Origin of the sequence: Occallatibacter savannae (assembly GCF_003131205.1) — a bacterium.
GTDB lineage: Bacteria > Acidobacteriota > Terriglobia > Terriglobales > Acidobacteriaceae > Telmatobacter > Telmatobacter savannae.
Window position 1 is genome coordinate 460,506 of sequence record NZ_QFFY01000003.1, and the last position, 57,671, is coordinate 518,176.

Here is a 57,671-nt window from a genome sequence, read left to right on the forward strand (position 1 = left end):
TGCAATTCGATTCGGAATCGTCGAGCCATTCCACGCTTTTGCAGGTGGTGGCGCAGGATGGGCCGGGACTTCTTCGGCAGATTGCGCTTACGCTAAGCCAGCACAAATGCAACATCGAGGTTGCGCTTATCGATACCGAGGGAGAGACCGCAATCGACGTCTTCTACCTGACTGAGAATGGGGCAAAGCTCGGCAGTGATGTACAGAAGGCGCTGGCCGCAGATCTGACCGCGGCGATCGCGGAGTTGCGGACTCCGGCGAATGCGTGAAGCAAGCCGCCAGTCTTCAGCTTTCAGTCACCAGTTCCGCAATACTGCCCAGGCTCAGCGCTCTCAAGACTGGGGCCTTCGGCCTCCGGCACGCTAGCTTCTGCTCGATCAGCCGAGCAATTAGAATCGATGTAACTACGATTGAGGAATTTGCATGGCTGCACTGATTGACGCGATCGATGTGAAGCGAAAGATGTATTTCGAGTTTGAGAACACTCCCTACTACTGCCTGGACGTAGAGGTATCCACGCCGACGGCGCGGGGCGGACAGACACTGGTTCGTCTGAAAATGCGGAATCTGCTGACGCGCGCGGTGTTCGACAAGACGTTCAAGGCCGGCGAGAAATTCAAAGAGCCTGACCTTGAGACTGTCGAAGCTTCGTATCTGTACTCCGACGGGGATGCATCGCATTTCATGGACCAGGAGTCGTTCGAGCAGATCGAGTTGACGCCAGAGAAGCTGGGCGACGCGCAGCTCTTCCTTACCGAGGGAATGATCATCAAGATCGACAAGTTCAATGGAAATCCGATCGGCATTCAGCTTCCGGAGAAGGTTGAACTGAAGGTGGCGTATACCGAGCCTGGCGCCCGCGGCAATACAGCGAGCGGAGCGGTGACGAAACATGCGCGCCTGGAAACGGGGCTTGAGGTCAAAGTGCCGTTCTTCGTGGAAGAAGGCGAGACGGTGAAGATCTACACCGAGACACGGGAGTTCGCGGGGCGGGCGTGAAAAGACAGTTGTCCGTCTTCAGTTGTCAGTTTTCAGTGGTCAGTGGTCAACCTTCAGTTCTGAGCCATTAGTTCTCATTGAAGTGTGAGATTACCTGATTGCCTGTGAGACTGCGGACTGAACGCCTGCAGTCGATTTTTATCTTTCCGCGAGGGGCAAGTACGTACACTGATTCGGCATCTGGTTCCGAGTCATGCCTGAGGCGCTTCGATTTTCGCTCTTAGCTCTGGTTGCGTTCATGGCGGCGCTGCTGGCGGCCGTAACGGGCTTCGGCGGTGCGGCGGTGCTGTTGCCGATGCTGGTATTCGTGTTCGGTGTGCGCGAAGCCATTCCGATCCTCACCGTTGCGCAACTGATTGGGAATGCAAGCCGGGTGTGGTTCAACCGGGGCGAACTGGACTGGCGCGTTGTGGGTTGGTTTTCGCTGGGCGGAGTGCCGATGGCACTGCTGGGCGGAGTGCTCTTCGCACATGCTCCGATGCGCGCGCTCATTCGCGTGCTGGGCGCATTTCTCATCCTCATCGTGGTGATCCGGCATACGCCGAAGATAAAGGCTTTCCGAACGCCTCTTAAAGGATTTGCGCTAATCGGCGCAGGATCCGGCTTTCTTTCCGCGCTTCTGGGAAGCGTTGGACCGCTGATGGCACCGTTCTTCCTGGCTTACGGGCTTGTGAAGGGTGCGTACATTGGAACAGAGGCTCTCTCGACTGTCGTGATGCACGTGACGAAATTGATCGCATACCGGCAATCGTCCGTGCTTCCGATGCATGCCGTAATGAGCGGACTGACGCTCGGGCCCATCATGGCGGCTGGATCATTCGCCGGAAAGAGCGTTGTCGATCGCCTTCCGGAGCGCGTCTTTGTGCTGATCATCGACGCCACTCTCGTCGCCGCAGGGGTGATGTTTCTGGGCGCGTGGGGCAAGGTCTAGAAAGTGCAGCGTTGCCGCTCACTTGAGGTAGGCGCGAACCAGATCGATGAGGTCTTCGGCCAGTTCAGGGGCGATCTGCTCTTTTGCGCCGTCAACGAGGTGGAAGCGGATATGTGTCTCGAGAATTTCAGCCATAAGGCCGTTGATGCCTCCGCGCACAGCGGCCAGCAGCATGAGCTGACCCCCACAATCCTCATCGGAGGTCACGAGACGCTCGACCGCATCAAGTTGGCCGCGCAAACGACGGACCCGCTGGAGAAGCTTGACCTTTTCACGTTCCTGGAGGGACATGGGTATTCCTCTTGAATACATATACCCATCCGGGGTATAGTACATACCGTAACGGGGTATACATATTTCTCTGCTATCTTAGCCCAGACCAAATTCTTTATGTACGTAAACACCAATGTGCTCGGTCTTCTTCTCTGCGCCGCGACGATTGTTCCGGCGGGAGCACAGCATACATCCGCGCCGCCGACATCTTTGTCGGCGTTCCAGGCGAATCCCGGAAGTGCAGATCAGAAGAGCGAGGGCGTCGAACCCAAGGCCCAGACTCCGGAACCGCCACCGGACTCTCCGGCAAGTACGATCTTCCCGCATCCGGAGAATGCGCGTTACTGGATATCCGGGCAGGCCAATGTGATTTTTCAGGGCCGTGTTCCCTTTCACTCGCCCTACGAGGGCCCGGATACCTTTCGCAATTCAGCGGAATACAAGACGTCGATGGTGGAGACGCTGTACACCGCAATCAGGCGGAACCGCTCGACTCGCTACGACACGGATTTCATTCTCGATATCGAGTCTGCTGGAGGGCGTGGACTGAGCGAGGCGCTGGGGCTGGCGGGGTTCACAAATCTTGATGTGGTGCGGAATCCGAATCTGGGCTCGAAGCCATACATCGCGCGGTACGGCATCCACCAGGTAATCGGGCTTACGGAGAAGACCGTGCGCCAGGAAGCCAACATGTTTGCGCCTGCTCCGGAGGTTCCGGAGCGGCGCGTGGAGTTCAGAGCGGGCAAATTGACCCTGCCAGACTTCTTTGACGTGAACTCGGTGGGGTCCGACAGCCATCTGCAGTTCATGAACTGGACTGTAGACAACAACGGTGCGTGGGACTATGCGGCGGACACGCGCGGATATTCCGTGGGTGGGATGGCGGAGTACGACGATCGGGCGTGGAGCATTCGCTACGGGCTGTTTGCGATGCCCACGGTGGCCAACGGGATCGACATGGACTGGGCGTTCAGCAGAGCGCATGCGCAGAACGGAGAGTTCGAAGTGCGCAAGGGCTGGGTGCCGAGTCGGAAAGGCACCTCGCGGGTGCTGTTCTACGCGAATCGCGCTCATATGGGCGTGTATCGCGAGGCAGTGCGTGCGTACCTTTCAGGAGAGGACACGAAGCCGGCTATCACTGCACATGAGCACTACGGCGCTTTGAAGTATGGGTTCGGCTACAACACGGAGCAGGAGCTCACAGCGAATCTGAGGGTCTTCGGAAGATTCGGATGGAACGAGGGGCAACACGAGTCGTTCGCATACACCGAGGTGGACCAGACGGTGGAGGGCGGAGCTGACTACTCCGGCGTCCGCTGGCACAGGCCCCAAGACAAGGCGGCGATCGCGGTGGTGTCGAATGCAATCAAGCGTGATCATCAGAACTATCTCCGCCTCGGCGGGCTCGGCTTTCTGCTCGGCGACGGGCGGTTGAACTACGGGCGAGAGAACATCGTGGAGAGCTACTACACGCTGCACGCCTGGCGAGGTCTGTTCTATTCGCTTGACGTGCAGCACATCAACAACCCCGGGTACAACCGGGATCGTGGGCCGGGGTGGGTGGGATCAGCGCGGGCGCACGTGGATTTCTAATCGCCTGCCTGCGTCGGCACGGGTTTGCCGCGGAGCAGGTCAGAGAGGTCGTCGATTCGCTCATCGAGCAGGTGCATCTTGCGCGAGAGACCCTGGATTTCCATCTCTGCGCGGCGGTTCACTTCGAAGTCAAGTTCGCTGCGGAGGCGGTCCTTCGTGTCCTGACGATTCTGGCTCATCATGATCACCGGCGCCTGAATGGCAGCGAGCATGGACAGGAAGAGGTTCAGCAGGATGAACGGGTACGGGTCCCACGCCCTTTTGTCGAGGAACACGTTCGCTGTGGTGTAGGCAAGGAGCACGATCGCAAAGGTGATGATGAAGGTCCAGGAGCCGCCAAAGCCGGCGACGGCGTCGGCAATGCGTTCGCCGGTGGTCTCCTGCTTCTCGATGATCTCGTTCGGACTGCGCGTGGCGCGCAATCGGACGAGCTGATGCGCAGCATGGTACTGGTGAGCGAGAGTCGTCAGCAGATCCATGCCAGCGTCCGGTTTGCGCAGCATGAGGGTTTGAATATCGTCGCGCGAGATTTCAAGGCAGACGGATTCTTCAAGCGCGGTGGCGTTGGTCTGGTGAGGAGTCTCCTCGAGCATGGACGCGAATCCGAAGAACTGGCCCGGACCGGTTTCATCGACCACGACCTCCTGGTGATCCTCGTCGATCGAGGTGACGCGGACTTTTCCGGACACGGTGACATAGGCCATGCCGACATCGCCTGCCTTGTAGATACGCTGGCGGGCCGCGTAATTCTTGATGTCGACCTGCGAGGCGAGGACAGCAATTTCGTCGTCGTCGAGGAGAGAGAAAAGAGGCACGGTCTTGAGCATTTCGGGTTTGCAGCTCATGGAGTTCTCCGTAGTGGGGAAGCGGTAGGTTCGTTGAATGCGGATTTTATGGTAGCCGGGTGGCGAAGGGGAAAGTCTATTTCGTAGCCAAACTGGCACCCGATTCGTGGGCTGGCGATGTGGGCTCCACCGAGGATTGCAAAGGTGACACTGGTACGCCTGTTCAATGCCCAGGCACCGCCGAGAAGCGCCTGCAACTGATCTTTGCCGAGGCCGTTGTTATCGTCGAGAGCTCCGTAGAGCTCGCCACCGAGGGTAAGGCGCGGGCTAAAGTCGTGCGTGAGAGACAGACCGCCGGTGTAGACGTGGCCGTGTGTGGTCTGGATGCCGAGGACGCCGGTGCTGGTGTTACCGGCGAAGAGGAAGCCGAAGTTCCCGTTGATTCTTGTCTTGTCGGAGATGGCTTCCTGCGCTATCGAGTTCAGTGCGTAGTCGGTGAGCCCTGAGCCCAGAGACTGGCGGTCGTCGCCGGTCGGAAATTCGATATAGAGACTTGAGGAGAGAGAAGGCGCTCGAAGCGGACGCGGAGCCTTGTAGAAGTTCCACTTGATTCCCATGTCGGCGTCACCGTTTCCGTTGGCGGTTTGAGAACCCGGTGCGCGGTAGATCGAGAGCCAGGGGATATCGAAATCGAGTTCCAGGGCATGCGGAAGGCCGTAGTTGACCTTGAAATTGGCGGTGTTCTGGCGAAGGTTAGGATACTGCGCGGATTGCAGGCCATCGTACTCGTTGAAGATCTCGAAGTGAAGGGTGCCCTGGTCAGTGACGTCTGCATTGTCCGTATAGAACGGCATCTGGGCGTAGAGCGGCGCCGCTACGGATGCGAGGACAGCCAGGAGCAGGTGCCGGAGGGGAGGTCGCATGCAGGTTGAGAATTACTATACCGGGCGTGCGATCGGGCTGAATGTAAACGGAGGGTGAAACAGCGCCTTCATCTCGGTTGGGGATGGGGGTGACGGTGTCGTGTGACGCCGAACGCGGGTAAGGAGCCAGCACTCGTACGCTTACAATGGTTGAGATTCTCTGAGGAGCGTGTTTCTTGAGTCCGGATGTTGATCCGTGTGTTCTGGTGTACGACGTTGGCGGAAGCCATATCTCGGCGGCAGTCTGCCGGAGAAATGGGTACAGCCTGGGCACGGTGGTTCGTGCGAATCTGCCGGAAGAGCAGAGCAGCGCGGCGTTCATGGAAGTGCTGCATTCACTGGCGCTGAAGGCGAACGAGGGCAGGGCAGACGTTGAGGGTGCAGAGTTCGCGATGCCGGGGCCGTTCGACTACGAAAAGGGCATCAGCTGGATGGAGCACAAAATGCCTTACCTCTATGGCGTGAACGTGAGTGAGGGGCTGGCGGAACGTCTTGGATGGAAGCCGGAGCAGGTGCGATTTCTGAATGATGCTGCAGCGTATCTGCTGGGAGAAGTAGGGGCGGGCGCGGCCCGAGGAGTGAAGCGGGTGGTGTGCTTCACGCTCGGAACCGGGCTTGGATCGGGTTTTGCTGTGGATGGGCGCGTGGTCACAGAAGGAAAGGGCGTGCCGCCTGGAGGCGAGATCTGGAATGCACCGTATCGAGGAGGAATTGCTGAGGACCAGATTTCAACGCGCGCTATCAAGAAGGCATACCTCGACCGCAAGGGTCAGAATCGCGAGGTGGCGTCGATTGCGCACTATGCGATCGGGGGCGATCCGGACGCGGTGGCGGTGTTCCAGGAGTTTGGGAAGACACTGGGCATCCTGATCAAGGAACTTTTGAGAGACTTTGCGCCGGATGTGGTTGTCCTGGGCGGCGGGATTTCGCGGTCGGCTCCACTCTTTCTGGATGCCGTGAAAGCCGAGCTGAAGGACACGGGAATTGAGGTGCGGATCGCGGAGCTTGGGGACAACGCGCCGCTGGCGGGAGCAGGGGTGGCGTGGTTTACGAAGACTTAGTTTTCGGTTCTCAGCGTTCTTGCCCAGGTGTAGCTGGCTTTTGCTTCACATCCGGAGGCAGGCTGTAGATGACCTCGCCCGGACGGGCGTAGTGGAGTTTTTCGCGGGCTTCGTGCTCGATGGCGTCGGGATCGCTTTTGAGGCGGTCGACGTGCTGCTTGAGGCGTGCGTTTTCGTCCTGTAGCTGCTGAATCTCGTTCTTAAGCTGCTTCTCCTGGCTGCGCTGTCCGTACCAGGTGGAGAGGCCGTGCCGGCCATTGACAACGCTCCACGCGAAGGCGAGCGCGAGCGCGACGGCAAAGACGGTGCCGGCGGGACGCCAGCCCTGCTGAAGCCAGGCGGCGGCCCGCTGAGACAGCGGAAGCGGCTCAGTGGCCGCTTCCTTTTTTGGAGTGAACAGATTTGGGTGTTGCATTTGGCCTCTACTGCGAAATTACGGCTTAGCCCTGGACGAACTTTTCGGCGGCGGAGCGAAGAGCGACCATGTCTTTCTCGTCGCGTGCTTCGGTGTAGGCCCGCACCACCGGCTCAGTGCCGGATAGGCGGAAGCACACCCACGATCCGTCGTCGAGGACCAGCTTGAGACCATCGGTGCGCACAATCTCTTTGACCTTGCGCCCGCCGAGCTCAGTCGGATCCTTCTTCAATTCTTCAGTGAACGCGGCTTTGCGATCCGGGGTCAAGCGGAAGTTCTCTCGAACGGGATAGAAGGAACCAACCTTGGCAAACAGTTCCTTGAGCTGACGTCCGATGCTCTTGCCGCGCGCGGCGACCATCTCGGTGACGAGGAGGCCGGCGATGATGCCGTCCTTCTCGGGAACGTGGCCGCGGATCGTGAGGCCGGCAGACTCTTCGCCACCGATCGCGATCTTGTCGGCGATGATGAGCTCGCCAATGTATTTGAAGCCGACTGGAGTCTCGTAGAGCGGAACCTTGTGATAGTCCGCGAGCGCGTTGATGAGGTTGGTGGTGGCGACGCTTTTGGCCACGCCGTTCTTCCAGCCGCGAGTTTCGACGAGGTAGTCGAAGAGGAGCGCGATGACGTAGTTGGGCTGAATGAAGGTGCCGTCTTCGTCAACGATGCCGAAGCGGTCTGCGTCGCCATCGGTGGCGATGCCGATCTTCGCGCCGATCTCCTTCATCTTGTTCTTGCAGGTGTCGAGGAGGTGGTCGTCAGGCTCTGGAGCGTGTCCGCCGAAGAGGACGTCGCGGTAATCGTGCACGGTGGCGACTTCGACTCCGGCTTCGCGGAGGAGGTGGCAACTATAGCCGCGGCCTGCTCCCCAGAAGGGGTCGTAGACGACCTTGATGTGCGATTTCGCGATCGTCTTAAGGTCGACGAGTTCACTGAGGCGATGCAAGAAGCCGGGCTTGACGTCGGCGGTCTCGAAGCCGCCGGCCGGGGGCTCAGCATGCGGGATCTTGCCTTCCGTATTCGCATAGATAGCGGCTTCGATCTGCTTTGTGACCTCGGGAAGTGCCGGTGCGCCGTCGTGGGTGGAGAATTTGATGCCGTTGTACTCCGGCGGATTGTGCGAGGCCGTGAAGTTGATGGCTCCGGAGGTCTTGAGGGCACGAACTGCCTGCGAGATGGCCGGGGTGGGTGCGGCATCGGGAATGACGATGGGCGTAATGCCGGCTCCGGCGAGAACCTTCGCGGCCTCGGCTACGAAGGACTCCCCGAGGAAGCGCGGGTCTCGGCCGACCAGGACGCGGTGTGGTGAGGGCTGGGTTTTGACGTAAGCGGCGATGCCTGCAACGGCCAGGCGAATGTTGGCCAACGTAAATTCGTCGGCAACGATGGCCCTCCATCCGGAGGTGCCGAACTTGATTACGGAACTCATGGAAGCGTTCTCCTGACTCGTTTTCCTGGACGGCTCTGGGCCGTGGATGTTGCGAAGACTAAGATGCGAGCCGCAAGCAACATACTGCAACACGGGATTGAAGTCGGCAAGTTGGGGTCCGGCGCTGAGGAAGGGCCCAGGATGATTACGTTGGGGCGGTCAGCTTGATTCATCAGGCGAAATTTGTGAAGTGGGCGGCGCGGCTTTGTCCGTACACTGGACCATAGATCGACCGGAGAGAGAAAGAAATGCAAGAAAACAGCCCGCAGGCACGGATTGTCCTGACCACCGAAAGCACCCTGGAAGAAGCGAACAAGCTGGGACGCACGCTGGTGGAGGAGCGGCTGGTAGCGTGCGCGACACTGCTGCCCGTGGTGCAGTCGATCTACCACTGGAACGCCCAGATCCAGTCGGCGCCTGAGACGATGGTGCTGCTGAAGACGAGCACGGAAAAGCTGGATGCGCTGGAGAAGCGGCTGAAGGAGTTGCACAGCTATCGGCTTCCCGAGTTCCTGGTCATCCCGGTCGAGAGCGGGAGTGCCGCTTACCTGGAGTGGATGTTCGGGACATTAGCGAAGTAGCGCCCGGCGCAACGACGGATGTGCCACACGCCTTGCGCGTGGGTGACGCGATTCCTGTCTGATATTCTGAGCTCGGTTGTGATGCGCTGGTTACTGATTGCGCTTCTGGTTTCTTTGGGAGGTCTGCTTCTGGCAGCCGCTGGTGTCGCCCGTCATGTCTGGGTTCACCGCAAGCAGTTGAAACAAAAGCAACTGCAAAGCGATGTAGTTGTCGTGGGCGCTCCGGAAGAATCGGACTTGAGCTGAGAACGTTAAGGATAACAACGTGGAAAATAGACTTCCGATAGTTTCTGAGACGGCTCATTCTGCCGCCGCCACCGGGCTGCGCACCGCAGGAGTGATTCTGGGTGGTAGCGCATTCGTCGCCGTATGCTCTCACATCTCGATTCCGCTGTGGTTTACGCCGGTACCGCTGACCCTTCAACCGTTCGCTGTGCTGCTGGTGGGGCTGATGCTGAGTCCGAGAGTGGCGGCAGCGACGCTCGGCGCGTATCTGCTGGAAGGTGCGGCTGGATTGCCGGTGTTTGCTCCTGGGTTCACTCTCGGGGCTGGAATGGCGCACCTGCTGGGGCCGACCGGCGGGTACCTGATGTCGTATCCGGCGGCGGCAGCACTCGTAAGCTGGATGCGTTCGAACGTGGGGCGAGGGTTCGGGGGCGCGGCACTGAGTGCGGCATCAGGCAATGCTGTGATTCTGCTGTGCGGGTTTGCGTGGCTGGCGAGGTGGACGCATGCTGCCGCTGGACCAGCGTTTGCGCTGGCGGTACTTCCCTTCCTGCCGGGAGACGCGCTAAAGGTCGTGGCGGCAGCGGGCATTGCCCGAGGCTGGGATCGCATTCGACGGGATCGATATACGTATCCTTAGAGAGACGGGCAAAGAGAAGTTTGCCGAAAGGATTTTTGTCTTAAGTGAGCACTGAGAGTTCTGCACCTACTGTTTCCAACTCTGTACGGGAAATTTCGATTGCGCACAGTCCGGACTCGGACGACGCATTCATGTTCTATGGCCTGGCAACGAACAAGGTTCGAGTGCCGGGGTACAAGTTCACGCACACTCTGACTGATATTGAGACACTGAATCGCAAGGCGCTGAACGAGGCGTTCTACGACGTCACGGCAATCAGCTTTCATGCTTATCCCTACCTGCAGGACAACTACGCGTTGATGGGTTGTGGCGGCAGCGTTGGCGAGGGCTACGGGCCGATGGTGATCGCGCCTCGTCAGATTTCGCCGGAGCATCTGCGGCGGATCCGGGTGGCGGTGCCGGGAACGCTTACGACTGCTTACCTGGCCCTGAAGATCTTCGATCCGGAGATTGAGACGGAGGTCGTTCCCTTCGACCAGATCATCCCCCAAGTGCTGGCGGGTAAGTACGAGGCTGGCCTCATTATCCATGAGGGACAGCTCACCTATAACAGGAGCGGGTTGCACAAGATCATCGATCTGGGCGTGTGGTGGCGCGAAACGACAAAGCTCGTGCTTCCGCTGGGAGGTAACGCAATCCGGCGGTCGCTGGGATCTGAGGCGCACAGGATCATCTCGAAGGCGCTGCGCGACAGCATCCAGCACGGTCTGGATCACCGCGAGCAGGCGCTGGAGTATGCGATGCAGTTCGCCCGTGACTTGGATACGGGTCTGGCGAGCCGGTTCGTCAGCATGTACGTGAACGAACGGACGCTCGATTACGGAGCGGATGGGCGCGAAGCGATCCGGAAGCTGTTGGAGATGGGACACGAGCGCGGAATTATCTCCATGCAGCCAAAGGTCGAGTTCGTGGACTGAGTGTGTTCCGTTGTGAGACAGAGATCCGGGGCTTCGGCCCCGGATTTTTCATGAGGCAAGAACCGACTCGACCCGAATGCGGCTGTCCTACCCGGACGCGGCTAAAAGGCCTTCGACGGATGCCGATGTACTGAGGATGGAGGACACCCATGCTGCTGAGCCGCGATGAACTGATCCGAACCGCGTTTCGTGAGACAGACCGGGCTCAGCGGATGAAGACAGCGCTCTCAATCATCTTGTGCGGAATCGATGGGTTAATGCGCGGGAGAACCGCACTCGACGAGCGGAAACTGGTGCTGGTGGAAGAGCAATTGTCCGCGAGAGTGCTGCGGGTGCTGCGCTGCTACGATGCGGCGGGTTGGTATGGCCCTGAGGTGCTTGGACTGATACTTCCGGGGTGCAACAGCTTCAGTGCATTTGCGATGGCGGAGCGACTCAACTCTGTTGTCTTCGGGGCGGAGTTTAGAGCAGGCGATGAGGATTTGGTTTTGACCGCCTGCTTTGGCGTTGCCGGAAGCGGCGGTCGATCGCCGCTAGTGGTCATGCGAAACGCGGAAGCTGCGTTGAACAAAGCAAAAGAAATCGGACAGGGCGCGATTGAGCGCAGTTCCTACGATGCTGAGCCTGATCCTGCAACCCTCCGGATGCCGATCATGAATGAGCTGAGCAGCTTCTAGCGTGCGGCAGAGGCGTGCTCCGCTCCGGCTTGCTCAAGGAACTCCTGGAAGACGTCATTGGAGAGCAGGCGTCCCTGTGGAGTGAGGCGAACAACCGGGCCTGCGCTAGTGAGAAGACCTCGGGCGGCCAGTCGCGTCACGATCTCAAGAGAACGCGCAAGGCGGTGATGGCCGAATTCACGACGGAGAGCGGCGATAGAGACGCCCTCGTTGAGGCGAAGTCCGAGAAACCATGCTTCCTCGTGCTGGCGATCGGGAGATAGCCAGGCGGTCTCGGACGGCTGGGAGCCTGCGATATAGCCGTTCAGATCGTCTGCGGTGGTGGAGCGCAGGACGTAGGCGGATTCGTCTGACTCGGCCAGCGAAGTTGACTCGCGAAGCATGGAGGAAGCGTCGAGGCCGAGACCGAGGTAGGGACGACGCTGCCAGTATCGGAGGTTGTGGCTCGACTCGTGACCGCTGCGGGCGAAGTTGGAGATCTCGTATTGAACGAGACCGGCGTCATTGAACGCTTCGATGGCGTACTCGTACATGCGGGCGATGGTGTCGTCTGTGGGGACGACGTCGGCGTGATAGCGAGCGCCGCCGGACAGCAGTTCCCTGCCAAGGCGGGATTCATCGTCGACCTCGAGCATGTAAACGCTGGCGTGCGGCACGCCGGTCGAGATCAGGGTGGAGACTGATTCCACCCAGGAGGCGAAGGTTTGTCCCGGCAGGCCGGCAATGAGATCGAGGTTGAGATTGCGAATGCCCGCAGAGCGGAGGCGGACCAGATCGTTAAGGACGATTTGCCGGGTGTGAAGGCGGCCACTCTGACGCGCCTCGGAATCAATGAAGGACTGGACGCCGAGGCTGATGCGGTTCACTCCTGCACGGACGAAAGCGGCCAGCGTGTCGTCTGAAAGCTGCCCGGGAGCGCACTCTACCGTGATTTCACTTTCGGGGCTCAGAGAGAATTCAGTACGGATTGCGTGGAAAAGCTGATCGACGAACTCAGACTCGAGAAGACTGGGAGTACCACCTCCGAGATAGATGGTGTCCACGGCTTCGGGCAGGTGCGCACCCAGGCTTTCGCTCCATGTACGAGCCTGGCGCATCTCTGCGATGAGACGCTGTACATACCGCGCGTGTTCATGCGCGGGAAATACACCCGAAGCAAAATTACAGTACGTACATTTGGAGCGGCAGAACGGGATCGAGATGTAGAGGCCAAGCTGGTCGGAGCCGGGAACTGCCATGTCTCAATTCTTTCATGTCTCGTGTTGCTCATCTTCGAGTAGACGTGTTTTGATAATCCTTCCTCTTGAACAGGCAGCCCGATCAACTCGAAAGGCAGGATTATGGAGTCCAAAAGAAAACGCTTTCAATCCGCGGTGCTTGCTGCCGGTCTGGTTGCCTGCGCGGCGAGTGCTCAGCAGAGTAATCCGAAGCCGAGAGCGGAGGCGCAGAAGACCCTTGAGTTCCCTACCGTGCTCTACGGCGCGGCTTATTACAACGAGTACGAGCCCGGAGACCAGGACGAGCGTCTGACGAAAGACGTCGAATTGATGAAGGCGGCGGGCTTGAACGTGGTGCGCATGGGCGAGTCGACCTGGAGCTTGTGGGAGCCGGAGGACGGCAAGTTCGAGTACGCGTGGATGGACCATATCGTCGAAGCGATGGGCAAGGCTGGGATCAAGGTGATCCTCGGGACGCCGACCTATTCAATTCCAGCCTGGATGGCGCATCAACATCCGGAGATTCTTGCCGACCGTATTCCGCCCGGGCAGTTTGGCGGCAAGGCGGTGGCGGGCATCTACGGCATGCGGCAAAACATGGATACCGATTCGCCCGCGTACCGTTTCTATGCGGAGCGGCTGATACGGCACATCGTTGCACACTACAAGGACAATCCGACGGTGATCGGCTGGCAGCTTGATAACGAAACAGCGAGCTATGACGCAGCAAATCGCGATGTGTTCATCGGATTCCAGCACTATCTTGAGAAGAAGTTTCACAGTCCCGAGGAGCTGAGCAAGGCGTGGTTCCTCAATTACTGGGGCGAGAATCTGCACACATGGGAGGACCTGCCCACTCGCGAAGGCGCCCAGAGCACCGGATACAAATTGGAGTGGTCGCGCTGGAGCCAGATGCGCGTGACGGATTTTCTGCACTGGCAGGCCGCGTTGGTCCGCGAATGCGCCGGTGTGGCGCAGTTCGTAACCACAGACTACGGCGGCATGATGAAACGCGACGTCAATGAGAATGCCATCGCTGATTCGCTCGACGTGGTCGCCGACAACATCTACCACATGGTCCCGCAGGATCGCTTCGACGGGGCGACGCAATCCATCCAGGGAGACTTCTCGCGTTCGTTGAAACACGCAAACTACCTGGTGACGGAGACCAACGCGCAATCGACGGACTGGAGTTCCGCGTTCCAATACCCGCCCTATGACGGTCAGCTCCGGCAGAACGTGTACACGCACCTCTCCAATGGCGCCAACATGGTGGAGTACTGGCACTGGGCCTCGATCCATGGCGGCCAGGAGACGTACTGGAAGGGTGTGCTGTCGCACGATCTCGAGCCGAACCGCGTGTACGCCGAGTTCTCGAAGACGGCTCACGAACTCGAAAAGATAGGCCCGCACCTGGTAGGCCTGAAGATCAAGAATGACGTTGCCATTCTGTGGAGCAGGGACTCGGCAAATGGCATCGGGTTTATGCCGTTTACGGCGTCGGGGCCGCAGTGGAGCTTCGCCGGCCCGGTGGCCGACTACACGTCTCTGGTGGCGCAGATTCATCGCGCACTGTACGACATGAATGTGGGCACGGATTTCGTGTTTCCGGAGACGGAGGATTTCTCCGCATACAAGGTGCTGATTGTGCCGGCGCTCTACATCGCCGACGATGCGCTACTGCAGCGCATTTCGGATTACGTGAAGAACGGCGGCCACGTAGTAATGACCTTCAAGAGCGGATTTGCAAATGAGAACTCAGCAGTCCGATGGGTGAGGGCGCCGGGGCCGCTGCGGGAGGCTGCAGGATTCAGCTACCAGGAGTTTTCGAATCTGGAGAAGCCGCTGGCTCTGAAGGGCGATCCATTCAATGCCAGTGCTGACAACAAGGTGAGCTACTGGGCCGAATTCCTGATGCCGGATCACGCCAAGGCGCTGGCAACCTACGATCATCCGTTCTTTGGCAAGTGGCCGGCGATTACGGAAAACCAGTTTGGGACTGGGACCCTGGTATATGAGGGGACCTACCTGTCGGACGCGCTGCAGAAGGCTGTGCTGAAGCGGACGCTGGATGCCGCGGGGTTGACCGGACCGGATCAGCAACTGACTCCAGGTGTTCACACGGCGCATGGAGTGAATCGCTTGGGCAAGCGGGTTCACTACTATTTCAACTATTCGTCAGCGGAGGTAAGGCCCGTGTACGCGCACGAAGCGGGAACGAATCTGCTGGACGGAAAGGCGGTGGCGAGGAGTTCCGCCCTGGTGCTTGCGCCGTGGGATGTCGCGATCGTTGAGGAGAAATAAGGCCCAAGTTTTCGGCGCGCCTGAGGGAGCCCGGAGTAGAGGCGGCTCATTTTACTCCTTCCGAACGAAGGTCGGAGAGGCGGAAAACACGCAAGCTATCTGTTTGATTTTATTGAACTTTTAGTTTTTCGGAGACGTCGCAACCGGACCAATGTTCGTGCAACCTTGGGTAGAAAGGGCGGCATCCCACGATGACAGCCAGCGTTACGTACGCGTAAGAGGTGCAGCGCGGCCAAGGAGCAGTTGTATGGCAAACACACAAGGCTCACAAGGAACGGGATCCAGCAGCGGAATGAAGAGCGATCGCGATCGTGACATGACCCAGCAGAGCGGCAGCGGCCAGCACTCACAGCAGAGTGGAAAGATGACGGACGCGAACGAGCGTCAGGGCAGCGGCCGAAGCGGGAGCAATCAGTCAGGCAGTGGAAGCAGCCAGTCGGGTAGTGGAAGCAGTTCGCAGCACTCCGGTAGCGGGACCAGCAACCCGAACCCCTCGAAGGGGAACACGGGAACGAGCGGCGGGCAGTATTCCGGCGGCTCGGGCGGCACTGGCGGCAACGATCGTTGATTCGTCTCTGAATTGAATGTGAAAAAGGCCCACGGCTTCGAGGAGCGTGGGCCTTTGTGCGTTGCGGTCACTGAAGTTGCATGTGCAGGCGTCACATGCTGCGACGATTGAGTTCGCTATGATCGCTGTTGCTGCTGCCTTCGGGAGATGTAACTGTGAAGAATTCCTCCGAACCGAACTCTGCTCAATTCTCTATTCAACATCCCGCTCACAATCGCAATGTGATTCGCACCAGACTGCAAGGTGCGGACCTGCTGTTCAACTCGCGATTGAACAAAGGGACGGCATTCAGCGAGCACGAGAGGGATGTCTTCGGACTCCACGGTTTATTGCCGCCGCACATTGGAACGCTCGAAGATCAGCGCGAGCGGCGCAAGCGCGTGCTGGACTCGCGCGATACGGCATTCGGCAAGTACAGCAACATGCGCGATCTGCAGGACAACAACGAGATACTGTTTTACTCGATAATCGAGCACTACACTGAGGAGCTGCTGCCGGTTGTTTACACGCCGGCAGTGGGCGAGGGTTGTCAGCGATTCTCAGAGATCTGGCGGCAGCCGCGCGGACTGTTTATCAGCTATCCGAATCGCGACAGGATCGAACAAATTCTGGCCGACAAGCGCTACGACGATGTGCGCTGCATCGTGGTGAGCGATGGGGAGCGCATCCTTGGCCTGGGCGATCAGGGTGCCGGCGGGATGGGCATTCCGATTGGCAAGATGGCGCTGTATACCGCGCTGGGCGGAATCCCGCCGGAGCACTGCCTGCCAATCCTGCTCGATGCGGGAACCGACAACGAGGAACTCCTGCAGGACCCGATCTACATAGGTTGGCAGCATCATCGCATTCGCGGGCAGGAGTACGACGATTTCGTCGAGGCGTTTGTGTCGGCGGTAGAGAAGCGGTGGCCGCATATTCTGCTGCAATGGGAAGACTTCGCGGGGGCGAACGCTGCGAGACTGCTGGAGCGCTACCGCGACCGCCTCTGCACGTTCAACGACGATATCCAGGGAACAGCCGCAGTGACGACAGCGACCCTGCTCGCTGCCGTACACGCGACCGGCGTGCCGCTCGCGAAGCAGACCATCGCGATGTTCGGTGCCGGAGCTGCGGGAGTGGGCATCATCGATCTGCTGATTACCGCGATGAAGGAAGAAGGCCTGAGCGACAGAGAAGCGCGAAGCCGGATCTATGCCTTCAATCGCTACGGGTTGCTCGCGGAGGGCGCGCGCGGCGTAAAGGAAAGCCAGATGCCTCTGATGCGGAGCCGGGCGGACATCGCCGGGTGGAAGCTCGATGGCAGCGCAGACGTTTCTCTCCTGGATGTGGTGCGCAACGCGAATGTGACGGTGCTCGCCGGCGTCTCGGCACAGGCGGGCGCTTTTACGGAAGAGATCGTGCGTGAGATGGCGCGGCACACGGAGCGGCCGATCATCTTTCCGCTGTCGAATCCTACGTCGAAAGCGGAAGCGACGCCTGCCGATCTGCTGCGCTGGACGGAAGGGCGGGCGCTCGTGGGCACGGGAAGTCCCTTTCCGCCCATTGAGATCAATGGAAGAAAGACGAGGGTCTCGCAGGTAAATAACTCATTCATCTTCCCTGGGCTGGCTCTCGGGATTCTCGTTTCTCAGGCAAGTCGAGTCACAGACGGCATGATCATGGCAGCCGCGAAGGCACTCGCCGGCCTCTCTCCTTCGCGAACTGACAGCAGCGCACCGCTCCTGCCCGCAGTGGGAGAGTCGCGCAACGTTGCGATGGTGGTCTCAAAAGCAGTGATTCACCAGGCCATGGCGGACGGGGTTGCGAACATCAAGGGTGATGGGGACCCGCAAACGCTGATTAATGAGTATGTTTGGAATCCCGTTTACTTACCATACGAGCGCGTGGAGCTATCGCGCTCGACGGACACTGCCTAGCTGGACCGGCTCCGAAGGACACGGCGAGTGGCCGGTCTTTGTTGGTAGTATGGTGTGCGTCCAAGATGAATCGTTTTACCAATGAGGGAACTATGAAGCATAAAGCCTTCCGCGCCGGCCTTGCGGCTCCGGCGATTTTGTTTTTGAGTCTGGCATTCATGCAGTTAGGAGCGGCTCAGCGTCCGCAGCAGAAGCCTCATCCCACCGGCCCGTGGATGAACACGAGTCTCTCGCCCGATGAGCGCGCGGATTTGGTGATGAAAGAGATGACGCCCGACGAGAAGGTCGCGCTGCTACACGGCGTGGGTATGCCGACAGACGATCCGGTTACTCCCGAGAATGCGCCTTCAAACCGCGGCGTCGGCTACACGGTTGGCGTTCCCCGGCTCGGCATTCCAGGTATTGACATGAGCGATGCCGCGTACGGCGTTCGCTCCAGCGGGGTCAACGGACGCTACTCTACTGCGCTTCCTGCGAACGTGGCCGCTGCGTCAAGCTGGGATCCCGAGGCGGCGTATGAGTACGGAGCGCTGATCGGCCGTGAACTCCGTGCCCAGGGCTTCAATATGTCGCTCGGCGGCGGCGTCAACCTGACACGCGATCCTCGCAACGGGCGCACGTTCGAGTACCTGGGCGAAGACCCGGTGCTGGCCGGAACGCTGGTGGCGCGGCTCATCCAGGGCACGCAGTCAGCTAACGTGATCGGCGACATCAAGCACTATGCACTGAACGATCAGGAGAGTGGCCGCAACGCCGTGAACATCCACATCAGCAAGCGCGCAGCACGCGAGAGCGATCTGCTCGCCTTTGAGATAGGCGTAGAGAAGGGACAGCCCGGCGCGGTGATGTGCTCGTACAACCGTGTGAACGGAGACTTCGCCTGCGAGAACCAGTGGCTCCTCACCGATGTCCTGAAAAAGGCATGGAAGTTCCCGGGCTTTGTGCTGTCTGACTGGGGTGGAACGCACAGCGACGTGAAGGCATCCGCGGCAGGACTCGATAACGAGCAGCCGGGGCGCTTTTTCTACGAGAAGCGGTTCAAGGATGCGCTCGACGCCGGAAAGATTCCGCAGAGCGAACTCGACGATCACGTGCACCGAATCCTTCGCACGATGTTTGCGCAAGGTCTGGTGGATCATCCACGGCAGCGGTCGGTGATCGATCCATTTGCCGGGTTCGAGACGGCACGGAAGATCGAAGAGAGCGGAATCGTCCTGCTGAAGAATGAGAAGGCTGCGCTGCCGCTGAGCGCCGCAAAGCTGAAGACCATTGCCGTAATCGGATCGCACTCGGATGTGGGCATGATATCCGGCGGCGGTTCGGCGCAGGTTGATCCGATCGGCGGAAACGCCATCAAGGCGGCGGGGCAGGGCGCAACCCACTGGATGGAAGAGATCTGGTTCCCCACATCGCCGCTGAAGGCGATCCAGGCTCGTGCTCCTCATGCAACGGTGAAGTACGATGCGGGCACCGATCCCGCTGCTGCGTCCGCTGCCGCGAAGGGCGCTGACGTTGCGATTGTGTTCGCGTATCGCTGGGCAAGTGAGGGAATGGATCTGAAGGATCTTTCGCTCCCTCATAATCAGGACGCGATTATCTCTGCGGTGGCTTCTGCCAATCCCCATACCGTTGTTGTTCTTGAGACGGGAAACCCGGTTACGATGCCGTGGGTGGACAAGGCATCGGCCATTCTCGAAGCGTGGTTCGCGGGGAGCGACGGCGCGGATGCAGTTGGCAATGTGCTGTTCGGAACCGTGAACCCGAGCGGCAAGCTGGTGAACACCTTCCCGAAGAGCGAAGGGGATTTGCCGCATCCGACCATCACGATGCCGCCGAAAGAATCGACTGGTTTCGACGGTGCCGCTACTCCGGAAAAGTGGGCGGCTGGGCTGCCTCCATTCGAGGTCACTTACGATGAGGGCGTGAAGGTCGGGTACAAGTGGTATGACGCGGAGGACAAGAAGCCGCTTTTCCCCTTCGGTTTTGGACTTTCGTATACGACGTATCGCTACTCCGGGTTGCAGGTAACGCCGGGCGAGAAGACCAAGGTGACATTCACCATCACGAACACCGGGTCTCGTGAAGGTGCGGAGATCGCGGAAGTCTACGCGGGCCTGCCTGCCGCTGCGCAGGAACCACCAAAGAGACTCGTCGGCTTTACTCGTGTGAAGCTCAACCCCGGCGAGAAGAAGACCGTGAGCGTAGAGATCGAGCCAAAGTATCTGTCGATCTTCGATGAGCAGAAGGACGACTGGTCACTGCTGCCGGGCGACTACACGATCATGGTTGGCGGATCATCGGATAATCTGCCGCTGAAGGGGAACGTCAATCTGAAGTAGACGGATCACAGCAATCAACATCATTCCCCGGTCCCCGAAAGCGATGGGACCGGGGGCACCCACCGGCTGATGCGAATCCGCCGGTTGTTTTTTGCTTAGGAGTTCTCGAGAAGCTTCGGATTCGTCTTGTCCAGCTTCAGAATCAGTTCGCCAAAAAGCGTGTTGGCCCACGCAAACCACTTACGCGTAAACTTCGCCGGATTGTTCTTATTGAAGCTTTCGTGCATGAAGCCAGTTCCGGCATGGGTAGTCTTGAGCCAGTTGAGACATTGGCGCTGCTCGCTTTCATCGCTGGTTGTGAGAGCGCGAATAATGATGCCCATCGGCCAGATCATGTCCTGCCCAATGTGCGGACCGCCGATGCCTTCCGCCGCCGTGCCGCGGAAGAAGTAGGGATTTGCCTCGCTCAACACAAATCGCCTCGTAGCGAGATAGATCGGATCTGTCTCGGAACAGGTCTCGAGATACGGCATTCCAAGGAGGCTCGGAACATTGGCATCATCCATGCATAAAGCATTCCCGAAGCCATCGATCTCGTAAGACCAGATCTCGCCGCCCGTGGAGTGATGTGTTCGCGCGTGAGTGTCGAGAGCGGACTTGACCTCCGCGCGCAAGCGACTCGCCTGAGACGCGGCTGTGCTGTCATGCGCGATCTCCGTAAGCATCTCCTCGATTCGCTCAAGAGTCTTGACCGCGAAAAAGTTGCCGGGAATGTTCAGCGGGTAGATGCATGAATCATCCGACGGCCGGAAGCCGGAATGAATCAGCCCTACCGGACGCGCCGGATTGCCAAAACCATCTTCGCTCAGCGTGTCATAGGGCGTCTCGGCCTTGCGCTGGAAATGATACGGACCGCGCGAGGTCTTTCGCTGCTGTGCAGTGAACGTTTCGAGTATGGTATGCATGGCGCTGGCCCACTGCGGCCCGAACGGCCTCGTGTCGTGCGTAAGGCGCCAGTATTCATGCGCCAGCCGAACCGGGTAGCAGAGAGAATCGACCTCCCACTTGCGTTCGCCGACCCCTGGCTTCATATCTGTGCGATCGGTTTTGCTCCACGAGAGAGGCTCAGGGCTCGAGAGATCCGGCATGAAGGCGTTTGCATACGGATCGGCAAGGATACAGCGCGTCTGACGCCGAACGACTCCTTCGATCAGCCGCGCCAGTTCCGCGTCGCCCGTGATGAAGGGCAGATACGGCCACACCTGCGCAGAGGAATCGCGCAGCCACATCGCCGGAATGTCGCCGGTTACGACGATAGTGTCGGGCCCGGTCGGACCATTCTTGAAGGTGACTGTCGTGTCCAGCGTGTTTGGGAGGCAGTTCGAGAAAAGCCACGCAAGTTCCGGGTCGCGCATCTTCGCCGAGACGGACTCGATCGCTGCGTCCACCGCCATGCTGCGGAAGCGCCGCGCAGTCGGTGTGGGGCGCTTCGAAACAAATTTGCTTTGGGCTGACGCGCGGTTTGGAATGAGCGTCGAGGAAGCGATGAGGGCGGATGCACCGCTGATAAAATTGCGGCGAGAGATTTCAGAGCTACGGCTCATTTAGGTCACCATGAGTGTGAGTTTTTCGTCAGCACTCATCATAAGAGTCGTAATTGGGGGACGGAAGGTGGGGCCGAAGTTTCCGGAAGAAAGCTACAAATTTGGGATTGAAGAAAATGGTTCGGCAGAATACGTGTACGGCAATATCTGGGCACGCGAGCAGACTACCGGCCCTCAACGTCTGATCATCGCACCCACCAGAGGACAGGTTGATCTTCTACTCAGATTGAGCCGGAGCATGCCTGCGCCTTACTGGTTACTGTACGTCCTGCTGGTGTCGCGAATTGACTCGAGGCCCGGAAGGTACCAAGTTCCTGCTCCACTCAAACCTGAGGAAGTGGAGCACTTTCTTACTCGATTTTCGAAGTTCCTGGAGGGCGACGCTCGCCACCATCTTTGGATCGGCTCAGAAAACAGCCTGGATTTACTTGTCTATGACAATCACAACGTGATCTACGCATATGGCGACCTTGATAGGTTCGAGCAAATATTAACGAGTAGTGGTATTCAGCAGGTCGAGAGTATTCCTTTTCCGTGTCCGCACTCGCACAACTATCATGCTCGTTTTGATAAAGCCGAGGAAGACATTATGCGTTTCCAGGATTGGAGGTACTTCCCTCTACAGTATTCAGACGATTTGTAGTTGGGTGTGAGAATCTCCGAGAAACTATTCGCGGCCAGCCTTTCGAACTGCTCTTTCAACTCGCAATCGCCGCAAGCTGAATCTCAAAGATCTGCTTCAGGCCGACTTCTGCCAGATCAATAAGAGCATCCAGTTCGCGGCGCGAGAAGCTTCCCTTCTCCGCGGTCGCCTGCGTTTCCACCAGACCGCCATCTGCCGTCATCACCACATTCATGTCGACCTCCGCCTGCGAATCCTCCTCATAGCAGAGATCGAGCAGCGGTGTACCTCCGAGTATGCCCACTGATGTCGCAGCCACAAGCTGCTTCATCGGCGACTGCTTCAGCGTTCCGGCCTTTACCAGCGCATTCAGGGCGATGGAAAGTGCGACTGCTGCGCCAGTGATGGCTGCGGTTCGCGTGCCGCCATCCGCCTGGATGACATCGCAGTCCAGAATTACCGTGCGCTCGCCCAGAGCATGCATATCAATCACCGACCGAAGGCTCCTGCCGATCAGCCTCTGGATCTCATGCGTGCGCCCGCCGATCTTGCCGCGCTCGCTTTCGCGCGGGGTACGTGTCACCGTAGAGCGAGGCAGCATCGAGTACTCCGCCGTTACCCATCCGCGGCCCGAGTTGCGCAGCCATCCCGGCACGCCCTGTTCGATTGTGGCGTTGGTTAGAACTCGCGTGTTTCCCAACGTGACGAGTACCGAGCCCTCCGCGGTCTGGACAAAGTCAGGAGTCAGAGTCAGGGGACGAAGCTGGTCGGGTTTGCGATCCCCGGGACGAAAAAAAGCGGAATGAGCCTGGCCGTTCATAGCGCGATTGTACGGGAACCAAGCATGCAGATCGGGAATAGATCCCGGGTGCTCCATTTCGATACATGTCCAGAGTGGGAATGGCGTCAGCGTGCACCTACAAGTACTCACTCATCAGCGACTTACAACTAAATAGCCCATTTGCCGAGCCCATTTCGGGAAACAGCGCCTCGCTTTCGGGTCCCAGCGATTCTGCCCTGAAACCTGTGGAAGTGCTTAACTTCAGGTCACTTAGCTCGAGTGTCCCGGTTTGGCACGCTGCGTGTATAGAAGAAAAGGCAAAGAGCACGCTGCAGCAGTTACCCAGATTGAAGGAAAAGGATCGGACCATGGAACAGCTTGGACGCTTGCCGGAGTTGGGACAAGAAGAACAGACTCGCGTGGACAGAGTAATCGCAACCCTGAGTTCTCTCGGAGAGCGCGGTGAAACCGTGGCGGAGATCGCGCATGATGCGCGCAACATGGTTACGGCTCTGGATCTGTACTGTGACCTTTTGCAGCAACCCGGAGTTCTCGCGGATCCCTTCACGCATTACGGGGGAGAATTGCGGCTTGTGGCGGCCGCAAGCCGGCGCCTAGTCGAGAAATTGAGTGCTACTGAGGAAGGTGTTGCTGAAAAGTTCGATCCATCGACAATTGACTCTCGCGCATTGCCGCCTTTCACAGGGCCACGGGCGGGGCGGGCTGAAGTGTGGAAGAGCATCCCAGCCGAACCCGTGCGGAACCTGGCGGAAGAACTCCTCGCGAACCGACATCTGCTCGCCTCACTGGCTGGTCCGACCATCGGTCTCACGGTCGATGTACAGGGTGGGGCTCTGCCGATTCGCATGACCGGCGAGGATCTGACGCGTGTCCTCATCAACTTGACCAGGAACGCAGCGGAGGCGATGTCCGGCGTAGGGCGGATTCACATCTCTTTGCGCGAGAGCAGCGGAGATCCTGGGAACAGTCCATGGGTGACGATCAATGTGGAAGACAACGGTCCGGGCCTCACGGATCAGGTCCTCGGAAGAATCTTCAAGCCCGAGCCCGCAGAGCGTTCTGGCAACACCATGGCGGGCGGATGGCCGATGGCGCATCGCGGAATGGGGTTGTCCATCACGCGTTCGCTCATTGAAGCCGCAGGCGGAGTGATCCATGCCGCGAATCGGGATCCGGTTGGAGCGTGCTTCCAGATTGAACTGCCTGTTTCGCATTAGCAGCAAATCCCGCTGCTGCACTTCCAATTGAAACAGTCGTGATCTGGCCCACATAGCCAGAGTGAACGAGGCGCGTACTATGCTTTCGACGTCGTATTGCTCGCATTTCATGGACACGGACCATCAAATCGCTCCGGAAGCGACCGGCCTGCACGTGCTGGTAGTGGATGAGGATGAAGCTGCACGGTCAGCGTGCGTAGAGATCGCCAGAGATCTTGGACACAGAGCTCGCGGTGTTGAAGCACTGAATCCTGTGATCTCGACGATGGAGCGTGCGACCACAGACATCGTCCTGATCAGTATTCCCAGACGGGGACACGGGAGTCTAGAGGCGGTTACCGAGCTTCACACGCTCTTTCCGTTGATCTCAATCATTGCCATGGCTCCTGTGGACTCGGCAGCCATGGCTCTATCTGCTTTGCACCATGGCGCTGCTGACTATCTGAACAAACCGTTCACGATGGACGAGCTCGCCTCAGCATTGCAGCGCGCCGTAGTCGGGCGACAGGTCAACAGTGACTCGCGGCGCATACGGGAGCGTCTGAGGCTTGAGCCTGGCATGGGGCAGATGATCGGGCGCTCTCCGCAGATGGAGAAGCTGTACCGGATCCTTGCCAAGGTTGCGCAATCCACGCACCCGGTCCTCATCCTGGGCGAGAGCGGGACCGGCAAGGAACTGGTGGCGCGCACGATTCACAGCTTCGGACCGAACGCCGAGAAGCCGTTCTTGCCGGTGGATTGCGGTTCCCTGGTTCCGACGTTGGTGGAAAGCGAACTGTTCGGCTATGTGAAAGGCGCTTTCACCGGCGCGAATCACTCCAAAGACGGCCTCCTGGTCTCAGCGGGTAACGGAACAGTGTTTCTTGACGAGATTGGCGAACTTACGCTGGACCTGCAGGCGAAACTACTGCGAGCGCTGCAGGAGAAAGAGGTAAGGCCGGTCGGATCGACGCAGCGAATTCCGATCAAGGCGCGCATCCTCACGGCAACCAATCGCGACCTCGGTGCCATGGTCGATCGCGGCGCATTCCGAAAGGATCTCTACTACCGGCTGAATGTGGTCAATCTGCGCCTCCCTTCGCTGCGAGATCGCAAGGATGACATACCGTTGCTGGTTGCGCATTTCCTGAACAAAGTACATCGCACACACCCAGGGCGTTTCACAATCCATGATGACGCTTTGCGGGTAATGATGCAGTACGACTGGCCGGGGAACGTTCGCGAGCTGGAGAATGCCGTTGAGCGGGGAGTCACGATGACTTCAGGCGGAGAGATTCAGCTCGGAAACCTGCCTTCACCCTTGAGGAATCTGGCTCTGGCGAGACTCCATGAAGCGAAGCCCGTAAAAGCCACGGACGCCCGCGGTGCAGTAAAGGTGATCCCCCTTGCCGTCCAGGAGCGAGAGGCGATCTACGAAACGCTCAAGCTGACCGGCGGTGACAAGCTGAGAGCTGCGGAACTGCTGGGGATCGGGAAAACGACCCTCTACCGCAAGCTGAAGGAATACGAAGCGCTCGATCTACGCCGAACCAACTAGTCGAACATTTTTCAGATAGCAGAAGGAGAGACCAATGGCCATTCTGATCGTCAGTGGGATGGAAGGTGTGCGCAATTGCGCTGAGGTCGTGTCGAAGCAGCTTGGGATGAATGTCGAGTTTGCAAGCGGTCGCCGCAGCGCCGTGGATGCATTGCGGAAAAGGGAGTTTTCAGTGGTGGTGCTGGATGAGACCCTAGCGGAGTGCGATCCGGAAGCAGCAGAAGCGATCTGGGAGCGTTCCGGCCTGGCCATCCCTGTGCAAATCAACTTCGGCCTTGCGGGAGCGGCACGTGTCATTCGCGAAATCCGCGCCGCGCTCCAGCGCCGACAACGAGAACAGGCTGCGGCACGACTGGCCGCACGCGAAGATATCGGTGCGGAGTTGAAGAACACGCTTAGCGGGTTGTTGCTGCAGTCGCAACTCGCGCTCGCCGACAATGGACTTCCCCACAACGTCGTTCAGAAGCTGCGTATGGTCGAAGATCTGGCAGGAAAGCTCCGGATGCAGCTGGCTGCTGAACCCAGTAGAGGCCCCCGAGAGTAGAGATAGTCGCACGTGTCCTTGACCAGGCAGAGAGCGTATAGCGGACCGTTGAGCCGCATGGATGCCTTAAGCTGGAAGGACCATGAAGGATACCGCGGTTCTGCTCATCGATTGCCCGGACCGCAAGGGCTTGGTAGCTCGAGTTTCAGGTCTACTGTACGAGCACGGAGCGAACATCCTCCATGCCGATCAGCATCAGGACCATGAGTTGGGCAAGTTCTTCATGCGCGTGGAGTGGGCGCTGCATGAAAACGGACACGAGGATCGAGCCGCATCGGGAACGGCCTTCGATCTGGTGAAGTTTTCGAAAGCTTTCACACCGATCGCCAAAGAGTTGGAGATGCATTGGCAGATCGGGGTGATGAACCTGCCCTCTCGCATTGCGCTGTTCTGCTCGCAGTACCTGCACTGCATGGCTGATCTCCTGCACCGCTGGCAGTCGCGCGAGCTGAGCTGCGATATCCGGGTGATTGTGTCGAACCATCGGGAAGTGGAGAAGCTTGCGGCATACTACGGCGTTCCGTTCGAGCACGTCGCGGTGAGCCCCGCAACGCGGGCCGAAGCAGAGCAGAGGCAGCTGAAAATCCTGGAGAGATATGGAGTCGAGCTGGTGGTCCTGGCGCGCTACATGCAGATTCTCTCTCCCGAATTCGTCGCGCATTATCCGTCGGCCATCATCAACGTGCACCACTCGTTTCTGCCGGCGTTCATTGGAGCGCGGCCCTATCATGCTGCGCATGCGCGTGGGGTCAAGCTGATCGGCGCAACAAGCCATTACGTGACCGAGGTGCTGGATGATGGGCCGATCATCGAACAGGATGTAGCGCGTATCTCCCACCGAGACCAAGTTGAGGATCTGGTCGCACAGGGACGCGATCTGGAAAGGCTTGTGCTATCCCGCGCAGTCAAGTGGCATTTGGATAGGCGCATCCTTTGCTACGGCAATAAGACGGTGGTGTTCGACTAGTTCCGCCCCCGCAAGCTGGGGCTGAGGACGCCAGTGGCACCCTTCCTGTTCCTGAGTACAATGGCGGGACAGACTTCCCGGAGGGAAAAGCGTGAAACGAATTGTTCCCATCGTTGTGATGGTGCTGATGGCGTCGCCTGGCTGGGCTGCGAAGAAGATGACTGCGGAACAGCTCAAGGACCTACTTGCGGCCGACCATAAGGCTCAGAAGTCCGACGCAGATGTTGCAGGCCAGCTCAAGGATCTGGAACTTACAGAAGAGTTGACCAAAAGCACAATGGATGCGGTGAAGCCGATGGTTCCCGGCCCGCTCACGACGGAGCAGCTTTTCATTCTGGAAGTTCGAGCTGCGGCCCTCCCTCCTCCGGCAAGCGAGATCCCCGCGAAACCTGCTCCCGACGCGGCGCAGCAAAATGCCATTCTGGACAAGGCAGCAGCGTTTGCGAAGGTCTTCGTTCAAGCCCCTACGCTTACCGCAACCAGAACAATGCGCCGGTTCCAGGACAGCGCGCAGCAGGATCAGCCGGCATTCGGCTCACATACGAGCGCTGTACTGGCGCCTACGTATACGCCGATCCGCTATGCGGCCTCCGACGAGGCCAGGGTGACATTCAAAAAGGGCGTAGAAGAGAATCCGGTTGCGAATCAGAAGACGAATTGGGGCGATAACGGAATGATCGCGCTTCTCGGCCAGAGCCCCGACCCAGCCAGCGTTCTGCAAACCGCGCGAGCAGAGGGAAAGATGAGCTGGTTGCGGTGGCAAACGGTGAATGGGCACGAACTGGCGGTTTTCTCGTTCTCTGTCGACAGGAAGAAGAGCCAATATGCAGTGAACTATTGCTGCTTTCCCGAGACGAGTCAGGCGGGCGAAGTCGCTATGCGAGGCGTTGCGCAGGGAGGCGGTCCGGGCAACTACCAGACCAGCGCGAACTGGAAACCATTCAAAGCCACGGAAGGGTACCACGGAGCCATTTACATCGATCCAGAAACGGGCGTGATCTACCGTCTAGTGATGCAGGTGGAGTTCAAGGGTTCCGATCCGGTGAAGCTGGAAAACCAGCGAATCGACTATGGAACGGAGACGATAGACGGCAAAAAGCTCGTGGTACCCGGTTTTGTCACGATCGACACAGTCGAGCAGCCGTATCCCAACTCGCCGCAGGGCAGATTCATCACTCGCCACACGCTGTTTACGCTGACCTATTCGGACTACAAGATGGCTGGAAGTTGAATCACAAGCCGCAGACTCGAATCCGAGTCTAGCAACTCGTTGAGAACCACCGGAAATCGCTGTTGCTTTCCGATGCTCTGCAAAGGCAATCCCACAGGCGGGAACCGCTGCGGATGCACTACTCTTTCTTCTGAGACATGCGGAAGTTTCTGCGCCATTTTCGTAAGGCCGTGTTTCTGGCCCTCGAACACGATGTACTGAATACGGCTAAAGCGTCAGCCTATTCGGGCATGCTCATGTTCTTTCCAGCGTTCATTGTGCTGACCGCAATCATCGCCAAGTTTCCGGAAGGAAACACAGCAGTGGGCGAGATTCGCTGGGTTTCGGGGCAGATTCTGCCGGCAGATACGGTGCATCTGATGCTGTCGTCGATGCATTCGCGCAACGCACATCCGGGGCGGCTGATCACTTCGGGATTCATTCTCAGCGTCTTTGCCGGTTTGGGGCTGATGCTTACGCTCATGGAGGGCTTTCGGAGGGCGTACCGGTTGCCGCGCAATGATTGGGGGTTCTGGGAGCGGCGGGCGCGTGCGTTGTTCCTGGTGTTCATTGTGCTCGTGCCGCTCGCACTGGCGACGATTGTTCTTGTGTTTGGAAGAGCGATCGAACTATGGCTGATCTTCAACGCGGGCCATCAGCTTCGCAGCGTTGTTCTGTTTCTGTGGCGGATGGTGCGATGGACGTTGGCCTTCGGTACCAGCCTTGCGGTGCTCGGGGCTCTCTATCACTTTGGCACGAAGCGCGGCGAACACTGGATGCGGATCATGCCTGGGGCGTTCGCGGCAAGCATCGTATGGTTTACAGCGACATTAGGCTTTGGATGGTACGTGACGCGCATTGCGGACTATACGATCTTCTACGGGTCGTTTGGAGCGGGCATCGCGACGCTGGTGTGGCTCTATATCACTTCGTTCACTGCACTGCTCGGCGCAGAGTTGAATGGAGTTCTCTTCCGCGAGCGGAACCGGCAGCTTTAGAGCCCCGCGCGTACGCGGAAGGGCAGGTGGTGTGGTGTGCCCGCAAGCCGCATTGCAACCGCTTGTATAATGAAGGTGACCGCACACATACATTCTTTATTCCCCTTCATCTCTTTCTCTGGAGCTTACTTTGATGCCGTTCGTTGAATCGAACCTGAACGAAACCCCCATCCAGCGGCGGGCAAAGATCGTGGCCACGCTTGGACCGGCCTCGAATACGGAGCCGGTTCTCCGGGAGCTGGTACGGGCGGGAATCGACGTTGTACGACTGAATTTCTCGCACGGCACGCATGACGAAAAGCTTGCGCTGATCCAGATGATTCGAAAGGTAAGCCGGGAGGAGCACAAACCGCTCTGTATCCTAGGCGATTTACAGGGGCCAAAGATTCGGACATCCAAGTTGAGAGATCACCAGCCGGTACTTTTGAAGGCGGGCAGCCGGCTCACGATTACGCCGCGCGATGTGCCCGGTACGGCGACTCTGGTGGGAACGACTTTCAAGACGCTTGCAGAGAACGTGGAACAAGGGTCGCGCATTCTGCTCTCGGACGGACTGATCGAATTGCGCGTGCACGAAGTAATTGGCCCGGATGTGGTGTGCGAAATCGTCAATGGCGGCATGCTGGGCGAGAACAAAGGGATCAACCTACCAGGAATTCCAGTTCGCGTGCCATCGCTGACGGACAAGGACTCGCAGGATCTCGAATTTGCGCTAAAGAACGGCGTAGACGCGGTGGCCGTCTCGTTTGTGCGTACGGCCGAGGATGTGCGGCTGGTTCGTGATCGAGTGTCGGCTTATGGCGGTGAGACATGGATCATCGCCAAGCTGGAAAAGCCTCAGGCGATCGAACACCTCGACAGCATTTTGCAGGCCGCAGATGGCATCATGGTGGCCCGCGGCGATCTGGGTGTCGAGGTTCCTCCGGAAAAGGTTCCTGCAATTCAAAAGCACATCATCCGGCGCGCTGCCGAGTACTTCAAGCCGGTGATCACTGCGACGCAGATGCTGGAGTCGATGATCGAGAACCCGCGTCCCACGCGCGCCGAAGTCTCAGACGTGGCAAACGCGATTTATGACGGAACCGATGCGGTGATGCTGTCAGGTGAATCGGCTGTGGGCAAGTACCCGATCGAGGCGGTCACCATGATGGGCCGAATTATCAGCGAAGCGGAGCGTCACATCAAGGAAGAGCATCTGAATCAACCCATGCTGCGCCAGACCCGATTGTCGATCGCGCAGACGATCTGTGAAGCAACGGCTCACGCGGCGGACGATCTCGATCTGCGCGGCATCGCCCTGTTCACTGAGTCGGGGGCCACAGCGCGCCAGCTGTCGAAGTATCATCCCACCGCGCCCATCTTTGCGCTGAGCCCGGTGGACATCACGATCAACCGCCTAAACCTGCTGTGGGGGACGACACCGGTGCGGTGTCCCAAGGTCAACTCGACAGAGGCGCTGGTGGATGTAGCAGAGAGCCTGCTGGAACAGCATGGATATGTCCGCAACCGCGAGGTAATTGCAATTGTGGCGGGAACGCGGACGAAGTCTGGTTCAACAAACTTTCTGCGGCTGCACGTGCTCGGCGAGCACAACCTCGAAGGCGTGCGGTTTTTCGCTCCGCATGAGGATGAGCCCGCACGCGATGCTGCGGATCAGAAACCCAAGCGGCGCAAGGTAACACCAATACGGCAATACCCTTCGCCAAATCCGCCAAAGATCTCCAATCCGTAATCGCGGAACCTGTCTGGCTAAGAAATACAAAGGGCGCTTCGACTGGATCGGAGCGCCCTCTTTCAATTCCAGCTACCTGGTTGCGAGTTGGCGCAGAACGTAGAGCAGAATTCCTCCGTGCTCGTAGTACTCGATTTCCTGTGGCGTGTCGATCCGGACGATCGCGTTGAACTCTCTTTCGCTGCCTTGTGGGGATTTAGCTTTCACCTTCAATGTGCGCCCGTTCTTGAACTTCGCTTTGAGCAGATCGGTGAGACCGGCAAAGCCGTAAATCTCTTCGCCGGTGAGGCCGAGCGATTCTGCGTTCTGCCCTTCTTCGAACTGCAGAGGGAGAATACCCATGCCTACAAGGTTGGAGCGGTGGATGCGCTCGAAGCTCTCCGCTATAACGGCGCGGACGCCGAGCAGGTTTGGGCCCTTCGCTGCCCAGTCGCGCGACGAGCCTGAGCCGTACTCCTTGCCAGCGATGATGACCAGAGGCACCTTGCGTTCGGCGTACTTCACGCTGGCGTCGAAGATGGACATTTGCTCGCCCTCGGGCAGGAGGCGCGTGACGCCGCCCTCCGTTCCCGGTGCAAGTTTATTGCGCAGGCGAACGTTGGCAAAGGTGCCGCGCACCATCACCTCGTGATTGCCACGACGCGAGCCGTAGGAGTTGAAATCTGCAGGTTTCACGCCGTGCTCGGCAAGATACTTCCCTGCCGGACCGTTTGCCTTGATGTTGCCCGCCGGGGAGATGTGGTCGGTGGTGACGGAGTCTCCAAGAACAGCGAGAACGCGTGCACCGAGGATGTCGGTGACGGGGTCGGGCTGCTTCTTCATGCTATCGAAGTACGGGGCCTGGCGGATGTAGGTGGAGTCCGGCTCCCACTTGTAGACGTCGCCGGTAGGAAAGCTAAGACCTTGCCAGCTTGCATCACCCTGCGACACGGTGGCATACTCCCGGCGAAATCCCTCGCTGCTGATGCCCTTTTCGATAGCGTCGGCAACTTCCTGCTGGGTGGGCCAGATGTCCCGAAGGTAAACCGCGGCGCCCTTTTGATCTTTGCCGAGCGGCTCCGTATCGAAGTTATGGCCGATGCGTCCGGCGAGAGCGTAAGCGACAACGAGCGGCGGAGACATGAGGTAGTTCGCGCGAACGTCGACGTTCACACGGCCCTCGAAATTGCGATTCCCGCTGAGCACGCTGACGGCGACGAGACCGTGCTCGTCGATCGATTTGGAGACGTCGGTCGGGAGCGGCCCAGAGTTTCCGATGCAAGTCGTGCAGCCGTAGCCAACCACGTTGAAGCGCAGCTTCTCGAGATAGGGCAGCAAGCCCGATTTTTCGTAGTAGTCGGTCACCACGCGAGACCCGGGAGCAAGCGAAGTTTTAACCCAGGGTGGAACCGACAGGCCCTTCTCGACTGCCTTTTTCGCGAGAATGCCGGCGGCCAGCATCACAGATGGATTCGAGGTATTGGTGCAGCTTGTGATGGCGGCGATTACGACTGAACCGTGGTCGAGATACTTGTCGGGATCGACGTTAAATCGCTCTTTGACGGTGGTGGTGATCGGGCCAGTGGTGAACGTTTGTTCGGCCGGATGAGCGTTCGCGAGGGCAGATGACGTCGCTGGGCCTTCACCTTCTTCGCGTGCTACAGCCAGCGCAGTGTCGGTGATCGCAGTCGGCTCCCATAGCGCGGCGGTGCGGGTACCGAGCGGCTTGGCGGTTGGAGACAGTAGCGAGGGAAGTTGCTTTGCAAAGCTCTCTGCCGTGTCCTTGAGGAGGACGCGATCCTGGGGCCTCTTCGGTCCGGCAACGCTGGGTTCGACTGCGGCAAGGTCAAGTTCGAGCGTCTGCGAGTACTCGGCTTCGGGCGCGTCTCCGGTATTGAAGAGGCCTTGCTCTTTGTAGTACGCCTCGACCAGCGCGATCTGCTCTTCGCTGCGACCCGTGAGACGCAGATATCGAAGGGTCTCAGCATCGACCGGGAAGATGCCGCAGGTTGCTCCGTACTCCGGAGCCATGTTGCTGATGGTGGCGCGATCTGCGAGCGGCAGAGCGGCGACGCCGGGTCCGTAGAACTCAACAAATTTGCCCACCACTCCGAGTTTGCGCAGCGCCTGAGTCACGGTCAGCACGAGATCGGTCGCGGTTGCGCCCTCGCGGAGTTTTCCCGTGAGTTTGTAGCCCACCACCTGCGGAACCAGCATGCTGACCGCCTGGCCGAGCATGGCGGCCTCGGCTTCGATGCCGCCTACACCCCAGCCCAGGACGCCGAGGCCGTTGATCATCGTGGTGTGGGAATCGGTGCCCACGAGGGTGTCGGGATAAGCCTGCAACTCACCGTTTACTTCGGTGGTGAAGACGACGCGGGCCAGATACTCGAGATTAACCTGGTGGCAAATTCCCATGCCCGGCGGCACAGCGCTGAAATTACGGAAAGCAGTCTGGCCCCACTTGAGGAACGCATAACGCTCGCGATTGCGCTGGAACTCGAGGAGCGAGTTGGCTTCATAGGCGCGCGGCGTTCCGAACTCATCCACCTGTACGGAGTGGTCAATGACCAGTTCGGCGGGGATGAGCGGGTTGACCTTTTGTGGATCGCCGCCGAGCGTCTTGATCGCATCGCGCATGGCGCCCAGGTCAACCACCGCGGGAACTCCCGTAAAGTCCTGCATGAGGACACGCGCTGGCATATAGGCAATCTCGCGATTGGGTTCAGCCTTCGCATCCCATTGCGCCAGGAACTCGATGTCTTCTGCGGTGACGTTAACGCCGTCTTCGCGGCGCAGCAGGTTTTCGAGCAGGATCTTGAGGCTGAACGGCAGGCGGGCCAGATTGAACCCGCGAGCACTGAGGGCCGGAAGGCGGAATATCGTGTAGGACTTAGCGCCGGATTTCAGCGTGGCTTTGCTTTGGAAGCTGTTCATCAGGGAACCTTTCTATCCGCGCCTGTGCAGCGGATGGAACACGCGTGAGTGCCCCTGAGGCTGCCCTGAGCAAAGACGAAGGGTCTTGCTCCTGACACCTGGGACCTTGATTTCGTCGAAACAAAGACTAATTGGCTGGGCGAATTAGCGTCCACGGTCGTGGCGTCCGCGGCGGAAGCGCTTCAGAAGGGGTCTGGCAAGGTTATAAGGAGCCTTGTTCATACCTGACGGAGAGATTTTATCGCGGGAGAAGGGCGTCGCGAAAGCACTACCTGGCTGACTAAGGAAGGGCCTGCGCCATGTCAGAAGAGAGCCCTTTCGGGAACCACTTTTCTCTGATCTCGACTGCTACCTCAACGTCTTCTAGGCCAAAGGGCAACGGCATGTTGCGCTGTACTTTACCCGGCGTCAGAGGTGAGATCGAGACCGCTCCAAAGCTCTTTCCAGACCTGTATCTGATCTTGAATCCGGTTGAAACGTCTCCGCTCTGACTCAGGATTTGCATCCCGCTGGTCCGCAGTTGCTGTCCAAGATCGTTGTAAACCGCCTGCATCAGGGGAACCCTCCGGTCAGAACGCATGGGGAAGGATTCGCCGAAATCAGCGGTATGCTCCACTTTGTCCTCTCCCGCAACTCCGGCTGAACCCGTGTGGTCGCTGATTCCGCCAGGAGGATCGACAAAAGGCAATACAACACGCTTGAGAGAGTAGGTACGCAGAAATGCGCTTTCGTTCTCCGGGGCTGGATAGTGCATATGGGCTGGTTCCCACGCGCTCAAAAACATACCGAAGGCGACCAAGACGGCAATCAGCGCTCCCGTGCCGAGTACCACTCTAGCCAGTACTCTCATTCGCTTCGCCTCTACGCGGAAAGACCGGAGACAACTGCCTACCCAGCTTGCCACAAAAACCGGCAGATTAGAATGCTTCCCATGCCACGATCTGCTCGTGACGGGAGTTCCCAAATGCCCTACCGCTGTGCCTCGATCCTGCTTGCTATTGCGGTATTCTTCCCAGCCGGCTTCTGCCAGACTCCGTCACAGGCGACTACTGCTCCGTCCGCGGCCTCTCACTGGGCGACCAAAGACGAGGTTGTCACGCTTCGGGACTTCCGCTTTGGCTCCGGCGAAACCCTGCCCGAATTGCGCCTTCACTACCTCACGCTTGGCTCGCCGCACCGGGATGCGGCAGGTCACGTCGACAATGCAATCCTGCTGCTGCACGGGACCGGCGGCAGCGCACATTCGCTGCTGAACCCCGTCTTCTCCGACGTGCTGTTTGTGCCGGGTGGAGTGCTCGATATCCAGAAGTACTTCCTGATACTGCCGGATGAGATTGGCCATGGCAAGAGCTCGAAGCCTTCAGATGGCATGCACATGCACTTCCCTGCTTACGACTACGACGACATGGTGGGCGCAGATCGGATGATGCTCGACCAGATGCACGTCGATCATTTGCGCCTTATTTTCGGCACCTCGATGGGGTGTATGCAGGGCTTCGTCTGGGCAGAGACCTACCCCGACTTCATGGATGCGCTCGCGCCCCTCGCCTGCCTGCCGGTGGAAATTGCCGGCCGCAACCGCATGATGCGCTACATGGCGATCCAAGATCTCAAGCTCGATCCCGCATGGCAGAACGGCGAGTACAAGTCCGAACCACAAGACGGGCTGCGCGCAGCAAATGAAATGCTGCTCGTCATGGGTTCCGCGCCACTCGTGATGCAGAAGGAGGCACCCACACGCGCCGACGCGGAGCGATTCGTGGACCGTTACCTCACGCGTACTATGGCCTCGACCGATGCGAACGACATGATCTACTACCTCAACGCAAGCCGCAACTACAACCCCGAGCCGAAGCTCGAGAGCATCAAGGCTCCTGTGCTGTGGATCAACTCCGCCGACGACTACATCAACCCGCCCGAACTTGGCATTGCAGAGAAGATGGTGAAGCGAATCTCGCATGGTCGGTTCATCCTGCTTCCCATCAGTGACAAGACGCACGGCCACGGAACACATACCGAAGCGGCGGTGTGGAAAGACTATCTGGCAGAATTCATGGAAGCGACATCGCCCAAGCATTAGGCGTCTAGTTCGGATCTGAAAAAGGAGTGGCCCTGCGCGCCCGTGTGCAAGGCCACCCGAACCGGACCGATGCGCGGAGGATCAACCGTGTGCCATTGGAGTCGAATGGCTGCATCAGCCCGGGATAGTCGCTGAAATCATCTTCCCTGAGTGAAACCCGGAGCGGAAGAACCCGGGCACGCAAATGACAAACAAGTGACGCGGGTTTTCCGAATCCTTCGCTTTTCGAGCTCGAGTCTGGCAGGGCGACGGACTCTTATACTGAGGTTGAGTCTTGTCTCCAGAGGTCCCCCGATAATTGAGTAACGCTAAGTGGCTGCGCAATGTTTTGACGCGCTTTGTGGCTTGGTTCACCGCGAGGATGGCCAATGAGCGGCAAAGATTGCTCGCGGTGACCATTCTTGCCGGCGGCCTGTGCGGACTTTCTGCAGTGGCATTTCACCTGGCGATTGCCTGGCTCGAGAATCTAATGATCAACCGAGCTAACTTTGCGCACGGGCACACATGGATTTTCTGGACGATTCTTTCGCCGTGCGTGGGCGGTCTGATCGTCGGGCTGGGGCTCACCTTCTGGGCGCCGGCGGCGGCGGGTTCCGGGATCCCGCAGGTTAAAGTAGCCTTCGCTTTGCGCTCGGGGCTGGTCTCATTGCGCGAGACTGTCGGCAAATTTGTCCTGTGCGCGTTTCAGATCGGCTCGGGTGGGTCTCTCGGACTTGAAGGCCCGACAGTCCAGATCTGTGCGGGCGTCAGCAGCCTAATGGCACGAGCGGCACGGCTCAGTCCGACCAACTGCCGGCGGATGACATCGGTGGGAATGGCGGCCGGTATTGCCGCGGCCTTTAATGCTCCGATTGCCGCCATCACCTTCACGCTCGAAGAGCTGATCGGCGATCTCGATCAGACCATGCTATCGGGCGTGATCGTCGCTGCCGCGCTGGCCGCAGTCGTCGAGCACTCGATTCTTGGGAAAACTCCTGTATTTCACATGCCACGCGCCTACGAACTCGGTGCGGCGTCTTCGCTGATCTGGTACGCGCTCCTGGGCATTCTCGCTGCCGTCGTTTCGATCACCTTTACAGATGGCTTGTTGAACGTACGCGCTCTGTTCAAGCGATGGACAGCAATACCTAAATGGATACATCCCGCAGTGGGAGGGCTCGCGACTGGTGCCATGGCGGCCCTGGCCCTCTACTGGTTTCACTTGAACGGGATCGCCGGGGATCCGTACCGAACTCTGGAGTTAGCTTTGACGGGCACGATGCCCCTGCTGTTCATGGTTGTACTCTGCGTGCTCAAGCTGGCCGCGACGGTGAGTTCCTATTCCAGTGGAGGTTCGGGCGGCATCTTCGCTCCATCGCTGTTTATGGGTTCAATGCTTGGCGGTGCGGTTGGCTATCTCGACGTGACGGTCTTCCATCACCCGGCGGATTCGGTGGGCGCATTCGCGGTGGTGGGGATGGGGGCTGTGTTCGCGGGCATCGTTCGGGCGCCCATGACTTCAATTCTGATCGTGTTTGAGATGACGGGAGGGTATGGGCTGGTACTGCCGATGATGATCGCCAACATGAGCGCATTCGTTCTCGCGCGGCATTGGAGACCTATTGCTGTATACGATGCGCTGCTGATGCAGGATGGGATCGAGCTGCCACACGGGTCGAAGCCGCTCGAGCCGCCTTCAGCGGCGCACATTGAGGCGGACGAGCCGACGATGGATGCCACGGCGTGAACGCGTCTGTGGATTGGATCTACCAGCACGCTTCACGCGTGGACGTGAGAACCAGCGAATGGCACTTTCTCTACTGAGACGGGAGTTGAGATTCGGTTCATACCTTCGGAGCGTCGAGCACTTCCCTAAACAGAGCTCGATTGAAATAATCACCGAATGCGTCTCGGCGATCGCGAGCAGGTTTCCTTCGGTATCGATTTCGGAACTACTAACTGCGCGGTTGCAATGGTGCAGCCCGGCAAAGAAACCCAGCTCGCTAAGTTCTCGTTCCGCGGGGAAGCGATCCCAATCTGCCGCTCGGTGCTTTACTTCGAGCAAAGCAAAGCTTCCAGCGGGCAGCGTCGAGTTCACGGCTACTCGGGACCCGAAGCGATCGAACGCTACCTCGATGCAGATGAGAAGGGGCGTCTCATTCAGTCACTCAAGTCTCACCTGTCAAGCAAATCGCTGACCGGCACCGAAATCTTCGGCCGACGTCACCGGCTAGAGGAACTGGTCACACGAATTGTCTCCGATCTCCGCAGGAAGGCTGAAGAGCAGTTCAAACGCCCAGTTCGCCGCGCTACTGTAGGCCGTCCCGTGAGATTCGTCGGGGCTGAATCAGAGGACGATGACAATTACGCAGTCTCCCGATTGCGGGAATCGTTTGTAGCAGCAGGATTCGAAGAGGTTGAGTTTGAGCTTGAGCCTGTAGCAGCTGCATATACCTATGAGGCAACTCTCGACCGCGACGAACTGATCCTGATTGGCGATTTTGGCGGCGGCACGAGCGACTTTTCTCTCCTGCGCGTTGGTCCGGAGGTTCGGCGTCGCGGAAGACGGCCAGACGACCTTCTCGGCAATACCGGAGTCGGTTTGGCCGGCGATGCATTTGACGCGCGGATCGTGCGAAAGCTTGTATCGCCGGCTCTCGGCTCGAACTCCAACGCACGTTCGCTCGACAAGATACTTCCGGCCGTTCCGGCCTGGATCTACGCGAACCTGGAGCGCTGGCATTACCTGTCTTTTCTTCGAACCAATAATGTTCGGGAGATTCTGAAGAGCGCCCAAGCGCGGGCGCTTGAGCCGGAAAAGATCCATGCCCTGAACGCAATCGTGGAGGGCGACCTGGGCTACCAATTGCATCAGGCAGTACAAAAGACCAAGTACGAACTCTCCGGGCAGGAGCGGACGCATTTCACTTTTCGAGACGGGGGACCGGGGTCCTCCACAATCGACCTGCAGATTCCGGTGTCCCGGGACGAATTCGAGACGTGGATTGTCGAAGACCTTGCCGCGATCGAGCAGAGCGTGGATGCACTGCTGAAGAGTACAGGCATAAAGCCGAATGATGTGGATCGTGTATTCCTCACCGGCGGCACCTCTTTCGTGCCTGCTGTACGCCGGATTTTCACGAGCCGGTTCGGAGCCGATCGCACTCGGGGCGGAGACGAGTTCACGTCCGTAGCGCAGGGGCTCGCACTGTCCGCGAGGGCCGCGCACGCTCAGAAATGACCCAGATGAGCCTGTCTGAGTACTTCCTATAGACGCGCATTGGGTTTCAAATTGGGGTTATCTTGCATTTTCGGGCTTCGGTGTAGAGAATTAAGCCGTCATGGGCCATCGCCTTCCCCAAGAGCTCTTGCTGGAACTGCGGACCTACCTCCATCATTTCGACGAGACGGGACATCTCGGCGAGAGCGATACCGTCGAAGAGATCAAGCGCCGACTCCAACAGCGGATTCGGGAAGTCGAAGCGCAGGTCCGCACCAGCCAGCTGAACACACACGAGAAAGCGTTCAGTTCAGGTCGCAGCAAATGAACCCTTGTCCCGCAGTTCGATAGCTCCAGCTACTGCGCGGGCGGAGGCTCCTGGACTGAAGGCGGATTCCCGCGTTTCGCCCCGTTTGCGATCTTCTTGTAGAGATCTTCATCCGCCGCTTTGTTCAGGGTCCGGGCTTTCTCCAGTTCCAGTTGTGCTTCCTGCATTTTGCCCATCGTTCGCAGAAGTCGTCCCAGACGCCAGTGCACGTTGACATCGTCCGGCTTCAGCTTCGCCGCCAGATTCAATTCGCGAAGCGCCTCTTCGTTTCTGCCCGCATCGGAATCGATGATGCCGAGGTCAAGACTGGCCAGCCACTGATTTGGATCGAGAGCGAGTCCCTTTTGCAGACGCGGTCGGGCCTCCGTGGGATTGTTCAGTTGCAGGTAGCAATCGCCCAGGTACACGAGCGACTGCGCGTGATTTGGATCGTTCTCGAGCTCGGCCTGAAATTGCTGAAGAGCCTCCGGGTATTGCTTCTGAGTCCATAGCAAGTACCCAAGGCCGAAGTGCGCGTTTGGCTCTTTCGGATTCGCGGCCACGGCCGCGCGAAACATCTTCGTCGAGCCCTCGTTATCTTTCATTTCGTCCAGGGCTTCGCCGGCCAGCATGTCGGCCTCAGCCGACTCCGCATTGATGGAGAGGATCTGATGATATGTATCCATCACGCACTGGAGCTGCTTCGACCAGAGGCAACTGTGCGCCAAGGACAGCAGCAGGGGGGAATTCTGCTGATCGCGCTGCGCTGCCGCCTTCAGGTAAGGAACGGCACTCCCGTACTGAGCGAGCCCGTAGTAGCACATACCGATCAGTACATCGAGCCGCTGCGCCTCGGGCGAGTCGGTCTTTGCCTGCTTCCTGAGCGTCTTGAACTCCAGCAGGGCATCTTTCAGCTCCTCTGCTTTGAAAAGTGCGAGGCCGAGATTCAAGCGCACTGCGGGCTTGTTCGGATCGAGTGCCAAAGCCTTTCGGTAAAGCGGAATCGCACCTTTGTAGTCCTGGCGCCGCGCTTTCAGCAGCGCGAGACGCGCATAGGGCTCGGGATTGCGCGGGTTCGCCTTGCTCAGCGCGGTCCACGCCGCTTCAGCCTGCGCGATGTCGCCCTGCTGCTCAAACCCTAATGCCTGCTGCCGCTGCGGGTCAGGAGCACTCTTCGGATGCTGTTGAGCGGCAGCAGCAATCGCTACCACCGAAAGCATCACAACTGACAGCACCGTTTTCATGCGGGTTCCAGTACCACTGATTCTAATCGGTTCAGAGGATCGAACGCGGGTTCAGCCCAGATCCTGCCGAGGCGCAAAAAAAATCGGGCGCGACGGAGGTTCCGCCGCGCCCGACGATACAGCTGTTTTTAGAACACGAATTTGCCGCCCAGTTCGAGCACGCGCGGATCCTGCGTGCTGGTGATCTGGCCGAACGTGTTGCCCTTATTCAACACGGTGCTGAATGCGCCGTTCTGCGGGTTGTAGCCAGTGGCCACTCCATTCGGTTCTGTGTGGTTGAAGGTGTTGAACGACTCGAACCGGAGTTCGAAGTGCGCCCGCTCCGTCATGGCAAACGACTTGTACAGCGAGGTGGTGAAGTTGACGCGGCCCGGTCCGACAATGAAGTCCTTGCCGGCATTGCCGAAGCCGAGGTTCGGTCCGCCCTGCCACTGCGGAATCACGTTCGAGAATACGGACGTGTCGAACCAGCTGTTCATCTTCTTGTTGTACTTCGCCTTGCCCGTCACGTTCGGACGGACTGTGTAGCCGCCGCCGAGACCGACCGGATCCCATCCGCCCTGGTCGTGGCAACCAGGAGTTGGGTTGTTTGCGCCATTGCAGCCGCCTGCGCCGGTCACTGTCACTGGAACGCCCGATTCATCGACGATGGTTCCGGCCAGTTCCCATCCACCAATCAGCGAATGAGTCAGCCCGGTGCCCTTGGCAAAGATCGGGAGTTTGTAGACGTAATTGGCACTGACGATGTGACGGCGGTCAAGGCCGCCGGAACCCTTGTCGTACTTCAGGTTCCACGGATTGCTTACCTGGTTGAGGTCATATGTGGTGATGTCGATTTCGTGCGAATACGTGTAATCGATCTCACCGCTCAGGCCCCACTTGTTTTGAACACGGAGTCCAGCCTGGAATCCGTTGTACGTGCCATTGGTATCGTTCTCTTCTGCATCAAGATCACCGTAACCCTGATACGGACGGAACGCGTTCAGGCCGCCATTGAATCCGCCCAGTCCCGGCTTGCAGGCGCTGTCGTCTCCATAAGGCGAGTGGTTGCCGCCGTCGCCGCCGAGGCAAGCGACAGTGGTAAGGCCCTTTCCAGCATCGATCTTTGCAAGACCGGACTCTGGGGTGATGTTGTTGCGGTGTACCTCGATGTTCTGGTGCCACGCCAGGTTGCCGACATACTGCACAACAGCAATCATGGACGGGACAACTTCACGTTGTACGCCGAGCGAGTACTGAGCAACGCCAGGAGCACGATAGTCGTGCGCGAGGTATTGGTAGCCGCCCGTCGCGAAGACCGGGAGTGTGCCAGCAGAGGCGTCGCCGCCAGTCTGCCAGTTGAATCCAGGCTTGCTCCAGAGGGTGTTGCCGAGGCTCAGGTTGTAAGAGAACGGCGGGGCAGTGGCGGTGTTGTAAATGTCGTTACCCTGCATTCTCTCGAAGAAGGTTCCGAAGCCGCCACGGAGAACGGTCCTGCCGTTTCCGGTGAGGTCTTCAGAGAACCCAATGCGTGGTTGATAGGTTTTGTAGTCGTTCTTGACGAGGCCGCGCGGGAAGCCATTCTGTCCCGCAAGACCCATGCCGTTCAGGTAGAACGGGATTCCGCCGATGGTCTGGACTCCAGGGCTGCTTGGGTCGATCGTGCCCGCGGCCGTCCAGATTGGCTTAGCCGCCTGGTTGTACGACGCCGGATAGAACGTCGCGACTGCGTTGCTGCGCTCCCATGCGTGCGGCAGGGCGTCATAACGGAAGCCAAGCTGCAAGCTGAGGCGCGGTGTGACGTGCCAGTTGTCGAGAACGTAAGCCGACGGTGTCTGGTTCACGTAGTGGCGGATAGGCGTGGCCTGGAACTGGCTGTAGCCCGATGTCAATCCGAGGAGGATGTCAATCGCGCTGTCGCCGGTCGAGCCGTTTGGCGAGTAGTTGCCCTGCGAATCACCAAAGATCTGCTGGTTCTTGGTGTACCGGTTGTAGCTGAAGCCGTACTTCATGGCGTGCTTGCCCATGGTGTACGAGACATCGACCTTGGGCTCATAGTCCTGGGCTGCGTTATGCCAGGGAGCAGAGCCTGTATCTTCTGCCGTTCCGTACGGGCCAAGATAGCCGATGCCGGGTAGCGCATTGCGGGTGATCTTGAACAGTCCGGAGACCGGATTGACGCTCCAGCCGGAAGGCAGCGCTGCATTCGAGCTGTTCACGATATTGATGACGTTGCCGTCGTAGTTGATGCTGCCTTCAACCAGGAGATTCGGGTTGATGGTGCCGCTCAGCTTGATTGCCGCCGAGTTAGACGGGTTCGACAGTGTGCTGGTGATTGAGTTATAGCTCGCCCACAGCCAGCCGAGGAACGGAGATGCCGATCCCTGGGTCACTGTGTCGTGCATGTAGTGGCCCAGAACTGCCCACTTGTCGGTGAATTTGTGGTCGATACGCAGGACGTCGTCGCGGACATCGAGCGGAACTACATTGGCCGAAACAACTTTGTCGTCGGAAGTCGTCGGCTTCGGAAGCGCCGGCGAGTTGAGATAGAGCACGCCGTTCGGATCGAAGAGCGAGGCCGGAATGACCTGTCCACTGAGGACAGTGCACTGCGGATTGCCCTTGCTGTCGAGGGTCGTTTGTGCCGGGTTCCAGCAGCCGTTTGGAACCAGGCCAAGCGGTTTCAGCTTGTTCTGGTAGTACCAGGTGCTGGTGTCGATATTCGGAACGTGAATCTGGTTGCTGGCGCTGAATGCCGGCGCAACATACGTAAGGTTCTGTCCAGCCGTCGGCCGGTCAGCGTTGTCCAGCGTGTTCTGGATGTTGGTGCCGGCGGCGTTGCGGATTTTGCGCCATTCCTCGTTCCAGAAGAAGAAGGTCTTCTGCCGGTTCGCGTTGTAGACGCCCGGGATGAACAGCGGGCCGCCAATGTTGCCGCCGAAAATGTTGTAGTGGAGCGCGGGGCGAACGTTCTTGCCGCCGAGCTTGTTGAAGTAGAAGTTCGCGTCGTAGTCCGTGTTGCGGTTGAACTCGAACAGCTCTCCGTGGAACTTCTGCGTGCCGCTCTTGAGCGAAAGGCTCATGGTGGCGCCCGAAGAAATACCGTAGTCCGGAGGATAGTTCGAGGTCAGCATGTTGAACTCGGCGATGGCGTCCTGCGAAGGCATGATGTCCATGCCGCCGGCGCCGCCGCGGTCATCGGCTTCGCCGCCGTCGATGAGCCAGATATTGTGGCTCTGACGGAGTCCGTTGACGCTGATGGTGAAGTTCGCCAGCACAGAGCTCGGCGTGTTGGAGTCAGGCAGTGCGGAGCTGACGCCCAAGCCAAGGGCAGCCAACGAAGCAAAGTTGCGGTTCTCAGTTGCGATTTCGCTGATCTGCTCGGAGCTGATCAGCGTGCTGACCACGTTCGAGTCCGTCTGCACCTGGAGTGCATCAGCTTCGACCGTGACCGTCTGCGATTCCGCACCAACCGTCAGTTTGATGTCTGTGCGCACCGTGGCCGAGACGTTCACCACGACGCCGTTCTGCGCAAAGGCCTGGAAGCCCTTTGCGGTGACCTTGAGGTTGTAAGTCGCCGGGTTCAGACCGTTGATGTCGTACAGGCCTGTCGGTCCGCTGTCCGTCGCCTTGGTAGTTCCCGTAGCTGGGTCAGTGAGGGTAATATGCGCCCCCGCGACCACCGCCCCTGTCTGGTCGGTAACGATGCCGGTGAGCTCAGAGTTGGCTTGCGCGTATGCGACAAACGCTCCTCCGAGCACCAAAAGCAAAGTCAGCAGGATATACCTGGTTATTGCTTTTCTCATGTGGCCTTCCTTTTGAAATGGTGTTGCCTTGTTTGCGTTATTGATTTGGGGGAGAACACCGGGAATCCCTCGCCCGCGCACTACCAGTCCCTGCGAACACAAAACAGTCCGCTTGCGACAGGCGATGAGAACCTCTCTTGCAGGGCCGACATCACTCATGCAATTCGCTGGAGTAAAGCGATTAAGGTGATAACCAGCGCGAATGTTAGAGTCGCTCTAAGAGAATTGTCAACAGGAAAAGAAGGTACCGGTATCGTACAAAATATGGCCCGTCATACGATTGACAAGGCCCAAAGTTTGGCCATCCGACTCCAGTCATCTTGTTTTCTGGAGATGTTCGGTCTGGAACGGTGGTCCCTCTACATAAAAGTGGAGTTTCGGGCGGCTTGGCGAATGCGACTGAGAATGTAAGCTGCTGCTTCCATTCAGTTTGTGCGAGCGGAGCTGTTCTGCAAAGGGTCGGGACTGGGCGTGATGCCCGCGAACTGCGACCTTCGTCCCAAGTGATACCAAAAATGGCAGGTTTAGCTCGTATGTGAGGGCGTATGGAACCGTATGGAACCGATTTTGGGTCCAAAAGATGGGCGCAGGTCAGAAAAGCGGTACCTGGCACACCTTCATTTCTCGATTCTGGTACGGGCAGGGGAACCGGGTCTCCGACTTGCTTGGCAACACGATCCACCGGACGTGAGCCGGAGCGAGCTTCGACAGCCTCCGGTCATCCGAGGCCGTCGCCAGGTCTGAGTCGATTGCTTTGCCGCTCATCCAAGCTGGCGTCAGCGCCGGGGCGACGGCCGCGATGCCACCATCCTTCGTAATGTCGGGAATTGCGCTTCGCTCTGCGATTGCCCGGAAGTTCTGCGAGTCTTCACCCTCGCCCTCGATGTAGTGGGGGTCGAGTGCAAAGAGCGCATCTTTCGGGGTGGTGTTCCGAATCCAAAGGAACCCCTGTTCCCAGTCATTCGACGCCGCGAGCCCAGGCAGTTCGATATGAGACGAATGCGGGAAGGTCCGGATCTGGACGAAAAACATGAGCGCTCCCAGCACCAGAAAGGTGGCAGTCCATCGCACCGGGTCGCGCTCAAGAAAGACTTTTGCAAGCAACGCTCCGGAAAGGAGGATGAGCACGATGTACACGGTGTGGAAGATTCGCAGCGGCTGGAGCATCGCTACGAAGTAATTGTGTGCATTTGCATGAGCGAATGTCAGGGAGACCGCAATTACGGCTAGCCCGGCCCAGACAGCCATGCGCGCCATCCAGCGCCCGCAGTCGCTCAAAGTTGCGGCCTTTTCAGCGATCGCCCACACGAGCAGCAATGGCGCGACAAGACCGACGATCTCATACCATTGCCAGGCGCTCAGAAACCAATAGCTGCGAGTTTGGGCCACCGCCGCATATCCAGCCGGCTGAGCCGGCGCCAGACCGTTGACCAGAGTTGCCGCAAGCAGTGCAAACAGAAGGACTCCAGCGAGCGAAGCGTTTCGCACCAGGCGGTTCGGTATCGAAGCGCAAACCAGCGTAGCAAGGCAGCAGGCTGTGTACGAGCCCATGAGCGGATGCATAAGGATCGCGAAGACCAGTCCGGCCATGGGAAGCCCCAGAGAACGGAGTCGTAAGCGACCCGTCTGCCTGAACTCGCTGAGGAGGTCGAGCGTTCCGAGAATCGCCAGCAACCCAAGGGGCGTGGATAGACTGCGTGCCGTCACGTACGGATCGACAAGCAGCAACGACGTACCCGCGGCAGGCATCGTCATGCAGAGACAAAAGACGACCACTGCCCCGCAGCGGGCCTCGATGTTGCCAACGCAGCGCGATGCGATTAGCCACGAGGCATGGAGAGTTCCCCAGATGCTGAGGACGTACACCCAGAACATGCACGTCATGACACCGACGCCCGTGGTCCTTACAAGAATGGCCATCATTGGAGCAAACAGAGAGAAGCGCGTCTGCGCAGTCACGAAGCCAGTCCAAGCGGGATACAGCTCTGGATGAAGCAGCTTGAAGATGCCGGGCAAGTAGATGCCACCATCTTCGGCGTAAGGATGATAGCCGTGAATGAGGACCGCAACGAGCGTTAACGCTGCCGTGAGCAGAAATGGGGCAGCCGCCCTACTCTTCTGAGGCTGGCGATTCCCGACTGTGGAGGGTACGAGGGTTTGTGTCGCTGCCAAGTGCGCGATCTCCTCAGTTCTCATTTCTCTAAACGATCAACTTGGCATGACGTCAGGGTCTTATGAGTTCAGTCCGGCCCCGCTCTATTTATGCGCCTCGATAAAGACCTGCCAGCCGCGTTCTATGGCCCTTGGTACTAAGATTCCGAAAGCAACATAGCAGTTGGCCCTCTCTGACCGGCTCAACATGCCTTTCAGTTTCTGACGTTTGCAGCATGGGCGATCAATGATGACCGGAGGCCACCGTTGCCGCGCCGACCCAGTCGTCGAGCTGCCCCGTCTGGCGCATGAGCGAGATTCTGGCCTTCGCGAGTTCTAGGCGTGCGTTCAGCAGGTCAATGTACTTCTGGCGTTCCTGTATCTTCGCCTGCTGCTCCTCTTTTGGCGTAATCGGAGGAGATCCGCCGGTGCCGTGGAGCTGAATTCCCACCGATTTCAGTTCGTCCTGCGCAATCGCAAGGTCCAGTTCCGCCATTTTTGCGCGCGTCTCGATCAGACGAACGGACCGGGTCATCTTCATGCGGTTGGCGTTCTCTTCAAAGCGCTGATTCTGGATATCGATCTCTGATCGCGCAGCGTCTGCGGCCGACGCTCTGGCCGCATCCTTTCGTATTCGATCGAACATCGGAAACGAAAAGATCACTCCCAGGTTCGCCGTGTTGTAGTTCTCGTGAAGGTTATAGAACGAAGAGACATCGTTGATCGGGCTTACGCGTCCGTACTGAGCCGCGAAGTTGATGATGGGCCTCCACGTGTAATTGGCTTCTCCCTTCGCACGCTCCATCTTGGCGCGAGCCGTAGCCTCCGCCGCGCGAAGCCCCGGCGTGGCGAGTGAGCTTTGAGGATTGGGATCGGCTGTACGCAGGTCAGGGATCTCAGGAATCGAATCGTGTGCAACTTGTACCTCGGACTCCGGCAACCCGGTCAATTCCGAAAGATGCGACTGCAGTGAAGCTCTGTCGTCTTCAGCCTGAAGCCGCTGCAAATCCATCTGCAGTGCGCCCCGTTGTGCTTTATGAAGGTCCAGTTCGGAGTCCAGGCCAGCTCTCACGCGATCCTCGAGAATTGAAACCAACTTCGCCGAAAAGTCCTGTTGTTCGGAGAGCGCCGCGAGCGCAGCCTGGTTCTGGTCCAATTCGATGAGCGCGATAGCAACATCTTCTTCCGTTTGCTGCCGGGCTTCTGCGAGCGCAAACTGAGCGGCTTGCACGTCCGCATGAGCAGCTCTGATCGCGAATCGCTGCTGATTGCTGTAAACCAGCGACTGTGCATTTACTGTGAAGATAGTAGGGACACTCAGCGTTATCCCGTACGTCCATCCGAGACCGCCCCCTGTGACCACACTGGGGACAAAGATGTCTTTTGCGATCGCCAGATTTTGCTGAGCCTTCTTCAAATCAAGCTCAGCTGCTCGAACTCGCGAGCTTTTCTCCAGAGCCCGCCGGATCACAGAATTGAAGGCCGATTGTGCGGAGCAGAGGCAGGGAGCGATGCAGAAACAGCACAGCACGATCAAGTCCCGGAAGGTGTGCCGAGCGCACGCCCTCGCGCCTTTGCATCGATTCGTTCTCATCGTGACCGGCTAAATCAAATCCGTGTGAAATCACCTCAACTGCGAATGAACTACAAACCTATTTGACGCGAAGATTGTCTTTCAGGCTTTCTCCCTCGGAAGCATGAACCGCGACGCGGTCGTCGATTTTCAACCCGCTGGTGATCTCGGCCTTCATTGCATTGACCAGCCCCACGTTCACTGCCGTCTTCTTCAGCTGACCGTCTGCAATTCGGAACACAAAATGCTGCGTTCCCTGGTCTCGAACCGCCTCACGGGGCAGCGTCATCACGTGCAGATGCTTCTGCACGGTCGCCGTGACGGTAACGCTCGTGTTGACCGGCAGGCCATCTGTGTCGCCGATAATGTCGACAGTGCACATCCCGGTGCGGAGTACTCCATCCCCTGTAACGGCCATCGGCTTCGATTCGAGCCTTCCATTCCAGACGTGCCCGGGTGCGCCAGAACCCCAGGTGACCCTGACCGGCTCGGCCGTTTTCAATTGGCGAATGTCCGGCTCATAAAAACTGGCGCGAACTGAGAGCTTTTTCAGATCCGCCACATGCACCAGTTCAGCGCCCATTTGCACGAAGTCGTAGCGGTTTACGGGAAGCAGGTACACCGTACCCTGAATCGGCGAAGCGACATTTGCATTTCCGTACGAAACTCTTTCTCCGGCGAGATTAGCTTTATCAGCAGCAATCTTCGCCTCCGTACTCTTCAGATCTTCCGGACGATAGCGCGATTGGGCTCGCGTTTTCGCTGCCTGCATAGCGGAATTAGCTGTTTCGAGACGTTGTCTTGCAGATGCGACCTCTGCGTCTGACGCGCTTCCGATCTGACGGAGTTGCTGAACTGTTGCCAGTGCCTTTTCGGCCGAAATCTGCTCGCTTTGCGCCTTCGCCAGGTCGGACGCCTGCGCAATCTGATCTTCTTTGGACCCGTTCTGCCGCATGTTCTCTGCGTTCAGTTCTGATGTCAGAAGCGCCGCCCGAGCATTATCGACGCGTGACTGTGCAAATTGATCTCTCAACTGCAACAGCTTCTCGCCCGGTCGGACCCTCTCGCCCAAGTGAACGTAGATGTTGTCCACAATGCCCGAGAAAGTCGCCCGGGCTGCAAAGTCATTTGTCGGGACCACGGTTCCGGTCGCCGACACGCTGCTCTCGATGTCTTCGTATAAAGGCGAAACTGCTTGTACTTCGACTGCCCTCTGCCGATATAGGAAGAATGCAATGCCGACGATGAGGAGTATCGTTCCGCCGATCAGTGCGTGTCCGCGAGTGAACACAAGGTCGTGTGGCTTCGCTGCAAGCGTAGAAACGTCACTCATCGCTCAAGAGCTCCGGCGGAACGTACCATTTGGCCTCCGGGACATTTTGTGACACCTGGAATGGAGCAGGCGGACGGCTATACACCCTCGGCTGATACGCCGGAGTCTGATCGCCTTGAGCCTCGTAGAACTCGGGCTCTCCGCGCGCAAGCGGCGTGAAGCCTCCCAGATCGTTCGCGCGCGTATCCACTGGGAGGCGCGCTACGTCGTACCGATGCTTGCGCAAATCTTGCAAGAGCCAGTTCTTCTTGCTCGCAACGATCATGTACGGGCCGGCAGAATGCTGAAATTCCGCCAGCGGAACAATGGGCATCGAGTAGAGGACCTTGCGTCCCGCCCAGAGATTCTCCTCTGGAGAGTCATCCTTGCGGAAATAGCGAATTGCAGGGAAATCCACCGGAAACACGACCCGCCTCGCCAGATCGACCGGCGCGTAGTGTTGGAACGTCAACGCCAGCAGCGGATCAGCAATTACGATCGGCGAGCCCGCAGGTACGCGCGCCTGCGCGTCCTGGAAACTATCCACGATCTTGTAGAACGAGTCCTTCTGCTGCTTGTACCAATACCCCACTACAGCTTCCCTGCTCAGGAACCAAGCACAGGCAACACACAGCAGCACTATGGGACCGTAGCGGACATTTCGAAAGACATAGCGCGCCGCTATCACTGCCGCAATCGCAAACCCATAGCAGACAGGAATGACGAACCGCGGCGAGAGCATGCCTCCGCGAATCGATGCGATGATGTATCCGCAAATGGGATACGTCATAAAGACGAAGACTCCCATCGCCTCCCAGGGCGTCAGCGGTGTTCTTCCTCGGTAAGGGGCGAAGATGGAATCCAGCCATCCCGGCAGCAAGCCGCGGTACACTCTGCGCGAACTTGCCGCCACCCTCTCTTTCGACCAGAACACGACCGCTGCCACCACGAGCAGCGCGAGTATCGGATACAGAATGATCTCCACCATCTCTGTATAGGAGTCAAAGACCTGATCGAGCGAAACCTTGTTCCAGGCATACGGCGCGAACTGCGCAATCGAGTGAGCGATCAATGGCCGATAAAGCAGCAAAGGGGTCGCTGCCAGCGCTAACCCGATCCACACACGAACATCGATGGCGCGAAGCCAGCCGGACCGCCGGCTCCTCGAGTTTCTGGTGAACTCCATTGGCGCACCGAGGCGGAGTCGTCTCGCGCGCACGATGGTTCTCACCAGTTCACCCAGCGCCGGCGGCAGAAAAGCGAGCACTGCGAAGTAGTTCGTCGAGATGCCTGCGGCCAGACTTACGACCATCCCGATCAACGCCAGCGACCGTACTCCAGCATTTCTCGAGAGATCAATTGAGACCGTCCAGCAGAGAAATGCCAGCATCGCCAGTCCGTAGAAGATTCCGTACGAGCGACTCTCGAAGCTGTAGTCGAATGCCGCCATGGACATCCAGACCAGGCAACCGAAGATCGCCCATGAACCGCAAATACGGCGTTTCAGGAAAGCGAACAGAGAAGTCAGGCCGACCCAGCAACCGAGTGCCGCAGGCAATCGATACGCCCACTCATGTTCGCCGAAGATATTCCGGCACCAGTGAACCAGGAGATAGGTGAGCGGCGGATTCGGGTCTGCACCAGCCGAAAGGGCATGCCACAAATCATGGAAGCTGTTCAGGCGAGCCAGATGAAATGTGATGAACTCATCGAGCCACATCAGCTTCTGCGCTGATTGCATGAGGAACACCACGAAATATAGGACGGTCAGGGCCGCAAATGCCCTGACCGGGTTGGCATCAAGCCAAGCGACCACCCCCGCACCCCGCGGTGGAGATTCAGTCGAAGTTTGGTATGAGCACTCGTCGTTCAGCACTGCGGAGCCCATATTCCTCATGCAACCTCTTCGTTCTTCTCATCAGGCTGCTGGTCCGTGGCTCGTACCGGCCCTGCAACAACTGCGGGCTGCTGTTCGCTTTCCTGCCTGCCCTTCTCCTCGTGATATTCCTGCTCCGTGTTGACCTGCCATAGATTGTCTTTGCTTCTGCGGCCCGCGATGATGTTCTCCACAGCCATCATCGCCGTAAGCATCGAGTGATCCTGATTGTTGTACTTGTGCATTCCGTTGCGCCCAACCAGGAACAGGTTCTCGTAGCGCTCCATGTACTTGATGATTTCGTCGAAGCGGTCGTAAGTTCCGAAGTAAGCCGGATATGTTTTCGGAACGCGGAAAACGCATGAGTCGCGCACTTCGTCCGCACGGAGAATGCCAATGCGCTCGACTTCGTTGATCGCGAATTTGGCGATCTCCGCATTTGGCTTGTTCCAAAGCTCGTCCGTGTCGTAGCAAAAGTATTCGAGCCCGATCCAAACTTTGGAGGGATCGCTGACCAGATAGGGACTCCAGTTGTTAAAGATCTGGATGCGACCGACGAGCACGTCCGGCTCCTGCACATAGATCCACGTGTCCTTGATCATGGAACCGTCCGACTCGGTCAACAGCAGGCGATCAACAAGCAGGCCCACCGTGATGAAGTCGCGATACATGAGCCCGTCCGCGATCGCTCGCACGTCTTCCGGCACAGGCGCATCGATGGCTTTGATGAGTTCGCTGATCGGCATCGTCGAGAAGAAGAAGTCTCCGTCGATGCACACGCGGTTGCCTTCGGGCGTACGCGCTTCAAGGGATGCGATTCGCATCGACCCGTTTTTGGCGCGTTCCACATTTAAGCCTTCAACGCGCCAGCCGAGCCGCACCTCTCCGCCTTTCGACTGGACCTGCTTTGCGACATGCTCCCACAACTGTCCCGGCCCGTACTTGGGATAAAGAAACTGCTCGATCAGCGAAGTCTCCGAGTCCTTCTGCCGGATGTCACCCTTCGGCTTGCTTGATGCAAACAGTTTCTTGACGAAATGCTTGACGGCGGAAATCAGCGACAACCCCTTGATGCGTTGGGCACCCCAAGCTGCCGAGATCTGGTCACAAGGCACGCCCCACACCTTCTCCGTGTAGCTCTTGAAGAACGTAAGGTACAGTTCGCGCCCGAACCGGTTGATGAGGAAGTCCTCGAGCGTGTTCTCAGGCTTGCGCGGAAATGTCTGCGCCTTCAGATAGCTGAACAGAATTTTTACCGTGCGCGCGATGCCGAGCCTGCCCAGCGTACCCGCCGAAAGCGAGAGCGGGTAGTCGAAGAACGAACGCATAAAGTAGATACGGCTCTTCCTGGGACGCACGAGCATCACGCAGTCGGGGTCGGGCACCGGCACGGGACCCAGTGCCTGCGTCTCCTTCGCTGCGCTCTTAATATGGCGCTCTTGATTGTGGTAGCGAATCGATAGATCACCGCTCTGCCCTGAATCGGCAATGGGCATGATCTCGGTCCACCAATCCATCACACGATCGGATTTCGAAAAAAACCGGTGGCCGCCAATGTCCATCCGGTTGCCGTTGTAGCGGATGGTGCACGATATTCCGCCGATGCGGTCGCTCCCCTCGAGCACGATCGGCTTAATATCCGACTGACGGCACAATTCGAGTGCAGCCGTGAGTCCGGCTGGCCCTGCACCAATGATGACTGCTGTCTGTTTCTTGTGGCCCACGCTCACTCCTCACCTTGCGCTGGATGGTTGGCAGAAAACGGCTCTATCTTGCATTCGCTTGGAGGTTTGAAGGATCGTGATGCGCCCGTTTGGCGAACCCGGGTTTGGCATCTGCACACGATGACCTGTTTGGCTTTATTTACTTAGCTACGCCACGACCAGAAACTAGATATGAGAGCCGCTGCATTGCGGAGTCTTGCATCCCGCAAGCTCCGTTGGCTTTAGGATTCGGTTTCGCGACATCAAGTTGGCCCCGCCCGCATTCATGGGAAGATTCCAACTCGCAGGCAAGAAATGTTGCGTACGATACAACTTTTCCGTGCCCCGCATGCAAATACCACAAGGTATAAACAATTTCGGGTAGACTCGATGCAGGCCCACCCAAAAGGTTGCCTTGCTCGCGAAAGGTATTCCCTCTCATGCTGTGCTGCAAGCGGATTGCAGGCGTGTGTCTGCTGTCCGTGTACCTGATCGCCTTGACTTCCTGCGGGATCTTTCCCACTGGAAAACTTTCCTACGCGGCGGAAGGCACCGACCCTCTGGCTTCTTATCTGCAGCTCGGCGACACGGATCCCGTGCTCGACCCCAGCATTATCCGACAAGGCGCAACCTATTATGCCTACAGCACGGACGTGGCTGGATTTCCCGGGAATGGCAACATTCCCATCCACTGCTCTCAGGACAAAATGAATTGGACCGCCTGCGGTAGCGTCTTTCCCGAAGGGATGCCGCAGTGGATACAGCAGAGAGTGCCCGGCGTTGAGGGGCTTTGGGCGCCAGACATCTCCTACTTCAATGGCGAGTACCACCTTTACTACAACGGCTCGAGACTTCACACGCAGCAGACCGTCATCGGGCTCGCAACCAACACCACACTTGATCCTGCCGATCCCGCATACAAATGGGTCGATCGCGGACTGGTTCTTGAGTCAAAGCAGGGCGACGACTTCAACGCGCTCGACCCGACGATTCTCATCGACTCCGACCAGAAGGTCTGGCTGACTTATGGCAGCTACTGGTCCGGCATCAAGCAGCGCCAGATCGACGCGGTCACGGGAATGCTGCTCACATCGAATCGCACGCGCTACGACCTCGCTACCCGGCCCGGCATTCCTAACAACCCTATTGAAGGCGCCTCTCTCATCCGCCACGGCAACTACTACTACCTGTTCGTCTCCGTCGACTACTGCTGCGAACAGAACAACGCTGACAACAACTACAAGCAGGCAGTGGGACGCTCAACCAGCCCGCACGGCCCCTTCGTGGACGAGAACGGCACGCGCATGTTAAACGGCGGCGGAACGGTATTGCTCAAAGGCAATAGCACTTGGAATGCGCCGGGCGGCGGCACCGCTTTCCTTGACAGCGAGAAGGGCGAGAGCCTCATCGTCTTCCACGCGCATAATCTTGACAAGAGCAATACTCCATATCAATGGGTCAAGACTTTGAAGTGGCAGAACGATTGGCCTGCAATTGCAGATTGATCGTTCCTTTGCACGAACAGCTCCGCACCTGTCCGCCTGTTTCCGCATAGTTTCATACGTTCAAGCGCAGTAGAATTGGGCTTGCCGAATCAGGAAGCTGGTGAACGTGGTTCAGGAACCTTACGAATTTCCAATACGGGATCGCTCCGCGCGCCCCCGTCGTACCGTTATCTTCGTCCTCATCGTCTTTGCTGTCCTTCTCTTCAGCGCTCGCACCATCGTCTCCTATTACGTCGATTCCCTCTGGTTCGCTTCCCTCAATTACGCAAGCATCTTCTGGAAGACTCTTGGCTACCAGTGGCTCTCTTTCGGCCTGGCCTTCATCGCCACGTTCGCGATACTCTACGCATTCTTCTCCGCTCTCCGGCATAGCTGTCGCGAAGACCTCGCCAGCGCCGGCACGGTAAGGTTTGGCAACCAGAGTTACGAACTGCCCATCGAGCCCGTGCTGCGTGCTGCCGGCCTGCTTGGTTCCGTGGTGGTTGCGCTCATCGCGGGCGCTGCATTCATGAGCGACTGGGCCATCTTCGCCCTGTACCTCAACGCCCCTGCCAACCTCGCCCCAACTCATGATCCGATCCTCGGCAAGACCGTCGGCTTCTACCTCTTCACCTTGCCTGCGTTGCAATTCTTCGTCGGATGGCTTCTCGTTATTGCCTTGCTTTGCTGCGCTGTCGCTGGGCTCTTCCTGCTCATGACCACCAGTTCGCAGTTCATGCGCGATCGCAGATTCGAGTCCTCTCCGGTTCCGCTGCGGTGGTTCTCAGGCGCAATCGCCTTCCTTCTCCTCGTCGTCGCCGTCCGCACCTACCTCGGCCGCTTCGATCGTCTCGGCGGCGATCACACCGTCTTCGACGGAGTCACCTATACCGATGCGCACGTAATCCTCGGCGGATTGCTGATCATCTGCGTCGCCCTTCTCGTCGGAGCCGGCATTGCCGGCATGAACCTGTTCCTCCGCCCTCACGTCGCGCGCCTCGTCGCCTCTCCTGCGCCGGCAGTCCTCTGCTTCATCCTCGTGCAGATCGCCGGCTGGTACGTCGACAGCTTCGTCGTCAAGCCCAACCAGCTTGTTCGCGAACAACCCTACATCTCCAACAACATTCAGTTCACGCGCCAGGCATTCGGCCTGGACCGTATCGCCGAACACGAGTTCCCGGCCGAAGTCTCCGTTGAGTCCGTCGACGCCGCGAACAATCAGCCCACGCTCGAGAACATCCGCCTCTGGGACTGGCGCGCGCTGCAGGACACGCTCCGCCAGCTACAGGAGATCCGTACCTACTACGACTTTCCCGACATCGACATCGACCGCTACCGCATAAACGGCGAAGAACGCCAGGTCATGCTCGCCGCCCGCGAGCTCAACGTCGAGAAGCTACCCGAAAGCAGCCGCAACTGGATCAACGAAAAGCTAATCTACACCCACGGCTACGGCGTCACGATGAACCCCGTCAATGGATTCACGCCGGAAGGCCTGCCCACTCTGATCCTCAGCAACATGCCCATTCAGAGCACAGACCCCGCCATTCAGGTCACGCGCCCTGAAATCTACTTCGGCGAACTCACCAACACCGAAGTCTACGTCAAAACCCGCCAGAAGGAATTCGACTACCCGCAAGGCGAAACCAATAGCATGACCACCTACCAGGGAACAGGCGGCATCGTGCTTGGCTCGTTCCTGCGGCGCGTATTGATCGCTTTCGATCGTGGCGACTTGGCCAAGGTTCCCTTCAGCGACGACATCACCGCCGACAGCCGCCTGCTGATGCGCCGCAGCGTCTTCGAACGCGTCAAGGCCGTCGCTCCCTTCTTGACCTTCGAACAAGACCCCTATATCGTCATCGGCGAAGATGGCCGCCTCTCGTGGATGCTCGACGCCTTCACCACCACCGATCAGTACCCATACTCGACCCACTACGATCTCGGCAACGGCTCCATCAATTACCGCCGCAACAGCGTCAAGATCGTCGTCGACGCGTACAACGGCACCACCACCTTCTACGTCTTCGATCCGCAGGATCCCATCATCAACGCCTGGCGCCAGATCTTTCCTCAGCTCTTCAAAGATGCTTCCGAAATGCCCCTGGGCCTGCGCAAACACGTGCGTTATCCCGAACTGCTCCTGCGCATGCAGGCCGCAGCCTACGGCCTGTATCACATGACCGATCCCGTGGTCTTCTACAACCGCGAAGACCTCTGGACCGTCGCCTCCGAAGTTGGAGCATCCTCATCCGGCGATCAGGCAGCGCGCCCCATGGATCCGAACTTCGTCCTCATGAAGCTTCCCGGCGAATCCAACGTCGAGTTCGTCGAGATCCTGCCCTTCACGCCCTCCAATCGCAATAACATGATCGGCTGGATCGCGGGCCGCAGCGACGGAGATCAATACGGCAACTCCCTCGTCTACAACTTCCCGAAAACACGCCTCGTCGACGGCCCTCTCCAGGTTGAAGCGCGCATCGACCAGAACGCCCAGCTCTCCGGCCAGCTTTCGCTTTGGAACCAGCAGGGCTCACGCGTCCGCCGCGGCGCGCTCCTCGTCATTCCCTGCGGCAAGGCCCTCATCTACGCCGAGCCCATCTACCTCCAGGCCGAACGAAGCCCCATGCCTGAGCTCCGCCTCGTCGTGCTCGCCGTGCAGGACCGCCTCGCATACGGCTCCACCTTCGAAGCCGCACTCCGCTCTCTCTTCGGAGGCGAAGCGCCGTCCCTCAGCGCAGAGCAGCCCTCTCCTCAGCAACATGCCAACGCCGCACCCGGCGCAGCCGCCACAACACAGCCGGGCAGCGACCTCAACACTTTGATAGAAGGCGCCGCCAGAGACTTCGACGACTACCAGCGTCTCACCGCCCAAGGCAAACTCACAGAAGCCGGCCAGAAATTGGAGCAGCTTAAGAGCAAGCTGAACGCTCTCAACGCGCGAAAAAAGTAGAACTCACGCGCGAGCACTCTGAATTCAGTTGACGACCGCCCGGTAGCCCTCAGAAAATCGACCAAGCGCAATCGATTGCGCTTCAACATGCCCGATCCATTCAGCCCCCACGCGAGACGATC

General features: G+C 58.6%; 45 protein-coding genes (1 of these 45 only partly in view). 28 read left to right on the forward strand and 17 right to left on the reverse strand.

Annotated features, from left to right (window positions below; genetic code table 11):
- The 3 genes from DHV10_RS13750 to DHV10_RS13760 form a co-directional block, all read left to right on the forward strand.
- Positions 1–269 carry the final stretch of a [protein-PII] uridylyltransferase family protein gene (locus tag DHV10_RS13750; RefSeq protein WP_109486934.1) on the forward strand. Its footprint begins 2,341 nt before the window's first position, so only the last 269 of its 2,610 coding nucleotides appear in the window; its start codon lies beyond the left edge, outside the window; it ends in the stop codon at positions 267–269.
- Positions 270–423: 154 nt separating this feature from the next.
- Entirely contained in the window at positions 424–999 is a 576-nt protein-coding gene (gene efp / locus DHV10_RS13755; protein WP_109486935.1) for an elongation factor P, read from the forward strand.
- Between the two features lie 193 nt (positions 1,000–1,192).
- On the forward strand, positions 1,193–1,930 hold the full coding sequence (locus DHV10_RS13760) for a sulfite exporter TauE/SafE family protein (RefSeq protein WP_109486936.1): 738 nt from the start codon (positions 1,193–1,195) through the stop codon (positions 1,928–1,930).
- 18 nt (positions 1,931–1,948) lie between these two features.
- On the opposite strand, the gene DHV10_RS13765 is transcribed toward DHV10_RS13760, so the two are convergent.
- The gene (locus DHV10_RS13765; RefSeq protein ID WP_109486937.1) at positions 1,949–2,221 is read right to left on the reverse strand and encodes a metal/formaldehyde-sensitive transcriptional repressor; all 273 of its coding nucleotides are present in this window, start codon (positions 2,219–2,221) and stop codon (positions 1,949–1,951) included.
- Between the two features lie 99 nt (positions 2,222–2,320).
- On the opposite strand from DHV10_RS13765, the gene DHV10_RS13770 reads away from it, so the two are divergent.
- Complete coding sequence (locus DHV10_RS13770) at positions 2,321–3,796, forward strand: carbohydrate porin (RefSeq protein WP_109486938.1); 1,476 nt, start codon at positions 2,321–2,323, stop codon at positions 3,794–3,796.
- Here the strand turns inward: DHV10_RS13770 and DHV10_RS13775 are convergent.
- Positions 3,793–4,641 carry a DUF1003 domain-containing protein gene (locus tag DHV10_RS13775; RefSeq protein ID WP_109486939.1) on the reverse strand — a complete coding sequence of 283 codons (849 nt, stop codon included), beginning with the start codon at positions 4,639–4,641 and terminating at the stop codon, positions 3,793–3,795. The genes DHV10_RS13770 and DHV10_RS13775 overlap by 4 nt on opposite strands.
- The gene (locus DHV10_RS13780) at positions 4,638–5,504 is read right to left on the reverse strand and encodes a transporter (RefSeq protein WP_109486940.1); all 867 of its coding nucleotides are present in this window, start codon (positions 5,502–5,504) and stop codon (positions 4,638–4,640) included. The genes DHV10_RS13775 and DHV10_RS13780 overlap by 4 nt, the downstream gene beginning before the upstream one ends.
- Before the next feature lie 176 nt (positions 5,505–5,680).
- On the opposite strand from DHV10_RS13780, the gene DHV10_RS13785 reads away from it, so the two are divergent.
- Positions 5,681–6,565: an ROK family protein gene (locus tag DHV10_RS13785; protein ID WP_109486941.1), complete on the forward strand. Its 885-nt coding sequence runs from the start codon at positions 5,681–5,683 to the stop codon at positions 6,563–6,565.
- Positions 6,566–6,575: 10 nt separating this feature from the next.
- Here DHV10_RS13785 and DHV10_RS13790 read toward each other — a convergent pair whose 3' ends face one another.
- Together DHV10_RS13790 and DHV10_RS13795 are read right to left on the reverse strand one after the other, a co-directional pair.
- Positions 6,576–6,980, reverse strand: coding sequence for an FtsB family cell division protein (locus DHV10_RS13790; RefSeq protein WP_109486942.1), 405 nt, complete (start codon positions 6,978–6,980; stop codon positions 6,576–6,578).
- Between the two features lie 25 nt (positions 6,981–7,005).
- Entirely contained in the window at positions 7,006–8,409 is a 1,404-nt protein-coding gene (locus tag DHV10_RS13795) for a phosphoglucomutase/phosphomannomutase family protein (RefSeq protein WP_109486943.1), read from the reverse strand.
- Between the two features lie 248 nt (positions 8,410–8,657).
- Here DHV10_RS13795 and cutA point away from each other — a divergent pair, with 248 nt between their 5' ends.
- The 5 genes from cutA (at position 8,658) to DHV10_RS13815 (ending at position 11,449) form a co-directional block, all read left to right on the forward strand.
- A complete protein-coding gene (cutA, locus tag DHV10_RS13800) occupies positions 8,658–8,990 on the forward strand; it encodes a divalent-cation tolerance protein CutA (RefSeq protein ID WP_109486944.1) in 333 nt (110 codons plus the stop codon).
- 81 nt (positions 8,991–9,071) lie between these two features.
- The gene (locus tag DHV10_RS27185; protein ID WP_162601517.1) at positions 9,072–9,236 is read left to right on the forward strand and encodes a hypothetical protein; all 165 of its coding nucleotides are present in this window, start codon (positions 9,072–9,074) and stop codon (positions 9,234–9,236) included.
- A 19-nt stretch (positions 9,237–9,255) separates the two neighbouring features.
- The gene (locus tag DHV10_RS13805; protein WP_204101416.1) at positions 9,256–9,855 is read left to right on the forward strand and encodes a biotin transporter BioY; all 600 of its coding nucleotides are present in this window, start codon (positions 9,256–9,258) and stop codon (positions 9,853–9,855) included.
- A gap of 44 nt (positions 9,856–9,899) precedes the next feature.
- Positions 9,900–10,772, forward strand: a complete 873-nt coding sequence (locus DHV10_RS13810; protein WP_109486945.1) for an MqnA/MqnD/SBP family protein — start codon at positions 9,900–9,902, stop codon at positions 10,770–10,772.
- Between the two features lie 149 nt (positions 10,773–10,921).
- Entirely contained in the window at positions 10,922–11,449 is a 528-nt protein-coding gene (locus tag DHV10_RS13815) for a GGDEF domain-containing protein (protein ID WP_109486946.1), read from the forward strand.
- On the opposite strand, the gene hemW is transcribed toward DHV10_RS13815, so the two are convergent.
- Entirely contained in the window at positions 11,446–12,687 is a 1,242-nt protein-coding gene (hemW, locus tag DHV10_RS13820) for a radical SAM family heme chaperone HemW (RefSeq protein WP_109486947.1), read from the reverse strand. The genes DHV10_RS13815 and hemW overlap by 4 nt on opposite strands.
- A 102-nt stretch (positions 12,688–12,789) precedes the next feature.
- Here hemW and DHV10_RS13825 point away from each other — a divergent pair, with 102 nt between their 5' ends.
- The 4 genes from DHV10_RS13825 (at position 12,790) to DHV10_RS13840 (ending at position 19,793) form a co-directional block, all read left to right on the forward strand.
- The gene (locus tag DHV10_RS13825) at positions 12,790–14,970 is read left to right on the forward strand and encodes a beta-galactosidase (protein ID WP_109486948.1); all 2,181 of its coding nucleotides are present in this window, start codon (positions 12,790–12,792) and stop codon (positions 14,968–14,970) included.
- Positions 14,971–15,217: 247 nt separating this feature from the next.
- Positions 15,218–15,538, forward strand: coding sequence for a hypothetical protein (locus DHV10_RS13830; RefSeq protein ID WP_109486949.1), 321 nt, complete (start codon positions 15,218–15,220; stop codon positions 15,536–15,538).
- A 155-nt stretch (positions 15,539–15,693) separates the two neighbouring features.
- Complete coding sequence (locus tag DHV10_RS13835; protein ID WP_239461641.1) at positions 15,694–17,454, forward strand: NAD-dependent malic enzyme; 1,761 nt, start codon at positions 15,694–15,696, stop codon at positions 17,452–17,454.
- Between the two features lie 92 nt (positions 17,455–17,546).
- Positions 17,547–19,793: a beta-glucosidase family protein gene (locus DHV10_RS13840; RefSeq protein ID WP_109486950.1), complete on the forward strand. Its 2,247-nt coding sequence runs from the start codon at positions 17,547–17,549 to the stop codon at positions 19,791–19,793.
- A gap of 95 nt (positions 19,794–19,888) precedes the next feature.
- Here DHV10_RS13840 and DHV10_RS13845 read toward each other — a convergent pair whose 3' ends face one another.
- Positions 19,889–21,337, reverse strand: a complete 1,449-nt coding sequence (locus tag DHV10_RS13845; RefSeq protein WP_109486951.1) for a glycoside hydrolase family 125 protein — start codon at positions 21,335–21,337, stop codon at positions 19,889–19,891.
- Between the two features lie 67 nt (positions 21,338–21,404).
- Here DHV10_RS13845 and DHV10_RS13850 point away from each other — a divergent pair, with 67 nt between their 5' ends.
- Positions 21,405–21,980, forward strand: coding sequence for a hypothetical protein (locus DHV10_RS13850; protein WP_162601518.1), 576 nt, complete (start codon positions 21,405–21,407; stop codon positions 21,978–21,980).
- 55 nt (positions 21,981–22,035) lie between these two features.
- Here DHV10_RS13850 and rph read toward each other — a convergent pair whose 3' ends face one another.
- Positions 22,036–22,779, reverse strand: a complete 744-nt coding sequence (gene rph / locus DHV10_RS13855; RefSeq protein ID WP_109487178.1) for a ribonuclease PH — start codon at positions 22,777–22,779, stop codon at positions 22,036–22,038.
- Between the two features lie 329 nt (positions 22,780–23,108).
- On the opposite strand from rph, the gene DHV10_RS13860 reads away from it, so the two are divergent.
- The 7 genes from DHV10_RS13860 (at position 23,109) to pyk (ending at position 30,966) form a co-directional block, all read left to right on the forward strand.
- Positions 23,109–23,978, forward strand: a complete 870-nt coding sequence (locus DHV10_RS13860) for a sensor histidine kinase (protein WP_162601519.1) — start codon at positions 23,109–23,111, stop codon at positions 23,976–23,978.
- A gap of 79 nt (positions 23,979–24,057) precedes the next feature.
- The gene (locus tag DHV10_RS13865) at positions 24,058–25,515 is read left to right on the forward strand and encodes a sigma-54-dependent transcriptional regulator (protein WP_239461643.1); all 1,458 of its coding nucleotides are present in this window, start codon (positions 24,058–24,060) and stop codon (positions 25,513–25,515) included.
- Between the two features lie 34 nt (positions 25,516–25,549).
- Positions 25,550–26,059, forward strand: coding sequence for a DNA-binding transcriptional response regulator (locus DHV10_RS13870; RefSeq protein ID WP_109486954.1), 510 nt, complete (start codon positions 25,550–25,552; stop codon positions 26,057–26,059).
- Between the two features lie 82 nt (positions 26,060–26,141).
- The gene (purU, locus tag DHV10_RS13875; RefSeq protein WP_109486955.1) at positions 26,142–27,026 is read left to right on the forward strand and encodes a formyltetrahydrofolate deformylase; all 885 of its coding nucleotides are present in this window, start codon (positions 26,142–26,144) and stop codon (positions 27,024–27,026) included.
- A 91-nt stretch (positions 27,027–27,117) separates the two neighbouring features.
- Positions 27,118–28,257 (forward strand): hypothetical protein, encoded by a 1,140-nt coding sequence (locus DHV10_RS13880; RefSeq protein ID WP_162601520.1) that lies wholly within the window; start codon positions 27,118–27,120, stop codon positions 28,255–28,257.
- A gap of 137 nt (positions 28,258–28,394) precedes the next feature.
- The gene (locus tag DHV10_RS13885; protein WP_109486957.1) at positions 28,395–29,234 is read left to right on the forward strand and encodes a YihY/virulence factor BrkB family protein; all 840 of its coding nucleotides are present in this window, start codon (positions 28,395–28,397) and stop codon (positions 29,232–29,234) included.
- Positions 29,235–29,367: 133 nt separating this feature from the next.
- Positions 29,368–30,966, forward strand: coding sequence for a pyruvate kinase (pyk, locus tag DHV10_RS13890; protein ID WP_109486958.1), 1,599 nt, complete (start codon positions 29,368–29,370; stop codon positions 30,964–30,966).
- Positions 30,967–31,038: 72 nt separating this feature from the next.
- On the opposite strand, the gene acnA is transcribed toward pyk, so the two are convergent.
- The gene (gene acnA, locus DHV10_RS13895) at positions 31,039–33,882 is read right to left on the reverse strand and encodes an aconitate hydratase (protein ID WP_109486959.1); all 2,844 of its coding nucleotides are present in this window, start codon (positions 33,880–33,882) and stop codon (positions 31,039–31,041) included.
- A gap of 280 nt (positions 33,883–34,162) precedes the next feature.
- Positions 34,163–34,732 carry a hypothetical protein gene (locus tag DHV10_RS13900; RefSeq protein WP_162601521.1) on the reverse strand — a complete coding sequence of 190 codons (570 nt, stop codon included), beginning with the start codon at positions 34,730–34,732 and terminating at the stop codon, positions 34,163–34,165.
- Between the two features lie 114 nt (positions 34,733–34,846).
- Here DHV10_RS13900 and DHV10_RS13905 point away from each other — a divergent pair, with 114 nt between their 5' ends.
- The 4 genes from DHV10_RS13905 (at position 34,847) to DHV10_RS27190 (ending at position 39,489) form a co-directional block, all read left to right on the forward strand.
- Entirely contained in the window at positions 34,847–35,962 is a 1,116-nt protein-coding gene (locus DHV10_RS13905; RefSeq protein ID WP_109486961.1) for an alpha/beta fold hydrolase, read from the forward strand.
- Between the two features lie 298 nt (positions 35,963–36,260).
- The gene (locus DHV10_RS13910; RefSeq protein ID WP_162601522.1) at positions 36,261–37,688 is read left to right on the forward strand and encodes a chloride channel protein; all 1,428 of its coding nucleotides are present in this window, start codon (positions 36,261–36,263) and stop codon (positions 37,686–37,688) included.
- A gap of 156 nt (positions 37,689–37,844) precedes the next feature.
- Positions 37,845–39,182, forward strand: coding sequence for an Hsp70 family protein (locus DHV10_RS13915; RefSeq protein ID WP_109486963.1), 1,338 nt, complete (start codon positions 37,845–37,847; stop codon positions 39,180–39,182).
- 100 nt (positions 39,183–39,282) lie between these two features.
- The gene (locus DHV10_RS27190; protein WP_162601523.1) at positions 39,283–39,489 is read left to right on the forward strand and encodes a hypothetical protein; all 207 of its coding nucleotides are present in this window, start codon (positions 39,283–39,285) and stop codon (positions 39,487–39,489) included.
- Positions 39,490–39,518: 29 nt separating this feature from the next.
- On the opposite strand, the gene DHV10_RS13925 is transcribed toward DHV10_RS27190, so the two are convergent.
- From DHV10_RS13925 to DHV10_RS13955, 7 genes are all read right to left on the reverse strand, one after another.
- On the reverse strand, positions 39,519–40,712 hold the full coding sequence (locus DHV10_RS13925) for a tetratricopeptide repeat protein (RefSeq protein WP_109486965.1): 1,194 nt from the start codon (positions 40,710–40,712) through the stop codon (positions 39,519–39,521).
- A gap of 128 nt (positions 40,713–40,840) precedes the next feature.
- A complete protein-coding gene (locus DHV10_RS13930; protein ID WP_162601524.1) occupies positions 40,841–44,497 on the reverse strand; it encodes a TonB-dependent receptor in 3,657 nt (1,218 codons plus the stop codon).
- Positions 44,498–45,088: 591 nt separating this feature from the next.
- Positions 45,089–46,669 carry a hypothetical protein gene (locus DHV10_RS13935; RefSeq protein ID WP_162601525.1) on the reverse strand — a complete coding sequence of 527 codons (1,581 nt, stop codon included), beginning with the start codon at positions 46,667–46,669 and terminating at the stop codon, positions 45,089–45,091.
- 223 nt (positions 46,670–46,892) lie between these two features.
- Entirely contained in the window at positions 46,893–48,242 is a 1,350-nt protein-coding gene (locus DHV10_RS13940; RefSeq protein ID WP_109486968.1) for a TolC family protein, read from the reverse strand.
- A 58-nt stretch (positions 48,243–48,300) separates the two neighbouring features.
- Positions 48,301–49,554: an efflux RND transporter periplasmic adaptor subunit gene (locus tag DHV10_RS13945; RefSeq protein ID WP_109486969.1), complete on the reverse strand. Its 1,254-nt coding sequence runs from the start codon at positions 49,552–49,554 to the stop codon at positions 48,301–48,303.
- On the reverse strand, positions 49,547–51,430 hold the full coding sequence (locus tag DHV10_RS13950) for a glycosyltransferase family 39 protein (protein WP_109486970.1): 1,884 nt from the start codon (positions 51,428–51,430) through the stop codon (positions 49,547–49,549). The genes DHV10_RS13945 and DHV10_RS13950 overlap by 8 nt, the downstream gene beginning before the upstream one ends.
- Positions 51,427–53,133, reverse strand: coding sequence for an NAD(P)/FAD-dependent oxidoreductase (locus DHV10_RS13955; protein ID WP_109486971.1), 1,707 nt, complete (start codon positions 53,131–53,133; stop codon positions 51,427–51,429). Before DHV10_RS13955 ends, DHV10_RS13950 begins: the two co-directional genes overlap by 4 nt.
- Positions 53,134–53,579: 446 nt before the next feature.
- On the opposite strand from DHV10_RS13955, the gene DHV10_RS13960 reads away from it, so the two are divergent.
- Together DHV10_RS13960 and DHV10_RS13965 are read left to right on the forward strand one after the other, a co-directional pair.
- On the forward strand, positions 53,580–54,617 hold the full coding sequence (locus DHV10_RS13960; RefSeq protein WP_162601526.1) for an arabinan endo-1,5-alpha-L-arabinosidase: 1,038 nt from the start codon (positions 53,580–53,582) through the stop codon (positions 54,615–54,617).
- 106 nt (positions 54,618–54,723) lie between these two features.
- Positions 54,724–57,549, forward strand: coding sequence for a UPF0182 family membrane protein (locus DHV10_RS13965; RefSeq protein WP_239461649.1), 2,826 nt, complete (start codon positions 54,724–54,726; stop codon positions 57,547–57,549).
- The last annotated feature ends 122 nt before the right edge of the window (positions 57,550–57,671 follow it).

Coding starts and splice junctions, on each gene's coding strand:
- efp (WP_109486935.1), top strand. CDS start 424: ATGGCTGCACTGATTGACGCGATCGATGTGAAGCGAAAGATGTATTTC.
- DHV10_RS13760 (WP_109486936.1), top strand. CDS start 1,193: ATGCCTGAGGCGCTTCGATTTTCGCTCTTAGCTCTGGTTGCGTTCATG.
- DHV10_RS13765 (WP_109486937.1), bottom strand. CDS start 2,221: ATGTCCCTCCAGGAACGTGAAAAGGTCAAGCTTCTCCAGCGGGTCCGT.
- DHV10_RS13770 (WP_109486938.1), top strand. CDS start 2,321: ATGTACGTAAACACCAATGTGCTCGGTCTTCTTCTCTGCGCCGCGACG.
- DHV10_RS13775 (WP_109486939.1), bottom strand. CDS start 4,641: ATGAGCTGCAAACCCGAAATGCTCAAGACCGTGCCTCTTTTCTCTCTC.
- DHV10_RS13780 (WP_109486940.1), bottom strand. CDS start 5,504: ATGCGACCTCCCCTCCGGCACCTGCTCCTGGCTGTCCTCGCATCCGTA.
- DHV10_RS13790 (WP_109486942.1), bottom strand. CDS start 6,980: ATGCAACACCCAAATCTGTTCACTCCAAAAAAGGAAGCGGCCACTGAG.
- DHV10_RS13795 (WP_109486943.1), bottom strand. CDS start 8,409: ATGAGTTCCGTAATCAAGTTCGGCACCTCCGGATGGAGGGCCATCGTT.
- cutA (WP_109486944.1), top strand. CDS start 8,658: ATGCAAGAAAACAGCCCGCAGGCACGGATTGTCCTGACCACCGAAAGC.
- DHV10_RS27185 (WP_162601517.1), top strand. CDS start 9,072: ATGCGCTGGTTACTGATTGCGCTTCTGGTTTCTTTGGGAGGTCTGCTT.
- DHV10_RS13815 (WP_109486946.1), top strand. CDS start 10,922: ATGCTGCTGAGCCGCGATGAACTGATCCGAACCGCGTTTCGTGAGACA.
- hemW (WP_109486947.1), bottom strand. CDS start 12,687: ATGGCAGTTCCCGGCTCCGACCAGCTTGGCCTCTACATCTCGATCCCG.
- DHV10_RS13825 (WP_109486948.1), top strand. CDS start 12,790: ATGGAGTCCAAAAGAAAACGCTTTCAATCCGCGGTGCTTGCTGCCGGT.
- DHV10_RS13830 (WP_109486949.1), top strand. CDS start 15,218: ATGGCAAACACACAAGGCTCACAAGGAACGGGATCCAGCAGCGGAATG.
- DHV10_RS13840 (WP_109486950.1), top strand. CDS start 17,547: ATGAAGCATAAAGCCTTCCGCGCCGGCCTTGCGGCTCCGGCGATTTTG.
- DHV10_RS13845 (WP_109486951.1), bottom strand. CDS start 21,337: ATGAGCCGTAGCTCTGAAATCTCTCGCCGCAATTTTATCAGCGGTGCA.
- rph (WP_109487178.1), bottom strand. CDS start 22,779: ATGAACGGCCAGGCTCATTCCGCTTTTTTTCGTCCCGGGGATCGCAAA.
- DHV10_RS13860 (WP_162601519.1), top strand. CDS start 23,109: ATGGAACAGCTTGGACGCTTGCCGGAGTTGGGACAAGAAGAACAGACT.
- DHV10_RS13865 (WP_239461643.1), top strand. CDS start 24,058: ATGCTTTCGACGTCGTATTGCTCGCATTTCATGGACACGGACCATCAA.
- DHV10_RS13870 (WP_109486954.1), top strand. CDS start 25,550: ATGGCCATTCTGATCGTCAGTGGGATGGAAGGTGTGCGCAATTGCGCT.
- purU (WP_109486955.1), top strand. CDS start 26,142: ATGAAGGATACCGCGGTTCTGCTCATCGATTGCCCGGACCGCAAGGGC.
- DHV10_RS13885 (WP_109486957.1), top strand. CDS start 28,395: ATGCGGAAGTTTCTGCGCCATTTTCGTAAGGCCGTGTTTCTGGCCCTC.
- pyk (WP_109486958.1), top strand. CDS start 29,368: ATGCCGTTCGTTGAATCGAACCTGAACGAAACCCCCATCCAGCGGCGG.
- acnA (WP_109486959.1), bottom strand. CDS start 33,882: ATGAACAGCTTCCAAAGCAAAGCCACGCTGAAATCCGGCGCTAAGTCC.
- DHV10_RS13900 (WP_162601521.1), bottom strand. CDS start 34,732: ATGAGAGTACTGGCTAGAGTGGTACTCGGCACGGGAGCGCTGATTGCC.
- DHV10_RS13905 (WP_109486961.1), top strand. CDS start 34,847: ATGCCCTACCGCTGTGCCTCGATCCTGCTTGCTATTGCGGTATTCTTC.
- DHV10_RS13915 (WP_109486963.1), top strand. CDS start 37,845: ATGCGTCTCGGCGATCGCGAGCAGGTTTCCTTCGGTATCGATTTCGGA.
- DHV10_RS27190 (WP_162601523.1), top strand. CDS start 39,283: ATGGGCCATCGCCTTCCCCAAGAGCTCTTGCTGGAACTGCGGACCTAC.
- DHV10_RS13925 (WP_109486965.1), bottom strand. CDS start 40,712: ATGAAAACGGTGCTGTCAGTTGTGATGCTTTCGGTGGTAGCGATTGCT.
- DHV10_RS13930 (WP_162601524.1), bottom strand. CDS start 44,497: ATGAGAAAAGCAATAACCAGGTATATCCTGCTGACTTTGCTTTTGGTG.
- DHV10_RS13940 (WP_109486968.1), bottom strand. CDS start 48,242: ATGAGAACGAATCGATGCAAAGGCGCGAGGGCGTGCGCTCGGCACACC.
- DHV10_RS13945 (WP_109486969.1), bottom strand. CDS start 49,554: ATGAGTGACGTTTCTACGCTTGCAGCGAAGCCACACGACCTTGTGTTC.
- DHV10_RS13950 (WP_109486970.1), bottom strand. CDS start 51,430: ATGAGGAATATGGGCTCCGCAGTGCTGAACGACGAGTGCTCATACCAA.